The organism is Azospirillum thermophilum, assembly GCF_003130795.1.
In the GTDB taxonomy this organism is placed as follows: domain Bacteria; phylum Pseudomonadota; class Alphaproteobacteria; order Azospirillales; family Azospirillaceae; genus Azospirillum; species Azospirillum thermophilum.
On record NZ_CP029353.1, the window covers coordinates 2,411,191 to 2,466,551 of the forward strand.

Annotated in this window: 51 protein-coding genes, 1 tRNA gene and 2 pseudogenes (1 of these 54 running past the window's edge); 29 read left to right on the forward strand and 25 right to left on the reverse strand. The window is 70.7% G+C overall.

What is annotated here, in order from left to right; genetic code table 11:
- The 3 genes in view from folD to DEW08_RS17725 are tightly spaced (at most 13 nt apart) and all read right to left on the reverse strand, a layout consistent with a single transcriptional unit that may run on beyond the window.
- Positions 1-853: the 5' portion of a bifunctional methylenetetrahydrofolate dehydrogenase/methenyltetrahydrofolate cyclohydrolase FolD gene (folD, locus tag DEW08_RS17715; protein ID WP_109329293.1), read on the reverse strand. It extends 53 nt beyond the left edge of the window; only the first 853 of its 906 coding nucleotides appear in the window; the start codon lies at positions 851-853; the stop codon falls past the left edge of the window.
- A gap of 13 nt (positions 854-866) precedes the next feature.
- Positions 867-1,220: a DUF167 domain-containing protein gene (locus DEW08_RS17720; RefSeq protein ID WP_109329295.1), complete on the reverse strand. Its 354-nt coding sequence runs from the start codon at positions 1,218-1,220 to the stop codon at positions 867-869.
- A 3-nt stretch (positions 1,221-1,223) separates the two neighbouring features.
- Positions 1,224-1,508, reverse strand: a complete 285-nt coding sequence (locus DEW08_RS17725) for a YggT family protein (RefSeq protein WP_109329297.1) — start codon at positions 1,506-1,508, stop codon at positions 1,224-1,226.
- 232 nt (positions 1,509-1,740) lie between these two features.
- Here DEW08_RS17725 and DEW08_RS17730 point away from each other — a divergent pair.
- A tRNA-Ala gene (locus tag DEW08_RS17730) sits at positions 1,741-1,816 on the forward strand.
- A gap of 215 nt (positions 1,817-2,031) precedes the next feature.
- Complete coding sequence (locus DEW08_RS17735) at positions 2,032-2,574, forward strand: glutathione peroxidase (protein ID WP_245986392.1); 543 nt, start codon at positions 2,032-2,034, stop codon at positions 2,572-2,574.
- A 22-nt stretch (positions 2,575-2,596) separates the two neighbouring features.
- Here the strand turns inward: DEW08_RS17735 and DEW08_RS17740 are convergent, their stop codons facing one another.
- From DEW08_RS17740 to DEW08_RS17765, 6 genes are all read right to left on the reverse strand, one after another.
- Positions 2,597-3,286 carry an ABC transporter permease gene (locus DEW08_RS17740; RefSeq protein ID WP_109329301.1) on the reverse strand — a complete coding sequence of 230 codons (690 nt, stop codon included), beginning with the start codon at positions 3,284-3,286 and terminating at the stop codon, positions 2,597-2,599.
- A 3-nt stretch (positions 3,287-3,289) separates the two neighbouring features.
- Complete coding sequence (locus tag DEW08_RS17745; protein WP_109329303.1) at positions 3,290-3,994, reverse strand: ABC transporter permease; 705 nt, start codon at positions 3,992-3,994, stop codon at positions 3,290-3,292.
- Between the two features lie 179 nt (positions 3,995-4,173).
- Positions 4,174-5,016 (reverse strand): lysine/arginine/ornithine ABC transporter substrate-binding protein, encoded by an 843-nt coding sequence (locus tag DEW08_RS17750; protein WP_109329305.1) that lies wholly within the window; start codon positions 5,014-5,016, stop codon positions 4,174-4,176.
- Positions 5,017-5,166: 150 nt separating this feature from the next.
- Positions 5,167-5,973 (reverse strand): ABC transporter ATP-binding protein, encoded by an 807-nt coding sequence (locus DEW08_RS17755; protein WP_109329308.1) that lies wholly within the window; start codon positions 5,971-5,973, stop codon positions 5,167-5,169.
- A gap of 108 nt (positions 5,974-6,081) precedes the next feature.
- Positions 6,082-7,761, reverse strand: a complete 1,680-nt coding sequence (locus tag DEW08_RS17760; protein WP_245986394.1) for a putative transporter — start codon at positions 7,759-7,761, stop codon at positions 6,082-6,084.
- A gap of 209 nt (positions 7,762-7,970) precedes the next feature.
- The gene (locus tag DEW08_RS17765) at positions 7,971-9,548 is read right to left on the reverse strand and encodes a putative transporter (RefSeq protein ID WP_245986395.1); all 1,578 of its coding nucleotides are present in this window, start codon (positions 9,546-9,548) and stop codon (positions 7,971-7,973) included.
- A gap of 422 nt (positions 9,549-9,970) precedes the next feature.
- Here DEW08_RS17765 and ccmA point away from each other — a divergent pair, with 422 nt between their 5' ends.
- Entirely contained in the window at positions 9,971-10,627 is a 657-nt protein-coding gene (gene ccmA / locus DEW08_RS17770) for a heme ABC exporter ATP-binding protein CcmA (RefSeq protein ID WP_109329310.1), read from the forward strand.
- Positions 10,624-11,289, forward strand: a complete 666-nt coding sequence (gene ccmB / locus DEW08_RS17775; protein ID WP_109329312.1) for a heme exporter protein CcmB — start codon at positions 10,624-10,626, stop codon at positions 11,287-11,289. Before ccmA ends, ccmB begins: the two co-directional genes overlap by 4 nt.
- A gap of 6 nt (positions 11,290-11,295) precedes the next feature.
- Here ccmB and DEW08_RS17780 read toward each other — a convergent pair whose 3' ends face one another.
- Together DEW08_RS17780 and cobB are read right to left on the reverse strand one after the other, a co-directional pair.
- Positions 11,296-11,907 (reverse strand): uracil-DNA glycosylase family protein, encoded by a 612-nt coding sequence (locus DEW08_RS17780; RefSeq protein WP_168220388.1) that lies wholly within the window; start codon positions 11,905-11,907, stop codon positions 11,296-11,298.
- Positions 11,904-12,635 carry a Sir2 family NAD+-dependent deacetylase gene (gene cobB / locus DEW08_RS17785; protein ID WP_109329314.1) on the reverse strand — a complete coding sequence of 244 codons (732 nt, stop codon included), beginning with the start codon at positions 12,633-12,635 and terminating at the stop codon, positions 11,904-11,906. The genes DEW08_RS17780 and cobB overlap by 4 nt, the downstream gene beginning before the upstream one ends.
- A 92-nt stretch (positions 12,636-12,727) precedes the next feature.
- On the opposite strand from cobB, the gene DEW08_RS17790 reads away from it, so the two are divergent.
- Both DEW08_RS17790 and DEW08_RS17795 read left to right on the forward strand, forming a co-directional pair.
- Positions 12,728-13,207 (forward strand): low molecular weight protein-tyrosine-phosphatase, encoded by a 480-nt coding sequence (locus DEW08_RS17790; protein WP_109329316.1) that lies wholly within the window; start codon positions 12,728-12,730, stop codon positions 13,205-13,207.
- Positions 13,208-13,417: 210 nt separating this feature from the next.
- Positions 13,418-15,265 (forward strand): sensor histidine kinase, encoded by a 1,848-nt coding sequence (locus DEW08_RS17795; protein ID WP_109329318.1) that lies wholly within the window; start codon positions 13,418-13,420, stop codon positions 15,263-15,265.
- Here the strand turns inward: DEW08_RS17795 and DEW08_RS17800 are convergent.
- Positions 15,184-15,615 (reverse strand): hypothetical protein, encoded by a 432-nt coding sequence (locus DEW08_RS17800; RefSeq protein ID WP_168220389.1) that lies wholly within the window; start codon positions 15,613-15,615, stop codon positions 15,184-15,186. The genes DEW08_RS17795 and DEW08_RS17800 overlap by 82 nt on opposite strands.
- A gap of 158 nt (positions 15,616-15,773) precedes the next feature.
- On the opposite strand from DEW08_RS17800, the gene DEW08_RS17805 reads away from it, so the two are divergent.
- Positions 15,774-16,724, forward strand: a complete 951-nt coding sequence (locus DEW08_RS17805; RefSeq protein WP_245986398.1) for a DMT family transporter — start codon at positions 15,774-15,776, stop codon at positions 16,722-16,724.
- A 24-nt stretch (positions 16,725-16,748) separates the two neighbouring features.
- On the opposite strand, the gene DEW08_RS17810 is transcribed toward DEW08_RS17805, so the two are convergent.
- The gene (locus tag DEW08_RS17810) at positions 16,749-17,150 is read right to left on the reverse strand and encodes a YkvA family protein (RefSeq protein ID WP_109329325.1); all 402 of its coding nucleotides are present in this window, start codon (positions 17,148-17,150) and stop codon (positions 16,749-16,751) included.
- 162 nt (positions 17,151-17,312) lie between these two features.
- On the opposite strand from DEW08_RS17810, the pseudogene DEW08_RS17815 reads away from it, so the two are divergent.
- Positions 17,313-18,073, forward strand: a pseudogene (locus tag DEW08_RS17815) (SDR family NAD(P)-dependent oxidoreductase).
- 93 nt (positions 18,074-18,166) lie between these two features.
- On the forward strand, positions 18,167-18,562 hold the full coding sequence (locus tag DEW08_RS17820) for a rhodanese-like domain-containing protein (protein WP_109329327.1): 396 nt from the start codon (positions 18,167-18,169) through the stop codon (positions 18,560-18,562).
- A gap of 61 nt (positions 18,563-18,623) precedes the next feature.
- On the opposite strand, the gene DEW08_RS17825 is transcribed toward DEW08_RS17820, so the two are convergent.
- The 3 genes from DEW08_RS17825 to DEW08_RS17835 all read right to left on the reverse strand — a co-directional run bounded on the left by DEW08_RS17825 (position 18,624) and on the right by DEW08_RS17835 (position 20,415).
- Positions 18,624-19,859, reverse strand: coding sequence for an argininosuccinate synthase (locus tag DEW08_RS17825; RefSeq protein ID WP_109329329.1), 1,236 nt, complete (start codon positions 19,857-19,859; stop codon positions 18,624-18,626).
- A 101-nt stretch (positions 19,860-19,960) separates the two neighbouring features.
- Complete coding sequence (locus tag DEW08_RS17830) at positions 19,961-20,176, reverse strand: hypothetical protein (RefSeq protein WP_109329331.1); 216 nt, start codon at positions 20,174-20,176, stop codon at positions 19,961-19,963.
- Positions 20,173-20,415 (reverse strand): hypothetical protein, encoded by a 243-nt coding sequence (locus DEW08_RS17835; RefSeq protein WP_109329333.1) that lies wholly within the window; start codon positions 20,413-20,415, stop codon positions 20,173-20,175. The genes DEW08_RS17830 and DEW08_RS17835 overlap by 4 nt, the downstream gene beginning before the upstream one ends.
- Positions 20,416-20,561: 146 nt before the next feature.
- Here DEW08_RS17835 and DEW08_RS17840 point away from each other — a divergent pair, with 146 nt between their 5' ends.
- The gene (locus tag DEW08_RS17840) at positions 20,562-23,474 is read left to right on the forward strand and encodes a PAS domain S-box protein (RefSeq protein WP_109329335.1); all 2,913 of its coding nucleotides are present in this window, start codon (positions 20,562-20,564) and stop codon (positions 23,472-23,474) included.
- A gap of 29 nt (positions 23,475-23,503) precedes the next feature.
- On the opposite strand, the gene rlmN is transcribed toward DEW08_RS17840, so the two are convergent.
- Both rlmN and DEW08_RS17850 read right to left on the reverse strand, forming a co-directional pair.
- Positions 23,504-24,670 carry a dual-specificity RNA methyltransferase RlmN gene (gene rlmN / locus DEW08_RS17845; RefSeq protein ID WP_109329338.1) on the reverse strand — a complete coding sequence of 389 codons (1,167 nt, stop codon included), beginning with the start codon at positions 24,668-24,670 and terminating at the stop codon, positions 23,504-23,506.
- Between the two features lie 118 nt (positions 24,671-24,788).
- Positions 24,789-25,352 carry an invasion associated locus B family protein gene (locus DEW08_RS17850; protein WP_109329962.1) on the reverse strand — a complete coding sequence of 188 codons (564 nt, stop codon included), beginning with the start codon at positions 25,350-25,352 and terminating at the stop codon, positions 24,789-24,791.
- Positions 25,353-25,605: 253 nt separating this feature from the next.
- Here DEW08_RS17850 and DEW08_RS17855 point away from each other — a divergent pair, with 253 nt between their 5' ends.
- Positions 25,606-26,181: a sigma-70 family RNA polymerase sigma factor gene (locus DEW08_RS17855; protein WP_109329340.1), complete on the forward strand. Its 576-nt coding sequence runs from the start codon at positions 25,606-25,608 to the stop codon at positions 26,179-26,181.
- A complete protein-coding gene (locus DEW08_RS17860) occupies positions 26,178-26,879 on the forward strand; it encodes a ChrR family anti-sigma-E factor (RefSeq protein ID WP_109329342.1) in 702 nt (233 codons plus the stop codon). Before DEW08_RS17855 ends, DEW08_RS17860 begins: the two co-directional genes overlap by 4 nt.
- 15 nt (positions 26,880-26,894) lie before the next feature.
- Here the strand turns inward: DEW08_RS17860 and DEW08_RS17865 are convergent, their stop codons facing one another.
- Entirely contained in the window at positions 26,895-27,461 is a 567-nt protein-coding gene (locus tag DEW08_RS17865; protein ID WP_109329345.1) for an RNA methyltransferase, read from the reverse strand.
- A 74-nt stretch (positions 27,462-27,535) separates the two neighbouring features.
- Between DEW08_RS17865 and DEW08_RS17870 the strand changes: the two genes are divergently transcribed.
- The 3 genes from DEW08_RS17870 to DEW08_RS17880 all read left to right on the forward strand — a co-directional run bounded on the left by DEW08_RS17870 (position 27,536) and on the right by DEW08_RS17880 (position 30,934).
- Positions 27,536-28,729, forward strand: coding sequence for an asparaginase (locus DEW08_RS17870; protein WP_109329347.1), 1,194 nt, complete (start codon positions 27,536-27,538; stop codon positions 28,727-28,729).
- Between the two features lie 22 nt (positions 28,730-28,751).
- Positions 28,752-29,627: an AraC family transcriptional regulator gene (locus DEW08_RS17875; RefSeq protein WP_109329349.1), complete on the forward strand. Its 876-nt coding sequence runs from the start codon at positions 28,752-28,754 to the stop codon at positions 29,625-29,627.
- 77 nt (positions 29,628-29,704) lie between these two features.
- The gene (locus tag DEW08_RS17880; RefSeq protein WP_109329351.1) at positions 29,705-30,934 is read left to right on the forward strand and encodes a class I SAM-dependent methyltransferase; all 1,230 of its coding nucleotides are present in this window, start codon (positions 29,705-29,707) and stop codon (positions 30,932-30,934) included.
- Positions 30,935-30,962: 28 nt separating this feature from the next.
- Here the strand turns inward: DEW08_RS17880 and htpG are convergent, their stop codons facing one another.
- Together htpG and DEW08_RS17890 are read right to left on the reverse strand one after the other, a co-directional pair.
- Positions 30,963-32,852, reverse strand: a complete 1,890-nt coding sequence (gene htpG, locus DEW08_RS17885) for a molecular chaperone HtpG (RefSeq protein WP_109329353.1) — start codon at positions 32,850-32,852, stop codon at positions 30,963-30,965.
- Between the two features lie 207 nt (positions 32,853-33,059).
- Complete coding sequence (locus tag DEW08_RS17890) at positions 33,060-34,820, reverse strand: hypothetical protein (protein WP_109329355.1); 1,761 nt, start codon at positions 34,818-34,820, stop codon at positions 33,060-33,062.
- 179 nt (positions 34,821-34,999) lie between these two features.
- Here DEW08_RS17890 and DEW08_RS17895 point away from each other — a divergent pair, with 179 nt between their 5' ends.
- The 3 genes from DEW08_RS17895 (at position 35,000) to DEW08_RS17905 (ending at position 38,755) form a co-directional block, all read left to right on the forward strand.
- Complete coding sequence (locus DEW08_RS17895; protein WP_109329357.1) at positions 35,000-37,477, forward strand: helicase-related protein; 2,478 nt, start codon at positions 35,000-35,002, stop codon at positions 37,475-37,477.
- 12 nt (positions 37,478-37,489) lie between these two features.
- Positions 37,490-37,906, forward strand: coding sequence for an RNA-binding S4 domain-containing protein (locus DEW08_RS17900; protein ID WP_109329359.1), 417 nt, complete (start codon positions 37,490-37,492; stop codon positions 37,904-37,906).
- Positions 37,907-38,011: 105 nt separating this feature from the next.
- Positions 38,012-38,755, forward strand: coding sequence for a TerC family protein (locus tag DEW08_RS17905; protein WP_109329361.1), 744 nt, complete (start codon positions 38,012-38,014; stop codon positions 38,753-38,755).
- A gap of 93 nt (positions 38,756-38,848) precedes the next feature.
- On the opposite strand, the gene DEW08_RS17910 is transcribed toward DEW08_RS17905, so the two are convergent.
- Both DEW08_RS17910 and DEW08_RS17915 read right to left on the reverse strand, forming a co-directional pair.
- Positions 38,849-39,280: a CBS domain-containing protein gene (locus DEW08_RS17910; protein ID WP_245986399.1), complete on the reverse strand. Its 432-nt coding sequence runs from the start codon at positions 39,278-39,280 to the stop codon at positions 38,849-38,851.
- 167 nt (positions 39,281-39,447) lie between these two features.
- Complete coding sequence (locus tag DEW08_RS17915; protein WP_109329967.1) at positions 39,448-40,671, reverse strand: YbfB/YjiJ family MFS transporter; 1,224 nt, start codon at positions 40,669-40,671, stop codon at positions 39,448-39,450.
- Between the two features lie 106 nt (positions 40,672-40,777).
- Here DEW08_RS17915 and DEW08_RS17920 point away from each other — a divergent pair, with 106 nt between their 5' ends.
- From DEW08_RS17920 to DEW08_RS17940, 5 genes are all read left to right on the forward strand, one after another.
- Entirely contained in the window at positions 40,778-41,698 is a 921-nt protein-coding gene (locus DEW08_RS17920) for a LysR family transcriptional regulator (RefSeq protein ID WP_109329363.1), read from the forward strand.
- A gap of 118 nt (positions 41,699-41,816) precedes the next feature.
- The gene (gene fdxA / locus DEW08_RS17925) at positions 41,817-42,149 is read left to right on the forward strand and encodes a ferredoxin FdxA (protein WP_109329365.1); all 333 of its coding nucleotides are present in this window, start codon (positions 41,817-41,819) and stop codon (positions 42,147-42,149) included.
- A gap of 340 nt (positions 42,150-42,489) precedes the next feature.
- The gene (locus tag DEW08_RS17930) at positions 42,490-42,990 is read left to right on the forward strand and encodes a CarD family transcriptional regulator (RefSeq protein ID WP_109329367.1); all 501 of its coding nucleotides are present in this window, start codon (positions 42,490-42,492) and stop codon (positions 42,988-42,990) included.
- A gap of 144 nt (positions 42,991-43,134) precedes the next feature.
- Positions 43,135-43,977 carry a hypothetical protein gene (locus DEW08_RS17935; protein ID WP_109329369.1) on the forward strand — a complete coding sequence of 281 codons (843 nt, stop codon included), beginning with the start codon at positions 43,135-43,137 and terminating at the stop codon, positions 43,975-43,977.
- 299 nt (positions 43,978-44,276) lie between these two features.
- A complete protein-coding gene (locus DEW08_RS17940; protein ID WP_109329371.1) occupies positions 44,277-45,182 on the forward strand; it encodes an RNA polymerase factor sigma-32 in 906 nt (301 codons plus the stop codon).
- A 39-nt stretch (positions 45,183-45,221) separates the two neighbouring features.
- Here the strand turns inward: DEW08_RS17940 and DEW08_RS17945 are convergent, their stop codons facing one another.
- Both DEW08_RS17945 and DEW08_RS32570 read right to left on the reverse strand, forming a co-directional pair.
- Positions 45,222-47,153, reverse strand: a complete 1,932-nt coding sequence (locus DEW08_RS17945; protein WP_109329373.1) for an adenylate/guanylate cyclase domain-containing protein — start codon at positions 47,151-47,153, stop codon at positions 45,222-45,224.
- Between the two features lie 848 nt (positions 47,154-48,001).
- Positions 48,002-48,676, reverse strand: a pseudogene (locus DEW08_RS32570) (M48 family metalloprotease); the annotation flags it as partial.
- Between the two features lie 100 nt (positions 48,677-48,776).
- Between DEW08_RS32570 and DEW08_RS17955 the strand changes: the two are divergent.
- From DEW08_RS17955 to pheT, 6 genes are all read left to right on the forward strand, one after another.
- The gene (locus DEW08_RS17955; protein WP_109329443.1) at positions 48,777-49,625 is read left to right on the forward strand and encodes a thermonuclease family protein; all 849 of its coding nucleotides are present in this window, start codon (positions 48,777-48,779) and stop codon (positions 49,623-49,625) included.
- Positions 49,626-49,778: 153 nt separating this feature from the next.
- A complete protein-coding gene (gene pip / locus DEW08_RS17960) occupies positions 49,779-50,729 on the forward strand; it encodes a prolyl aminopeptidase (protein ID WP_109329445.1) in 951 nt (316 codons plus the stop codon).
- Between the two features lie 186 nt (positions 50,730-50,915).
- Positions 50,916-51,116, forward strand: a complete 201-nt coding sequence (gene rpmI, locus DEW08_RS17965) for a 50S ribosomal protein L35 (protein ID WP_109329447.1) — start codon at positions 50,916-50,918, stop codon at positions 51,114-51,116.
- Between the two features lie 20 nt (positions 51,117-51,136).
- A complete protein-coding gene (rplT, locus tag DEW08_RS17970) occupies positions 51,137-51,508 on the forward strand; it encodes a 50S ribosomal protein L20 (protein ID WP_109329450.1) in 372 nt (123 codons plus the stop codon).
- Between the two features lie 131 nt (positions 51,509-51,639).
- A complete protein-coding gene (pheS, locus tag DEW08_RS17975; protein ID WP_109329452.1) occupies positions 51,640-52,707 on the forward strand; it encodes a phenylalanine--tRNA ligase subunit alpha in 1,068 nt (355 codons plus the stop codon).
- A gap of 12 nt (positions 52,708-52,719) precedes the next feature.
- Positions 52,720-55,131, forward strand: a complete 2,412-nt coding sequence (gene pheT, locus DEW08_RS17980; protein WP_109329454.1) for a phenylalanine--tRNA ligase subunit beta — start codon at positions 52,720-52,722, stop codon at positions 55,129-55,131.
- Positions 55,132-55,361 lie beyond the last annotated feature (230 nt).

A 55,361-nucleotide genomic window follows, 5' to 3' on the forward strand; every position in this document is an offset into this window, starting at 1 on the left:
CCAGCGTGTTCAGCATCAGGCAGGCGATGGTCATCGGGCCGACGCCGCCCGGCACCGGCGTGATGGCACCGGCCACCTTGACCGCCTCGTCGAAGGCGACGTCGCCGACCAGCCGGGTCTTGCCCGGCTCGGCGGCGGGGACGCGGTTGATGCCGACGTCGATCACCGTGGCGCCCGGCTTGATCCAGTCGCCGCGCACCATCTCCGGCCGGCCGACCGCGGCCACCAGGATGTCGGCGCGGCGGCATTCGCCGGGCAGGTCCGCGGTGCGGGAATGGGCGATGGTCACCGTGCAGTCGGCCTGCAGCAGGAGCTGTGCCATCGGCTTGCCCACGATGTTGGAGCGGCCGAGCACCAGCGCCCGCTTGCCCTTCAGGTCGCGTCCCAGCGTGTCGCGGATCAGCAGCAGGCTGCCGAGCGGGGTGCAGGGGACGATGGCGCCGGGGCTGCCGGTGGCGAGCAGGCCGGCATTGACGACGTGGAAGCCGTCGGCGTCCTTCTCCGGCACGATGCGCGCCAGCACCTTCTGGGTGTCGATGTGCCTGGGCAGGGGGAGCTGCACCAGGATGCCATGGACGGCCGGGTCGGCGTTCAGCCGGTCGATCAGGGCGAGCAGGTCGGCCTCGCCCATGTCGGCGGGCTCGTGATGGTCGAAGCTGTTCATCCCCAGCTCGACCAGCGCCCGCTCCTTGGAGCGGACATAGACCTGGCTCGCCGGATCCTCGCCGACCAGCACCACCGCCAGTCCGGGGGTCACGCCGTGGCTGGCCTTCAGCGCAGTCACCCCCTCCGCCACCCGGGCGCGCAGCCCGGCGGCGAACGCCTTGCCGTCGATGATCGTCGCATCAGCCATCGGAACCCTCCTCTTACCGCCCGCCAGCCTCGCCGTCCGAACCGGTCAGGCCCGCCCCGTCGAGGGCGGCCGCGAGGCGGCGCATCAACCCGGCCGGATCGCCGGCCGCATGCAGGATCTTGTTGCGGTCGGTGGCGCCGGCCACCACGGTCAGGCTGGACTTGGGTAGTTTCCAGGCCTTCGCGAGCAGCTTCACCACCGCCTCGTTCGCCTTGCCGTTCTCCGGCACGGCGGTGACCGAGACCTTCAGAACCCGTTTGCCGTCCGCCGTGTCGGCGAGCCCGGCGATGGCGTTGCGCGAGGCCTTGGGCGTCACGCGCAGCGCGATGCGCACGCCGTCGGCGGCGGGCTCGAACGGCAGGCTCATCCGTCAGAAGCGCGGCCAGTACTGCGCCATCAGGTTCTGGATGAAGCCGATGAGCAGCAGCACGACCAGCGGCGACAGGTCCAGCCCGCCCATGTTGGGCAGGACCCGGCGGATCGGGCGCAGCACCGGTTCGGTCACCCGGTAGAGGAAGTCGCCGATGACGTAGACCGCACGGTTGCGCGTGTTCACCACGTTGAAGGCCACCAGCCAGCTCAGCACCGCCGACAGGATCAGGATCCAGAAATAGAGATCCAGGATGGTGTTGATCAGCATATACAGCGCAATCATGCGAAGCCTGCTCCTTGGCCGTTTGCGAGCGCGAGCCGTTTCTTTCGGGGGCAGCGTTTGGGCGGCACCCTAAGCATAAGCGGCAAAGCCTGTCCAGTGCCGCGGCAGGCGGACGTGCCCGGCGCATCGGGGGGTCCGGAGGAATTGCACGGCCCACTCATAAAGCTGCATCGAAACGCTTGACACGCCCTCTCCCATGACTAATATCCCGCCCACGCCGGTGACGGTGTGTGGGGCCGTAGCTCAGCTGGGAGAGCGACGCGTTCGCAATGCGTAGGTCGGGAGTTCGATCCTCCTCGGCTCCACCAATTCCCCTTCCCGGCGGGGAAGAATGACGAAGCGGCCTTCGGCCGCTTTTTTCATGTCCGGAGCCTGGCTCCGCCCTCCTCCCTTTATCGTCGTGATCCGTTCCGCGACGCCATGCGTATCATCCCCCGTAGCCTTGGCACCCTGTCCCACGAACGGGTCGACGATGATGCTGCGACGCTCCCTCCTGCTTTCGCTCTGCGCGATCGGATTGACCATGACCGCCGCCCGAACGACCGTCGCCGCCGACGGCTCCGCCGCACCGCCCAACAGCGCCAACACCGCCTGGGCCTTCACCTTCCAGGGCATCGACGGCAAGCCGCTGCCGCTGGCACAGTTCGCCGGCAAGGCGGTGCTGGTGGTGAACACCGCCTCGCTGTGCGGCTTCACTCCGCAATACAAGGGACTGCAGGCGCTGTGGACGCGCTACCGCGAGCGCGGGCTGGTGGTGCTCGGGGTGCCCTCGGCCGATTTCGGCGGACAGGAGCTGGGCAATGCCGGCGCCATCAAGGACTTCTGCGAGACGTCCTTCCAGGTCGACTTCCCGATGGCGGACAAGACGGTGGTGTCGGGCGACGGCGCCCATCCCTTCTACCGCTGGGCGGGCGAGGAGATGGGCTTCCTGGCCAGGCCGCGCTGGAACTTCCACAAGTATCTGGTCGGACCCGACGGCCGGCTGGTGACCTGGTTCTCCTCGATCACCGAGCCGGAGTCCGACAAGCTGGTCCGGGCGGTCGAAGAGGCGCTGCCGAAGTCCTGAGCCGCGCTTCGGCCCTCTCCGCTCAGGCCCGCGCCCGCAGATAGGGGGTCATGCGCCACTCGGCATATTTGACGAGGCGGGAGGCGAGGAAGTTGATCAGCAGGTAGAGCGCGCCGGCGACGATGAAGATCTCGAAGACGGCGAAGGTCTGCGAGATGATCTTGCGGGCCAGCCCGGTGATCTCCAGCATGGTGATGGTGCTGGCCAGCGAGCTCGCCTTGACCATCAGGATGACCTCGTTGCCATAGGCCGGCAGCATCTGGCGGATCGCCACCGGCAGGATGATGCGGCGGAACACCAGCACCCGCGACATGCCGCAGGCCCGCGCCGCCTCGATCTGGCCGTGCGGCACCGACAGGATGGCGCCGCGCAGGATCTCGCTGGTGTAGGCGCCGGTGTTCAGCGTCAGCGCCAGGATCGCGCACCACATCGGCTCGCGCAGGAACGGCCACAGCACGCTCTCCCGCACCGCCTCGAACTGGCCGAGCCCGTAGTAGATCAGGAAGATCTGCACCAGCAGCGGCGTGCCGCGGAAGACGAAGACGTAGGCGCCGGTCACCCCCGCCGCCACCCGGTTGCCCGACAGCCGCAGCAGCGCCGTCGCGAAGGCCACCACCGCCCCGCAGGCCAGCGCCGCCCCCACCAGCTCCAGAGTCAGCGGGACCGCTCCGGCCAGCCGCGGGATGCTGTCGAGCATCAGTTCCCAGTTCATCGCTCAGACCCTCCGCACGCCGCGGTTGGCGTACCGCTCGGCCCGCTCGAAGGCGGTGGTGGAGACCGTGGTCAGCAGCAGGTAGAGCGCCGCCGCGGTCGAGTAGAACAGGAAGGGCTGGCGGGTCGAGCCGGCGGCGACATGCGACACCCGCATGATCTCGGCCAGCGCCGTCACCGAGATCAGCGCCGTGTCCTTGAGCGTGAGCTGCCAGACGTTGCCCAGCCCCGGCAGGGCGTAGCGCAGGGTCTGCGGCACCAGCACGCGGCGCAGGATCAGCCAGCGGTTCATGCCGCAGGCCCGTGCCGCCTCGATCTGGCCGAAGGGCACCGCCTGCACCGCGCCGCGGATCACCTCGGTGGAATAGGCGCCGGAGATCAGCCCGACCGAGGCGACGCCGATGCTGAAGGCGTTCAGCTCGATGTAGCCGTCATAGCCGAAGACCCGCGCCACCGCCATCACCATGCCCGAGCCGCCGAAGAACAGCAGGTAGATCACCAGCAACTCCGGCACGCCGCGCACGACGGTGGTGTAGACCTCGGCAACCCCGCGCAGCGCCACGTTCTGGCTGAGCTTCGCCGCCGCCCCGCCGGCCCCGAACAGGAGGCCGAGCAGGAAGGAGGACAGCGCCACCGCCATGGTCATCGCCGTTCCGGCGAGGAGCTGTCCGCCCCAGCCGTTCGGCCCGAAGGAGAGAAGGTCCAGCATGCGGCTCCTGAATGTCAGTACGGCGGGGACCGGGTCTTCGCGGATGTCACGGACGGACGCACGGAGAGGTCGGCCGCCTCACAGGATCGCCCGGATGCTCCGCGTCATCCGCGGAACGACCCGGGCGATCCGTGACGGCGAAGGACGGTATCGGCCTCACGCCCTCAAGTCATCCGACCTTACTTGATCGAGATGTCGTAGCCGAAGTGCTGGGTGCTCAGCTTGGTGATGGTGCCGTCCTTGTTCGCCTCGGCGATCGCCTTGTTGAACTTCTCCTTCAGGTCGGCGTCCGCCTTGCGCAGGCCCACGCCGACGCCCAGGCCGAGCACGCCGCGCGAGAAGGCCGGGCCGAACAGCATCATGCCCTTGTCGGCCTGCGCCTTCAGGATGGCGTCCACCGCCGAGCGGTCGCCGAAGATGGCGTCGACGCGGCCGGCGGCGAGGTCGATGCCGGCGTTGTCCAGCTTGTCGTAGCTGCGCACCGAGATGCCGGGCAGGTACTTCTCGACGAAGTTGGCCTGGATGGTCGAGGTCTGCACGCCCACCGTCTTGCCCTTCAGCGCCTCGGCCAGCTTGGCGATGGCCGCCTTGTTGGCCGGGCTGTCGGCGGCGAGGTCGACGCGCTCGGCATCGAACTTGACGCCGGCCAGCTTGGAGGCCTTCAGGATGCCGAACATCGAGGGCTCGGTGCCGTAGGGGCCGGCGAAGTCGATGACCTTCTGCCGTTCCTCGGTGATCGACATCGCGGCCATGATGGCGTCGTACTTGCCCTGCTGCAGCGCCGGGATCATGCCGTCCCAGTCCTGCCCGACGATCTCGCACTCGGCGCCCATGCGCTTGCAGAGCTCCTTGGCCAGATCGACCTCGAAGCCGATCAGCTTGCCCGACGGATCGGTGGCGTTCCACGGGGCATAGGCGCCCTCGGTGGCGACGCGCACCTTCTTCCAGTCCTTGGCGTCGGCCTGGCCGGCAAGGCCGGCGATGAGGGCGCCGAAAGCCAGCGCCGCAACGATCTTCTTCACGGCAGAACTCTCCTCTGTTCGATGATGCCCTTGTTGGACCGGCAGGATGCCGGTTCGGGCGATTTCGAGGGTGGCGAATTCACACCCCCGGTCAAGTCCAATCGCGCCGCCATGTCGGTGCCGACCTCGGTGCCGTGCGGGACGGCAGCCTCAGGCCGCTCCCGACAGGTGGCGGGAGAGGAACTGGCGGACGCGGTCGGAGTCGGGGTTGGTCAGCACCTTGTCGGGCGCGCCCTCCTCCTCGATGACGCCCTGGTGGAGGAAGACCACCTTGGACGACACCTCCCGCGCGAAGCCCATCTCGTGGGTGACGAGAATCATCGTGTTGCCTTCGTCGGCGAGCTGGCGGATCACCCGCAGCACCTCGCCGACCAGCTCGGGATCAAGCGCCGAGGTCGGCTCGTCGAACAGCATCACCTTGGGCTGCATCGCCAGCGCCCGCGCGATCGCCGCGCGCTGCTGCTGCCCGCCCGACAGCTGCACCGGATAGCTGTCGGCCTTGGCCAGGATGCCCACCTTGTCCAGCAGCATGCGCGCCCGCTCCACCGCCTCCGCCCGCGGCACGCCCAGAACATGCACCGGCGCCTCGATGACGTTCTGCAGCACCGTCATGTGGGTCCACAGGTTGAAGCTCTGGAACACCATGCCCAGGCTGGTGCGGATGCGGTCGACCTGACGGGCATCCGCCGGTACGGTGGCGCCGGACCGCGTCTTCTTCAGCCCGATCGTCTCGCCGGCGATGGTGATGCGCCCGTCGTCCGGCACCTCCAGCATGTTGATGCAGCGCAGCAACGTGCTCTTGCCCGACCCCGACGAGCCGATCAGCGTGATGACGTCGCCCTCGCGCGCCGTCAGCGACACCCCCTTGAGGACCTCGAGCTTGCCGAACCTCTTGTGGACGTCCTCAACCACGACGGCGGCGGGGGCTGAGGGATTGCTCGGCGGATGGCGGTGCATGCGGAAATCGCGGCCCTGGGTGGTGATACCGACAGGGCCACAGGCTAGACCCGCTCGCACCCGCTCCGCAACGCGGATCTGCACCGCCACCGCTGGAATTATCCGCCCCTACCAGAGCATTAGCACGAGAACCTGCGGCGCCAGGATGCGCAGGCACATGGCGAGCGGGTAGACGGTGGCGTAGGCCAGCGCCGGCGCCTCCGACGTGGCGGCGGCATTGGCGTAGGCAAGGCCCGGCGGATTGGTCTGCGCGCCGGCCAGCACGCCGCAGATGGTCAGGAAGTTCAGCCGCAGCAGCCCCCGCGCCAGCAGGCCGGTCAGCACCAGCGGGATCATCGTCACCAGCACGCCCCAGGCCATCCAGGGCAGGCCGGCGCCGCTCGCCATCGTATCGACGAAGCGGTCGCCCGACGCGATGCCCAGCACCGCCAGGAACAGCACGATGCCGATCTCGCGCAGCGCCAGGTTGGCGGCCGGCGGCATGAACCAGACGAGCGAGCGGAAATGGCCGAGTCGCGCCAGCAGGATGGCGACGATCAGCGGCCCGCCGGCCAGCCCCAGCCGGAGCGGCGCCGGCATGCCCGGCAGGAAGATCGGGATGGAGCCCAGCGCCGCCCCCAGCGTGATGCCGATGAAGACGGGGATCATCTCGACCTGCTGCAGCCGGCGTTCGGAGTTGCCGATCAGCCGGGCGACGGCCTTCAGATCCTCCGGCTTGCCGATGACGGTCAGGATGTCGCCGAACTGCAGCTTCAGCGCCGCGGTCGGCACCAGCTCGACGCCGGAGCGGTTCACCCGGCTGACCACCACCTCGCAGACGCCCTTCAGGTTCAGGGCGGCGATCGACTTGCCCAGCACCGGATGGGCGGTGACGACGATGCGCTCCCACTTCAGATCGGTGCCCTTGGTGGTCAGCCGCACGTCCGCCTCCTGCCCGAGCAGCAGCTTCGCCTGTTCCAGCCTCTGCCGCGGCCCGACGACGTGGAGGACGTCGCCGCACCGCAGGACGGTGTCGTCCCGCGGGACCTGCAGCCGGCCGCCGCGCAGCAGGCGCGAGCAGGCGACGCCCAGGTCGTGCAGCAGGGACACCCTGCCCAGCTCCACCCCCTCCAGCGCCGGGTTGCGGATGGCGATGTCCATGGTCTCCAGCGCCGCGACCTCCGACCGCCGCTCCGCCTCGAAGGCGCGGGCCTCCTCCTGCGGGTCGATGCGGTAGACGATGCGCACCAGCGCCATGGCCAGCAGGTTGCCGGCGATGCCGAAGGGATAGGTCACCGCGAAGGCGAGGCCGGGCAGCGCCATCACAGCGGCGTCCGCCCGCACCTCCGTCAGCACCTGCTGCGAGGCGGCGAGCGCCGGGGCGTTGGTCACGGCCCCTGCGAAGATGCCGAGCGACGAGCCCAGCTCCACCACCCCGGTCACCGCCAGGACCGCCGTCACCAGGATGCTCGACAGAACCATCAGCAGGGCCAGCCCGTTCAGCGCCAGCCCGGTGCGGCGCAGCGCCGCGAAGAAGCCGGGGCCGACCTGGATGCCGATGGTGTAGACGAACAGGATCAGGCCGAAGTCGCGGATGAAGTCCAGCATCTCGGCATTGAAGGTCACCCCCGCCTCGCGGGCGAGGTGCCCGCCGGCGATGCCGGTGAACAGGACGCCGCCGATCCCCAGCCCGACCCCGCGGACCTTGATGTGACCCAGCGCCAGCCCGGCCGCCGACACGATGCCGAGCATGAACACCACCCGCGCGATGGGCGGCATCGCGTGGAAGACGTCGGCGAAGAAAGACATGACCAGAACACTCCTCGGAACCACGGGGGCAGCGATCCCTGAACCGCCGGGGCTTGCAACCGCCCGGTCGGGCGGCATGTTCCCGGGTGCGGAGGCCGGCCGGCGCTACCAGAGGAACAGGACGATCAGCTGCGGCGCCAGGATGCGCAGGAACATCACCAGGGGATAGACGGTGGCGTAGGCCAGCGCAGGCGCTTCGCAAGATGGGCTCATTGCATTCGCGAAGGCAAGGGCCGGGGGTCGGTCATGCTCCCGGACAAAAGGCCGCATACAGTCAGGTAGTTCAGCTTTAGCACGGCCCGCGCGACGAACCCGACGACCAGGAGCGGAAAAAGCGTGATCAGCGCGCCGTAGCCGATCCACAGGAGTCCGTCGCCGTTCAGCAGCGTGTCGATGAAGCGGTCGCCGGACAGGAAGCCGACCACCGCCAGGAACAGCACGATGCCGATCTCGCGCAGGGCCAGGTTGGCGGCCGGCGGCATGAACCAGACGAGCGGCCCGAGATGGCCGAGTCGCGCCAGCAGGATCGCCATGACCAGCGGCCCGCCGGCCAGCCCGAGCTTCAGCGGCGCCGGCATGCCCGGCAGGTAGAAGGGGATCGAGCCGAGGATGACGCCGAGCGCGATGCCGAGGAAGACCGGCACGAACTCCACCTGCTGCAGCCGGCGCGGCGCGTTGCCCAGCAATTGCGCCACCCGCTGCAGGTCGGCCGGCTTGCCGATGGCGGTGACGATGTCGCCGAACTGCAGATGCAGGGCCGGGGACGGCACCAGCTCGACGCCCGCCCGGTTCACCCGGCTGACCACCACATCGTAGGAGTCGGCGAGGTCGAGCTGCGCGATCGTCTTGCCCAGCACCGCCTTGCTGGTGATGACCAGCCGGTCCCAGCGCACGTCGGTGCCCTTGGTGGTCAGCGTCATTGTCGACACCTCGCCGAGGAAGGCGGCCAGCCGCTCCAGCTTCTGCCGCGGCCCGACGAGATGGAAGCTGTCGCCCTCGCGGATCTCCGTGTCGGGATGGGGCACGCAGAGCTGCCCGTCGCGCCGCATGCGCGAGGCGACGATGCCGAGGTCGCCGAACAGGTGGACGTCGCGGAGCGCCATGCCGAACACCGTCGGGTTGCGCACCACGACGTCCAGCGTCTCCAGATTCTCCACCTCCGCCTTGCGGCGGCGCTCGAACGACTCGGCCTCGGCCGCCGGGTCGATCCGCAGGACCGCACGGACCAGCATCATGGTGATCAGGATGCCGACGACGCCGAAGGGATAGGCGATGGCGTAGCCGAGGCTGGTGGTCTCCACCGCCGCGGCCGGCGCCCCCACCTCGCGCAGGATCTGCTGGGCAGCACCCAGCGACGGGGTATTGGTGACCGCGCCGGAAAAGAGGCCGAGCACCGCCGGCAGCGGCACGCCGGCCACCAGATGGATCAGCACCGTCACCAGGACGCCGAGCAGGACGAGGCTCGCCGCCAGCAGGTTCAGCGTCAGGCCGCTGCGTCGCAGCGCCGCGAAGAAGCCGGGGCCGACCTGGACGCCGATGGTGTAGACGAACAGGATCAGCCCGAATTCCCGCAGGAAATGCAGGACATGGACGTCCAGCGTCACCCCGGCGAGGCTGGCGGCGTGGCCGGCCGCGATCCCCATGAACAGCACGCCGCCGATCCCCAGCTCCACCCGGCCGAGCTTCACCTGCCCCAGCGCCAGCCCGCCCGCGGCGATCAGGCTCAGCATCAGCATGATGCGGGCGATCTCGGGCAGCCCGTCGAAGAGGGAGACCAGCATGCTCATGGCTCATCCGATCGATTGTCAGCGGCCGGAAGAGTGGGCAAGGCAACAATCCATGCCATTGATCCAGGACAACCGGCCGGGGCCGGACCACCCCTTTTTTGCGACCGGCGGCTGACCGGCCGCTCGCAAGCCCATCAAAATTTCGCCACTTTCTCCCCGTATCTCTCAAGGCAACCAAGAAAACCCCTTGTGACACACCAGTACCGGAACCCCTTGAGCCGACCTTCCAACGGGATGCCAAAGACCCCCGGTATCCCGCCAGCCAGACCCCGGCTGGACAATGCGGCCATCGCGAGAACCCCCTCGCGCTGGCCGTTTTCTTTTGTGCCGCCCGCCGCTTCTTTTTGCCGACCGGGCGCCGCGGCCGTGCTATAGCAGCGCTTCCCGCCCCGCCCGCCACCGAAGCCTGCGATCCCCTGCCCATGCCCGTCTTCGCCGGAACCGAGCTGACCTGCCTGCGCGGCGACCGGCTGGTCTTCACCGGCCTCGACTTCCAGGTGGCGCCGGGCGACGCGCTGGTGCTGCTCGGCCCCAACGGCAGCGGCAAGTCCAGCCTGCTGCGCGTGATGGCCGGCCTGCTGCGGCCGGTCGCCGGGCTGCTGAGCTGGGATGGCGTGCCGGTCGCCGAGGAGCCGGACGGACACCGGGCCCGGGTGCGCTACGTCGGCCATCTCGATGCCGTGAAGCCGGTGCTGACCGCGGCGGAGAATCTCGCCTTCTGGGCGGCGATCGGCGGCGCCGCCGATCCGCAGGCCAACGCGCTGGCCGCGCTGGACCGGCTGGGCGTGCCGCACATCGCCGGCGTGCCGGGGCGCTACCTGTCGGCCGGGCAGAAGCGGCGGCTGAACCTCGCCCGACTGCTGGCGGCCCCTGCGGATCTCTGGCTGCTCGACGAGCCGACGGTGGCGCTCGACCGCGCGGCCATCGCCCTGTTCGAGGGGCTGGTGGCGGAGCACCGGGCCGGCGGCGGCATGGTGGTGCTGTCCACCCATACCGACATCGCGGCTCCGGGCGGGCGGGAACTGCATCTGGACGACTTCACCCCGGTCTACGACGACGAGAGCGGAGAGGCCGCATGACCCGGTTCCTGCGTCTGGTCGGGCGCGACCTGCGGCTGGCGCTGCGCCAGGGTTCCGACGCCACCATCGCCGTGATGTTCTTCGTGCTGTGCGTCGTGCTGTTCCCCTTCGGCGTCGGGCCGGAGCCGAACATCCTCGCCCGCATCTCGGCCGGCGTGATCTGGGTTGCGGCCCTGCTCGCCTCGCTGCTGTCGCTGGAGCGGCTGTTCCAGGCCGATTACGAAGACGGCTCGCTGGAGCTGCTGTCGCTCTCCACCCTGCCGCTGGAGGCGATGGTGCTGGCCAAGACGCTGGCCCACTGGCTGGTCACCGGCGTGCCGCTGATCGTCGCCGCCCCGCTGCTGGCGGTGCTGCTGAACATGGAGGCGGCGGGCTTCGGCGTGCTCGTGCTGACGCTGGCGCTCGGCACGCCGATCCTCAGCCTGATCGGCGCCATCGGGGCGGCGCTGACGCTGGGGGCGCGGCGCGGCGGCGTGCTGCTGTCGCTGCTGATCCTGCCGCTCTACATCCCCGTGCTGATCTTCGGGGCGGGAGCCATCGACGCCGCCATCAACGGGCTGACGCCGCGGCCCCACCTGCTGCTGCTGGCCGGCATCCTGGCCGCCGCCCTGCCGCTCGCCCCCTGGGCCAGCGCCGCGGCCCTGCGGCAGGCGGTGGAGTAGCGGGGCTCACGTCGCGAGCGCGTCGGCCACCCGCCGGCGCAGCGCCGGGATCAGTTCCTCCTCGAACCACGGGTTCTTCTTCAGCCAGGCCGTGTTGCGCCAGCTCGGGTGCGGCAGCGGGATGAGGTCCGGGGCATAGTCGCGCCAGGCCGCCACCGTCCCGGTCATCGTCGGCCGGCGCCGGTCGCCGAGATAATAGGCCTGGGCATACTGCCCGATCAGCAGGGTCAGCCGGACCGCCGGCAGGGCGGCGCGCAGCCGCGGGTGCCAGAGCGGCGCGCATTCCGGCCGCGGCGGGTAGTCGCCGCCCTTGGGCGCCGTGCCGGGATAGCACAGCCCCATCGGCACGATGGCGATCCGGTTCTCGTCATAGAAGGACTCCGGGGGCATCGCCAGCCACTGGCGCAGCCGGTTGCCCGAGGGGTCGTTCCACGGGATGCCGGTGGCATGGACCCGCGCGCCCGGCGCCTGCCCGACGATCAGCAGCCGGGCCGCCGGGGTGCCGCGCAGCACCGGCCGGCAGCCGTGCGGCAGATGCGCGGCGCACAGCGTGCAGGCGCGCGCCGCCGCCGCCAGCTCGGGAAAGGGCAGGTCGGGGGACGGGTCCGGACGGGTCACGCGAGCGCCAGCAGCTCGCGCACGAAGGCGGGCACCACCTCGGTCGCCGGGCCGTGCACCGCCTGATCGAAGTAGGAGACGCCCTCCGACGGCTCCAGGTTCAGCTCCACCGTATGGGCGCCGGCCGAGGCGGCCTGGGCGACGAAGCCGGCGGCGGGATAGACATGGCCCGAGGTGCCGATCGACAGGAACAGGTCGGCATCGGCCAGCGCCGTCTGGATCCGCTCCATATGATAGGGCATCTCGCCGAACCACACGATGTCCGGCCGCATCCCGCCCTTGCGTCCGCAGGACAGGCAGTGGTCGTCCACCGACAGGTCGTGGGTGCAGGGCTGCACGGTCCGGCAGTGCTGGCAGAAGGCCTTCAGCAGCTCGCCATGCATGTGCAGCAGGGTCCGGCTGCCGGCCCGCTCGTGCAGGTCGTCGATGTTCTGGGTGACCAGCAGGACCTTGCCCCTCCAGGAACGCTCCAGCTCCGCCAGCGCCAGATGGGCTGCGTTGGGCTGCACCGCCGGGTCGAAGAGGCCGCGGCGGCGGTCGTTGTAGAACTGGTGGACCAGGGACGGATTGCGCCGGAAGCCCTGCGGGGTGGCGACGTCGTCCAGGTCGTAGCGCGCCCAGATGCCGTCGGCGCAGCGGAAGGTGTCGATCCCCGACTCCTTCGAGATTCCCGCCCCGGTCAGGATGACGATGGAATCGGTCGGCTTGAGGCGGACGGACAGCGGCATGACGGGCACTCTGGCTGTTGGCGGACGGCGGACAGGACTGCTAGATCATCCCCGGGCGACGGAAAGACAATGGACAACATCGGGGGGCAGGCGTGATCAGGGTGCTGTTCGTGTGCACGGGAAACATCTGCCGTTCCCCCACCGCCGAAGGGGTGTTCCGCCACCTCGTCCGCCAGGCCGGGCTGGAGGGGCTCATCGAAGCCGACTCGGCAGGCACCCACGGCTACCACAGCGGGGAACCGCCGGACCCGCGCAGCATCCTGGCCGCCAGGGAACGCGGGATCGACCTGTCCGACCTGCGCGCCCGGACGGTGCGGCCGGCCGATTTCGCGGCCTTCGACTATGTGCTGGCGATGGACCGCGGGCATCTCGCCCATCTCCGCCGCATGGCGCCGCCGGCTCCGGCCGCCACCGTGGCCCTCTTCCTCGACTATGCGCCTGCGGCACCGAGGCGCGAGGTTCCCGATCCCTATTACGGCGACGGCCCCGGCTTCCTGGAGGTGCTGGATCTCTGCGGCCTCGGCGCGCGCGGGCTGCTCGACCACATCCGGCGGGAGCGGCTGGCGCAGTGACGGGCGGCAGTGTCGGGGAGGCGGTGTGAGGGAGGCGGTGTGACCATTCTGGTCCGCCGGTCGCGGCAAGGGATGTCCTCCGCTATAAGGGTCGGCCGGCGCCCCCGCCCCCACTCTTAGGGACAGGGTCGCATCAGACGAATGGCGGGGTTATCCCCTCCCGACGATCGGCTACCATCGACGATCCGGTACGCGCAGGCCTTCGCCACCATGGACATGCCCCCGCCCGATCAGCCCGAGACTCCGGCAAAGGCGGAGTCGTGGCGCGTCCGGCGCTTCCCGAACCTGGAGGCGTCGATCGGGTGGCTGGCCGCCTGCGGTCTGGTCTTTCTCGTCATGGTCACCGCGGTCTTCGCCGTCCAGTCGCGCGAGCGCGCCCTGTCGGCGGCGGAGGAGCGGGCCGGGGCCGCGGTCCGCGTTCTCGCCGAACATGCCGCCCGGCTGTTCGACGCCGCCGACCTGCTGGTGGAGTTCGCCGTACAGGAGACGGTCGGCCGCGACTGGGCGGAGATCGAGTCGTCGCGCCCCCTGTGGGAGCGGCTGAACCGCCAGCGCAGCCGCCTCCCCTTCCTCGACGCCGTCTGGCTGAACGACGAGACGGGAACGCTTCGCCTCAGCACCGTCGGCTTTCCGACCCCGCCGTCCAACGCCAGCGACCGCGACAGCTTCCGGGCGCTGAAGGCCGGCTCCACCCTGCCCTTCATCGGCGAGCGGATCATCGGGCGGGTGACCGGCAAGCCGAGCTTCCTGCTGAGCCGCCGGCTCTCCCACCCCGACGGTTCCTTCCGCGGCATGGCGTCGGTGACCATCGACCCCACCTATCTCTCCGGCTTCTACAAGGAGATGGACTTCCCCTACCCGGCGGACATCCTGATGGTCCGCGCCGGCGGTTTCGACGTCCTGGTGCGCGAGCCGGGCCGCGGCGCGGTGCCGGCCCCGCTGCCCGAGCCGGCGCGCCTCGCCATGGTGCAGGCGCCGCGCGGCGGCGTGGTGCACCAGGACGGCGCGCTGATCGCCTACCGGCCGGTCGACAACTGGCCGGTCTTCGTCGCCGTCCAGCACGAGCTGGAGCCGGTGACCGGGACCTGGCGCCGCCTGCTCGCCCCCTACGGCGTGCTGGCCGGCGCCGCGGCGCTCGCCCTGCTGGCGCTCAGCGCGCTCGGCTTCCGGCAGGCGCGCACGGCCCGGCGGCAGCAGGAGGTGCTGGAGGACCGGGTGAGGGAGCGCACCGCCTCGCTCCGACAGGCGCTCGCCGAGCGCGACGAGGCGCTGGGCAAGAAGGATCTGCTGGTGCGCGAGGTCCATCACCGGGTGAAGAACAGCCTGCAGGTGGTGTCGAGCCTGCTGACCCTGCACGGCCAGACCGTGGGCGACGCCGCGCTGCGCGCCCAACTGGAGGAGGCCGGGCGCCGGGTGCAGGCGATCAGCGACATCCACCAGCTCCTCTACCGGGCCGACGACGTCCGCGTCATTCCGTTCCACGACTATCTGGCGGCGCTCTGCCGCGAGCTGGAGCGCTCCGCCCTCTGCCGGGGACAGTCCTGGCACCTCGACCTGTCGGTCGACCCGGTGGAGATGCCGACCGACCAGGCGATCCCGCTCGGCCTCATCGCCAACGAGCTGGTGATGAACGCCCTCAAGCACGGCTACCCGCAGGAGGGCGGGGCGGGGAACGGGGCGAAGCCGATCCTGGTCCGGATGACCCGCGTCGGCGGACATGCCGTGCGGCTGGCCGTCGCCGACCGCGGGGTCGGGCTGCCGGAGGGGTTCGACTGGCGGCGCAGCCGCAGCCTCGGCATGCGTCTGGTCCATGCGCTGAGCGGGCAGCTCGGCACCAGGCTCGAGATCGAGCGGCTGAACCCCGGCGTCCGATTCGCGGTCGAGGTCACGCTGGAACCACCGGACGATGGGCCGGACGATGGGCCGGACGATGCGCCGGAGGATGGGCCCGCCCGGCCCCCATCCCCGCCGTCCCCTCAGTCCCCCGGGCCGCCGGAGGCGCGCAGCGGCACCTCCACCCGTCCGACGGAGCAGCGGTCGGCCGGCTCCCCGCAATAGCGGAACTCCACCCGCAGCATCCCGTCGTTGCGGTCGGGATCGGCGATGCGCAGCGGTCCGCTCAGCGCCAGCTCGACCCGGTAGGGTCCTTCCGGCCGGTCCGACCGCAGCGCAGCGGGAAACCGCCCCTCGACCCGCCCGCGCACCAGCGCCGGCACATCGATGCGCAGCACCGGCGGAACGACGCGGATGCCGCGCGCCGGCCGCAACTCCAGCACCAGCGATCCGGCCGCCGGACGCTTGCCCGGCCGGACCTCGGCGGTGAAGCGGCCGGCCGGCAAATCCGCCCGCCACTCCGCCCGCCGGGACCGGTCGTCGTCCGCGGCAGGACTACTTACTGGGGTATGCAAGGCGATAACAACTATCGCAACGATTGCAGGACGCTTGCGTAAAGGCATGACAAGCGGGAAGATGCACCCCGTGCCGGGCCGGCGCAACCGGGGCGGACGGGTACCTCCCGCCGCGCCGGAGGCGTGCCGGCCAAAGCGAACAGCCAGGACCCGCACCCGTGCCGACACCGCCGATCGCCCAGCCGGCCTTATCGTCGCCGACGCCCCCCCGCCTGCTGGAGGCGGTGGCGTGGATGCTGGTCTATGCGCTGGTGATCGCGGTGGGCAACACCATGATCCGCTATGCGACGCGGGACATGCACGCGTTCGAGGTGGTGTTCTTCCGCAACCTGTTCAGCCTGCTGTTCCTGGTGCCCTGGATCCTGCGGTCCGGGCTGGCGCCCTTCCGCACCAGCCGGCCGAAGCTCTACCTGACGCGCTCGATGACCACGCTGGCGGCGATGATGGCATGGTTCTATGCCGTGTCGCAGGTGCCGCTGCCGACCGCCACGGCGATCAGCTTCACCACCCCCCTCTTCACCACCGTGGGCGCCGCCCTGTTCCTGGGCGAGGTGGTGCGGCTGCGCCGCTGGACGGCGGTGCTGGCCGGGCTGGTCGGGGTGCTGATCGTGCTCCGCCCGCTCGGCGGGCTGAACGACGGCCTCACGACCCTGTCGGTCCTGGTGCTGCTGCTGCACTGCATCGCCGCGGCGGCGACGATCCTGCAGATGCGCACGCTCGCCCAGCTCGACGGCGCGCATGTGGTGGTCACCTACATGGCGCTCTACGTCACGCCGATGGCGCTGGTCCCCGCCCTGTTCGTCTGGGTCTGGCCGAGCTGGGAGCAGCTTGGCTTCCTCGTCGCGATGGGCGGGGTGCTGACGCTGGCGCAGCTCGCCATGACCCGCGCCTTCAGCCTGGCGGAAGCCTCGGCGATGATGCCCTACGACTATGCCCGCCTGCCGCTGACCGCCCTGGTCGCCTGGGCCGCCTTCGGCGAGGTGATGGACCTCTGGGGCTGGATCGGCGCGGCTGTGATCGCGGGCTCGGCCCTCTACTCCGCCCATCGGGACGCGGCGCAGAGGCGCGGCCCCCGCGCCACGACGACACCGGCCGCCGCGGCCGAGTAGCCGGCGCCTTCGGCCGCCCGCCCGTCAGGCCGCCTCGGCACCGCCCTCCCCGAGGTCCGGCGAGGCGAGCGCCTGCTTTGCCCGCTCGCGGTGGGCGGGGGTCAGGTTCATCCGCACCGCCTGGACCGCCGCGGCCAGCACCGCCGCATCGTCGGTGAAGCCGGCCAGCAGCAGCCAGTCGGGCACCGCGTCGGCGGGCAGGATGAAATAGACCAGGGTCGCCAGAAGGATGGCCTTGGCCTTCATCGGCGTCGCCCGGTCGGTCGCGCAGTAATAGGCGGCCAGCAGATCCTCGAGGAAGGGGATGCGGTGCAGGTTCGCCCGCAGCGTGCGCCAGAAGCGGCGGCGGACGAATCGCTCCTCCCGCTCCACGCGGGCCTCGTCATAGGAACCGGACGCGTCGAAGGGAACGATGTCGGTACTCATGTCTCTCCCGACCCCGCCTGCCGACGGGACCATACGGTAGGGTGTGGTGACGGCGGAACATCTGCTACATAGATGAGATCGCTCCACCAACAGCGCAACACATCAACAGTCCCGCACGGGCCCGGTTTCCGATCCGGTCCCGGCTTCAAGGAGGAAGCGCACATGAACATCGCAGGTCTGTCCGCCATCGTGACGGGCGGCGGCTCCGGCATGGGGGCGGCGACCGCCCGCCACCTCGCCTCGCTCGGCGCCAAGGTGACGGTGCTGGACGTCAACGAGGACGCGGTGCTGAAGACCGCCCACGAGATCGGCGGGCTCGGCGTCGTCTGCGACGTCACCGACGCGGCGTCGGCCGAGCGGGCGGTGGCGGAGGCGGCGTCGGCCCACGGCCCGGCCCGCATCGCGGTCAACTGCGCCGGCATCGCCCCGGCCCAGCGCATCGTCGGCCGCGACGGCCCGATGCCGCTGGAGTCCTTCCGCAAGGTGATCGAGGTCAACCTGATCGGCACCTTCAACCTGTTGCGCCTGACGGCGGCCGACATGGCGAAGCTCGACCCGCTGGACAGCGGCGAGCGCGGCGTCATCGTCAACACCGCCTCGGTCGCCGCCTATGAGGGGCAGATCGGCCAGGCCGCCTATGCCGCGTCCAAGGGCGGCGTCGTCGCGCTGACCATCTGTGCTGCCCGCGACCTCGCCCGCAGCGGCATCCGCGTCATGACCATCGCGCCGGGCCTGATCGCCACGCCGATGCTGCTGGGCATGCCGCAGGAGGTGCAGGACAGCCTCGCCGCCTCCGTCCCCTTCCCAAGCGCTTCGGCAAGCCGGAGGAGTATGCCCGCCTCGTCCAGCACATCGTCGAGAACGAGATGCTGAACGGCGACGTCATCCGCCTCGACGGCGCCATCCGCATGTCGCCGCAGTAAGGCGTTGCGGTAAGGACAAGGTGTCCAGGTAGGTCAGGGATGCGGCCGGGCATGGCGCCCGGCCCTCCCGTTGCAGCGTGGGAGGACCCCGGCATGCCCATCACCAAGGGATACAAGGCTCTGCTGGAGGAGGCCAACGGCCGCATCCAGGCGCTCAGCCCGAGCGAGGCGCTGACCCTGCACGGCGACCCGGAAGTGGTGTTCGTCGACATCCGCGACCCGCGCGAGCTGTCGCGCGACGGCATGATCCCCGGCGCCCTGCACGCGCCGCGCGGCATGCTGGAGTTCTGGGTGGACCCGGAGAGCCCCTACCACAAGCCGGTCTTCGCGTCGGGCAAGCGCTTCGTCTTCTACTGCGCCAGCGGCTGGCGCTCGGCGCTCGCCACCGACACGGTGCAGTCCATGGGGCTGGAGCCGGTCTGCCACCTGGAGGGCGGCTTCAAGGCGTGGAAGGAGGCCGGCCTGCCGGTGGCGATGCCGGAGAAATAGCGCGCGATACGACGAAGGGGGCCTTTCGGCCCCCTTCGCATCCGGTCCGTCAGGCTCCGGCTCAGCCCAGCTTCTGCTTGGCCATCGCGCCGAGGCGCAGGCGCAGCGCGTTCAGCTTGATGAAGCCTTCCGCGTCCTTCTGGTTGTAGACGCTGTCCTGCTCGAACGTCACATAGTCCATGCGGTAGAGCGAGTTCGGCGACTTGCGGCCGACCACCGTGACGTTGCCCTTGTAGAGCTTCAGGCGGACGGTGCCGTTCACCATCTCCTGCGTCTGGTCGATCAGGGTCTGCAGGGCCAGACGCTCCGGGCTCCACCAGTAGCCGCAATAGATCAGCTCGGCGTAGCGCGGCATCAGCTCGTCCTTCAGGTGGGCGGCGCCGCGGTCGAGCGTGATGCTCTCCATCGCGCGGTGGGCCACCAGCAGGATGCTGCCGCCCGGGGTCTCGTAGACGCCGCGGGACTTCATGCCGACATAGCGGTTCTCGACGAGGTCGAGGCGGCCGATGCCGTTCTCGCCGCCCAGCCGGTTCAGCTCGGTCAGGATCTGCATCGGGGTCATCGACGTGCCGTCGATGGCGACCGCGTCGCCGTTCCTGAACTCGATCTCCACATAGGTCGGGGTGTCCGGCGCCTTCTCCGGCGACACCGAGCGGGTGAACATGTCCTCGTCCGGCTCGACCCACGGGTCCTCCAGCACCTTGCCCTCGTAGGAGATGTGCAGGAGGTTGGCGTCGGTCGAATAGGGCGCCTCGCCGCGCTTGTCCTTGGCGATCGGGATCTGGTGCTTCTCGGCGTAGTCCAGCAGCGTGGTGCGGCTGTTCAGGTTCCACTCGCGCCACGGCGCGATCACCTTGATGTCCGGCTTCAGCGCGTAGTAGCCCAGCTCGAAGCGGACCTGGTCGTTGCCCTTGCCGGTGGCGCCATGGGCCACGGCGTCGGCGCCGACGAGGTTGGCGATCTCGATCTGGCGCTTGGCGATCAGCGGCCGGGCGATCGAGGTGCCGAGCAGGTAGGTGCCCTCGTAGAGCGTGTTGGCGCGGAACATCGGGAACACGAAGTCGCGCACGAACTCCTCGCGGAGGTCATCGATGAAGATGTTCTCCGGCTTGATGCCCAGCAGCTCGGCCTTCTTGCGCGCCGGCTCCAGCTCCTCGCCCTGGCCGAGGTCGGCGGTGAAGGTCACCACCTCGCAGCCGTAGTTCTCCTGCAGCCACTTCAGGATGACCGAGGTGTCGAGGCCGCCCGAATAGGCGAGCACCACTTTCTTGACCTGTTTGCCGGACGCACCGCTCATGGGACTACTCATGCGGATGGAGGGTTGAAACCGCGCGACCGTACGGCGTTTCGCGCCCGTCTTCAAGGGCGTGCCCGGCCGCGCGACCGGTGGACGGCGGCCTACTCCCCGCGCCGGCCGTCGACGAAGGGCCAGCGGATGTAGGCGAAGGCCCAGACCGCCAGCACATTCACGTAAGGGATCAGCAGAAGCAGGATCCACAAGGGGCTGCGCCCGGCCTTGGCCAGCACCCAGCCGCCGGCCACCATGCTGTAGGTCAGCACGAGCGAGATGAAGAGATAGAGCTGCCACGGCTCCAGGCTGCTGAAGAAGCTCATCGCACGCTCCGTCGGGCCTTGCGGACGGGCTTTTCCCGCTCGGGCAGGGCCGGCCAGCGGCTGTGGGCCAGCACGCCGATCACCGGCACCATGCCGAAGGGAATCAGCACCAGCAGCGCCCACCGGGGATCGAGCCCGGCACGGCGCAGGATGCGCCAGGTCGGCCAGACCGTGGCGAGGTTGAACAGCAGAAGCCCGAGATAGGGGCTCTGAAGGAAATCCTGGGCAAGATCCTGCACGACTTCTCTCCGGGATCGGGTCCGGCGGGGGAAAGCCGGGCGAAATGAACCCCGTCCGCGCCGGTTTGTCGAGGCAAAGTTTTCCGGACACTGATACATCACATGCTAAACTGGCCCAACACTTTAGACTCTTCCCCAGGACCGCAGTGACCGCCACGCCTGCAGACGGCATCGCCTCTCCGGCAGACCAGCGCCCCGGCGCGCCGCACCGTCGCCGCATCGTCCTGCGGCTCGCCCTGCTCGGCCTGATGATCGCGGCCCTCGCCGCCGGCGCCGTGATCGACCTGCAGCGGGCGCGCGACCGGGCGGTGGACGGGGCGCTCCGCCATGCCCGCAACCTCGCCCTGACGCTGGAGGTCGATGCCGCCGCGGTGATGCGCGCCGCCGACCGCGCCGCCCTGGCGGTGGTGGATGGCGAGACCGCCCGATACCGGACCGGCGAAGCACTCGACGAACGGCCGGGTGGAAGGTTGGCCGATGCCATCCGCCGCCCGCAGGGGGCCGATCATTCGGTGCCCTCCCTGCTGCTCGCCGGGCCGGACGGAACGCTGCTGGCCTCGGCGGGGGACGAGCCGGTGACGCAGGACGCCGCCCGCGCGCTGGCCGAGGCCTACCACAGGGCGCCGGCGACCGCCCCGCTGCTGACCGTCCCCTTCCCCGGGCCGCGGGGCGGGGACTGGCGGATGGCGGTCGGCCGGCCGGTCCCCGGGGCCGGCGGGGAGCCGGCCGCGATCGCCGGCGCGGTCATCGACCTGCGGCGCTTCGCACGCTTCTACGCCTCGCTGGACGTCGGCGAGCGCGGCATGGTCACGCTGTGGGCGGCGGACGGCGCGGTGCTGGCCCGCCATCCGCAGGACGAGGCGCTGGCCGCCGACCCCTTCGCCCAGGCCCCGCTCGCCCCGGCGGTCGGCTCGGGCAAGCGGGAGCAGACGCTCCACGGCCCGTCGCCGCTCGACGGGGAGGAGCGGATCGCCGCCGTGCGGGCGATCGAAGGCTGGCCTTTGGCCGTCTCGGTCCGCATGAGCGCCACCGACTATCTCGCCGCCTGGCGTCAGGGCGTCGTGCAGCGCGCGGTGGAGACGGCGGCGCTGTCGGCCGTGCTGATCCTGGTCGCCGGCATCATGCTGCGCCAGCTCGGCCGGCTGGAGGACACCACCGCCGCCCTGCGGGAGAGCGAGCGGCGCTCCCAGGCGGTCTTCGACAGCGCCTTCCAGATCATGGGGCTGCTGACGCCGGACGGCCGGGTGCTGGCCGCCAACCGCCCGGCCGCCGACCTCGCCGGCGAGCGGCATGAGGATCTCGCCGGGCGCCCCGCCTGGGAGGTGGCCGGCTGGGCGCCGACGCCCCGGGCGGCGGAGCACATGCGCGAGCGGATCGCCGAGGCCGCCGCCGGCCGCTTCGTCCGCTACGAGGCGAACCTGGAATCGCCCTACCGGCGCCGGGTCCTGGACGTGTCGATCAAGCCGGTGCGCGACGAATCGCGCCGCGTCTCCTTCCTGGTGGTCGAGGCGCGCGACATGACCGAGCGCAAGCAGGTCGAGGTGGAGCTGAAGGACAGCGAGCAGCGCATGCGCTCCTACCTCAGCGCCGCCATGGAGGGCGTCTTCGTCAGCGACCCCGCCGGGCGCTATGTCGACGCCAACCCCGCCGCCTGCCAGTTGCTGGGCTACAGCCGGCCGGAGATCCTGGCGATGCGGGTGACCGACCTGATCGCCCCGGACCACCCGCTGTCGGAGGCCAGCCTCGCCGGCTTCCGCGCCGTGCGCGGCCAGGGCGTGTTCCGCGGCGAGATGGCGCTGCGCCACAAGAGCGGCGAGACGGTGCTGGCCGAGGTCAACGCGGTGCGGCTCGACGACGGCCACTTCCTCGGCGTGATCCGCGACGTGACCGAGCGCCGCCGGGCGGAACGGGCGCTGCGCGCCAGCACCGGGCGGCTCACCGCCCTGATCCGCGCCCTGCCCGACCTCGTCCTCATCCTCGACGAGGAGGGGGTCTACCGCGAGGTGATCGCCAACGACACCGAGTCGCTGCTGGTCGCCCCCAGCGCCTCGCTCGTCGGGCGCCGGGTGGAGGAGGTGCTTCCCCCCGACGACGCCCGGATGGCGATGGAGGCGATCCGCCGGACGCTGGAGACCGGACAGCCGCAGCGCGTCGACTATGCGCTGACCGTGCAGGCCGGCCTGCGCTGGTTCGAGGGTCGCACCCAGGTGCTGACGACGGGATTCGACCTGCGGCCGATGGTGCTGGTGCTGACCCGCGACGTCACCGACCGGGTGCTGGCGGCGGAACGGCTGGCCGCCGCCAAGGAGCAGGCGGAGACGGCTGCCCGCAGCAAGAGCACCTTCCTCGCCACCATGAGCCACGAGCTGCGCACGCCGCTGAACGCCATCATCGGCTTCTCGGAGATCATGCTGCACGAGCTGTTCGGGCCGATGGGCAGCCAGCGCTACCTGGACTATGCCCGCAACATCCAGAACAGCGGCCGCCATCTGCTGGAGCTGATCAACGACGTGCTGGACATGTCGAAGCTGGAGGCCGGCCGCTACATGCTGGAGGAGGCCTGGGTGGAGGTGCCGGAGGCGCTGCAGTCCTGCCTCGCTCTCGCCTCCGCCCCGGCGGAGAAGGGCGAGGTCGTGCTGGCGCTGTCGGCGGCACCGGAGCTGCCGCTGCTGCTGGCCGACGAGCGGGCGCTGCGCCAGGTCGTGCTGAACCTGCTGTCCAACGCGGTGAAGTTCACCCCGCCGGGCGGACGGGTCACGGTGGAGGCCGGGCTGCGGCCGGACGGCCGCTTCGCCGTCACGGTGACCGACACCGGCATCGGCATCGCCGCCGACGCGCTTCCCCGCCTCGCCCAGCCCTTCCAGCAGGCCGACAGCTCGATCACCCGCCGCTTCGGCGGGACCGGCCTCGGGCTGTCGATCAGCCGCAGCCTCATGGAGCTGCATGGCGGATCGCTGGAGATCGCCAGCGTCGAGGACGAGGGCACCACCGTCACCCTGCTCTTCCCCGCCGAACGCCTCAGCGGCCGCAAGGCGGCCGCCGCGGCCCTGACGGGGTGACCGCGGGAGGAGCGGCGGCCGGCCTCAGCTCAGGCCAGCGCCGCTTCCTTCTCGGCGATCACCGCGGCGATGCGGGCGCGCTCGGCGGCGGTCAGGCGCAGGCTGGCGCTCTTGAGCTGGCCGCAGGCGGCCATGATGTCCTCGCCGCGCGGGGTGCGGACCGGGCTGGCGTATCCGGCATTGTTGACGATGTCGCCGAACAGCTGGATCGCCCGGTCGGTCGACCGCTCGTAGGGCGCGCCCGGCCAGGGGTTGAAGGGGATCAGGTTGATCTTGGCCGGAACGCCCTCCAGCAGCCTGACCAGCGCGCGGGCGTCGGCCGGGCTGTCGTTGATGCCCTTCAGCATCACGTATTCGAAGGTGATCCGCCGCGCGTTGGACAGGCCGGGATAGGTCCGGCAGGCGTCCATCAGCTCGGCCAGCGGATACTTCTTGTTGATCGGCATGATGATGTCGCGCAACTCGTCGGTGACGGCGTGCAGGCTGACCGCGAGGTTGACGTTCAGCTCCTCGCCGCAGCGCCGCATCATCGGCACCACGCCCGAGGTCGACAGCGTGATGCGCCGCTTGGAAATGGCGATGCCGTCGCCGTCCATGACGATCTTCAGCGCCTTGGCGACGTTGTCGTAATTGAACAGCGGTTCGCCCATGCCCATCATGACGATGTTGGACAGCATCCGCCCGTCCGGCGGCGCCGGCCATTCGCCGAGCGCGTCGCGCGCCAGCATGACCTGCGCCACGATCTCCGCCGCCGACAGGTTGCGCACCAGAAGCTGCGTGCCGGTGTGGCAGAAGCGGCAGGTCAGCGTGCAGCCGACCTGGGAGGAGACGCAGAGCGTGCCGCGGTCCTCCTCGGGGATGTGGACGCTCTCCACCTCCTGCCCGTCGGGCATGCGCAGCAGCCACTTGCGGGTGCCGTCCGCCGATTTCTGGTCGCGCGTCACGGTGGGGCGCAGGACCGCATAGGCCTCCGCCAGCTTCTCACGCACCGGCTTGGCGAGCGTGGTCATCACCGCGAAGTCGGTCGCCCCGCGATGGTAGATCCAGTGCCAGAGCTGGCGGGCCCGGAACTTCTCCAGGCCGAAGGACAGCATTTCGGCCTCCAGCTCTTCGCGGGACAGGCCGACAAGGTTCTTGCGCCCGCCGGCGTCCAGGGCCGGCAGGGCAAAGGCGGATGCATGATCGGAGGCGCTCATGGCCCCCTAGATAGGGCCATGAGCGGCAAGAGTCAAAAGACGCGACTCGGAAAAACCGGGAAAATCGGCCCGGGGACAACGACCCGGAGACAACGACCCGGAGACTGCGGCCCGAGGATCAGCGCTTCACGCCGCAGGCCTGGTTGATCGCGTCGTAGGCCTGGGTCATGCCGTCCAGGCTGTAGGTGTCGGTGGTCTTGGTGCCGCGGCCGGAGGTGCCCTTCACCACCATGGGCTTGCCCTTGCCGTCGCGCATCGCCGTGGTGATGGCCTTGTCGGTGTCGGCGTCGCGCGCCCAGGCGGTCTCGCCCTCGGTGAACAGCTTGAAGGGCTTGCCGGCCACGTCGACCGTCGTCTCCGCCTCCTTCTTGAAGGGATAGCCGGCGATGAAGCTGACCACGTCCAGCGTCTTTTCCGCCGGGCGGTGGGTCACCAGCACATAGACGTCGCCGCGCTTGGCCGCGGCCGGCTCCTTCTTCTTGGGCTGGCTGGAGATGTAGCAGACCTTGCGCCCGCCTTCCTCGAAGGCGAAGGCGTTCCAGTCCTTGAAGGTCCCGAGCAGCCGCGGCTCGGCCGCCAGGGCACCGGTCGCACCGAGCAGCGCCGGGACGATCGCGCCGAGCGCGATCGCGGCATGGGCCAGGGTACGGGCGAGGGGGCTGATGGTGCTGACGTGCAACATCTCTTGCGACTGCTCGTTGATGTTCCGGATGCGGGCGGACACTACCCAATTCGGCCGGGCTTTCCAAGGGGCCGATGGTTAAATCCGGGCAAAGGTCATGCTGGCGAAAAGCTGATTGATCCGCGGCGCCGACTGTTGCGTACATATGATCACGATGGGATGCGGACCGGCGGCGCTGCGAATTCGATATGGCGGCGGGCGATTGCCCGAACCCCTACTTGTGCCCGGGCTGCGGTTCGCATTGAATGGGGGCATGCAGGATCGCCCCTCTCCCCCGGCCGACACGGGCCCCTCTCCCGAGGAACTGCTGGTCGCCGTCGGGCGACGGCAGGACCGGGCCGCCTTCGCCGCCCTGTTCGGCCACTTCGCGCCGCGGGTGAAGAGCTACCTGCGCCGGCTCGGCTGCGAGGCCGGCGCGGCGGACGAGCTGGTGCAGGAGGTCATGCTGCTGGTCTGGCGCCGGGCGGAGACCTACGATCCCGCAGCGGCCTCGGCCGCCACCTGGGTCTTCACCATCGCCCGCAACAAGCGCATCGACGTGCTGCGGCGGGAGCAGCGGCCGGAGATCGATCCGAACGACCCGCTCCTGGTTCCCGAGCCCGTCGAGTCGGCCCAGCAGCGGGTCGAGTCCCGGCAGGAGACCGGACGCCTGCGCGCCGCGTTGAAGGAGCTTCCGCCCGAACAGGCGGACATGCTGCGCATGGCCTATTTCGAGGACAAGCCGCACAGCGTCATCTCGGCGGAGCAGGGGATCCCGCTCGGCACCGTGAAGTCGCGGCTGCGCCTGGCGATGGATCGCCTGCGCAAGGTTCTGAGGGACCCGTCATGAGTCTGCCGACCCACCACCCCGGCGACACCCTGCTGATCGACTATGCCGGCGGCGGCCTTCCCGAAGGGGCGGCGCTGGCGGTCGCGACCCATCTGGCGCTCTGCCCCTGCTGCCGCCTGACCGTGACGGAGATGGAGGCGATCGGCGGCGCCCTGCTCGACGAGATCGAGCCGGAGGAGCTGTCTCCCGGCTGCCTGGAGGCGGTGATGGCCCGGCTCGACCGCGTCGAGGCCGCCCGTCCGGCCCCGCGCCCGGCTTCCCGGCCCGCCGCTGCGCATGCCGCCGGGAAAGTGCCCGGCCGCTTCGGAGCGGGCCGGCCGCGGCTGCCGGAGCCGCTCGCCCGCTATGTCGGCGCCCGCGGGCTGGAGGGGATGCGCTGGCGCTTCCTGCAGCCGGGGATGAGCTATGCCGACCTGCCGGCGGCCGGCGGCGGCACCACGCGGCTGATCCGCATGAAGGGCGGCATCGGCGTGCCGCAGCACACCCATGGCGGGATCGAGCTGACGGTGGTGCTGGAAGGCGGCTTCCATGACGAGCTCGGCCAGTTCCAGCCGGGTGACATGGCGGTGGGCGACCCCTCGGTGCGGCACAGCCCGGTGTCCGACCCGGAAGGCTGCCTCTGCCTCGCCGCCACCATCGGCGGCCTGCGCCTGACCGGCCCGATCGGCCGCCTGTTCAACCGCTTCGTGAATTTCTGAGGGGGCGAGCCCCCCTCACTCCTCCACCTGCTCGCCGCGGATGCGGCGGTCGCGGTCGGCGCTGCGCATGCGCTGGGCGCCGTGCCGGTGGGGCTTCAGGTCCTCGGTCGGGCCGCCGGCGCGGACCGGACGCTCGGCGAAGCGGCCGAGGCTGATCATCCGGTCGTACATCACGATGGCGCCCGCCACCCCGACATTCACGCAGAAGCTCATGGGGATCTTGATGGTGAAGTCGCAGCGCTCCAGGATCGCCGGCGACAGGCTGGCGCGCTCCGGCCCCAGCACATAGGCGGCGCGGGTCGGGTGGCGGAAGCTGGGCAGCGGCACCGCGTCCTCCGTCAGTTCCACCCCGACCAGCCGGCAGTCCTTGGGCAGCGCCAGGTCGGCCACCCGGTCGTAGACATAGAAGGGCAGATGCTCCGTCGCGCCGGAGGTGTCGACGAGCCGCGCTTCCCGCAGGTCGGGCTCCGGGTCGATGGCGAAGAAGAAGGAGGCGCCGAAGGCGTGGGCGGTGCGCATCAGGTTGCCGACATTGCCGGGCTTGCTGATCCGCTCCACCCCGATGGCGAAATAGCCGCGCATGGGTCCGGGTCGTTCTGCTGGATCGAAGGTTGCGGCACCTTGCCTTGGCCGGCCGGCGGAGGCAAGCTTCGCCCATGACGAGCCAGCCCCCTCCCCCCGACCACGGTCATGCGCACGGCGCCGGCTGCTGCGGCGGCCATGCCCATGCCCATGCCCACGGTCACGATCATGACCATCACGGCGCCTCCCCCCTGGAGGGGCGCGCCGACCTCTCCGGCCCGGCCGAGGCGCCGATCCTGGTCGAGGTGACGCGCGGCTCCATGGTGGAGTCGGTCCACCGCGGCCGCGCCTGCATCGTCGACGCCGGCGGACATATCCTCGCCAGATGGGGCGACATCGATGCGCCGGTCTATCCCCGCTCGGCCATCAAGGCGATCCAGGCGATCCCGCTGATCGAGACGGGCGCCTTCGACGCCTTCGGCCTGGGCGAGGAGGAACTGGCTCTCGCCTGCTCCTCCCACAACGGCGAGGCCCGCCACACCGATCTCGCCAGGGCCTGGATCGCGCGCATCGGGCTGACGGTCGACGCTTATGAATGCGGCGCGCAGATCCCCTTCGATCCGGACACCGCCGCCGATCTCGTCCGCCGGGGCGAGGCGCCGACCGCCTTCCACAACAACTGCTCCGGCAAGCATGCCGGATTCCTGACCACCGCGGTCCACCGCAAGGAGCGGACGACGGGCTATGTCCGCTACGACCACCCGGTGCAACAGCGCATCCTGGGGGTGATGGAGCAGATGACCGGCCAGGATCTGTCGCAGGCGCCCTGGGGCGTCGACGGCTGCTCCATCCCGACCATCGGCATCCCGCTCGGCGCACTGGCCTACGCCATGGCCCGCATCGCCGACCCGCAGGACCTGCCGGACCAGCGGGCGCAGGCCGTCACCCGCATCGCCGGGGCCTGGGCCGCGCATCCTTACCTGATCGCCGGCAAGGGCAGCTTCGACACGCTGATGATGGAGGCGGCCGGCGGGCTGGTCCTGGTCAAGGGCGGGGCCGAGGGGGTGGGGTGCGCCGTGCTGCCCGAGCAGGGCATCGGTATCGCGCTGAAGATCGACGACGGCGCCCCGCGCGCCCGCGAGGTCGCCATGGCCGCCCTGATCCGCTCCACCAACGTGCTGGGCGACGCGCAATGGGCGAAGGCCGCGGCGCTGCTGTCGCAGCCTATCGCCAGCCGCGCCGGGCGGAGGTCGGGGCGGTGCGGACCGCGGCCGGCTTTCCCGGGACCGCCTGAACTCCGCAAGCGCGATCAAGGGCCGTCCGGATAGGGTGGCGGGGCAAGGAGGAGTCATGACCAGGGCCGGGACCAAGCCTGGGACCAAGCCCGGCACGCTGCTGGACTACGGCCGGCGGATCGACCGGGTGATCGCCCATATCGGCGCCCATCTGGACGACCCGCTCGACCTCGACCGCCTGGCGGAGGTCGCCTGTTTCTCCCCCTATCATTTCCACCGCATCTACCGGTCGATGACCGGCGAGACGGCGGCGGAGACCCTGCGCCGCCTGCGGCTGCACCGCGCGGCCGGCCATCTGGTGCAGGGGAAGAGGGAGACGGCGCTCATCGCCCGGCAGGCCGGCTACGGCAGCGTCGCCGCCTTCACCCGCGCCTTCGCCCAGGCCTACGGCATCACGCCGGCGGCCTACCGGCAGCGCGGCTGGCTGGCCCTTCCTCCGGCACATCCGAGACATCAGGAGGGAACCATGCACGACGTCACCATCCGCGAGCTGCCGCCGGTCCGCATCACCGGCTTCGACCACATCGGCCCCTACATGGCCATCGGCACCGCCTTCGACCGGCTGTCCGCCTGGGCCGCCGGGCGCGGGCTGATGGGGCCGGGCGTGCGCAGCTTCGCCGCCTATCTCGACGATCCGTCCGCCGTGGCGCCGGAGAAGCTGCGCTCCTTCGCCGGGCTGCTGCTCGACCGGCCGGTGGAGGAGACGGACGGTGTCCGCAGCCTCGACATCCGCGGCGGCCGCTATGCCGTCATGCTGCACAAGGGCCCCTACGCCGAACTGGAAAAGGCCTACCAGCGGCTCTACGGCGAGTGGCTGCCCGAGAGCGGCGAGACGCCCGCCGACGCCCCCTGCATCGAGGAATACCTCAACGACCCGCGCGGCCTGCCGCCCGAGGAGTGGCTGACCGAGATCCGGGTTCCGCTGACCTGACGCCTGACGGGCTGCCCAGGGGGCGGAGGGGATGCTATGGTCGCGCCCCACCCGCCTCCAGCCGGAACAGCCCGTCCATGAGCATCGACGACCTGCGCGCCCAGTACGAAGCCTATCCCTATCCGGCGCGCGACCCGGCCGACGAGGCGAAGCGCCTGATCACCGGCTCGCCCAGCCATCTGGACGAGGTCAACCACTACGTCTTCGGCGGCCGGCTCGACCATGGCCGGCCGCTCCGGGTCCTGGTGGCCGGCGGCGGCACCGGCGACGGGACGATCATGATCGCCCAGCAGATGGCCGACGCCGGCAATCCCGGCCATGTCACCTATCTTGACCTCTCCGACGCCTCGCGCGCCATCGCCGAGGCGCGGGCCGGGGCGCGCGGCCTGACCAACGTCCGCTTCCACCGCGGCTCCCTGCTGGAGCTGGAGGGGATGGGGCCCTTCGACTACATCGACTGCTGCGGCGTGATCCACCATCTGGACGACCCGGCGGCCGGCCTGCGCTCGCTGGCCGGCGCGCTGGCGCCGGGGGGCGGCATCGGGCTGATGGTCTATGCGCCGCTGGGCCGCACCGGCGTCTATCCGCTGCAGGCGGCGCTGCGCAGCATGACCGAAGGGCTGCCGCCGCAGGAGAAGGTGGCGGTCGCCCGCCGGCTGATCCAGGCCCTGCCGCCGGGCAACTGGCTGCTGAACAACCCCTACATCACCGACCACCGGCAGGCCGACGCCAACCTCTACGACCTGCTGCTGCACAGCTGCGACCGCCCCTTCACGGTGACGGAGCTGGCCGCACTCGGTGAACAGGCCGGCCTCGCCGTCGCCGCCCTCGTCGAGCCGGCCCGCTACGAGCCGGGCACCTGGGTGAAGGATCCGCGCACGCTGAAGCGGCTGGAGGGGCTGTCCTGGCTGGAGCGCGCCGCCTGGGCCGAGCAGGTCAGCGGCGCCATGACCAAGCACATCGCCTATTTCGTCCGCCCCGGGGACGCGGAGCGGGCGGTCTGCCGACCGGACGACCCGCAGGTGATCCCCGTGCTGCGCGGCCTGGACGGGCCGGCCGTCGCCCGGCAACTTCCGGCCGGCGGCACGCTGGAGGCGGAGCTGACGGGGGTGGTCGTCCCGCTTCCCCTGCCCCGCCTCGCCGGGCCGATCCTCGCCCGCTGCGACGGCCGCCGCACGGTGGCGGAGATCGCGGCCGACATGCAGGCGGCCGGCGTGTCCGCCGGGCCGGATCAGGTGATGAGCCAGTTCCAGCAGATGGCGCGCCTGCTGACCGGAGTCGGGATGATGCATCTGCGGCGGAGGTGATCCCCCGCCGCAGATGCCGGCGGCTCGCTTACGCCAGCCCCTTCTCCATGGCGCTCGCCAGGCGGCGGGCGAAGGCGGCGGGGTCGGGCAGCGCCTCGCCCTCGACGATGCGGGCCTGGTCGAGCAGCAGCCACGCCGCATCCTCCAGCGTCACCGCCGCCCCGTCCGCCTTGGCGCGGTCGGCGAGGCGCCGGATCAGCGGATGGGTGGGGTTGACCTCCAGGATGCGCTTGGCCGCCGGAGCGTCGGCGCCGAGCTGGCGGTGCTGCTTCAGCAGGCGCTCCAGGTGCATGTCCATGTCGTTCTCGTCGGCGACGAGGCAGACGGCGCTGTCGGTCAGCCGCTCGGACGGGCGGACGTCCTTCACGGCGTCCTGCAGGGTCAGCTTCAGCAGGGCCAGCAGGTCGGACAGCTCGCCCTTGGCGGCCTCCTTTTCCTCCGGCTTCTCCTCGCCGCCCTGGATCTTGCCGAGGTCGGCGCCGCCGCGGGTCACCGACTTGAAGGGCTTGCCCTGGTACTGGCCGACCGACGGCACCCAGAACTCGTCCACCGGATCGGTCAGCAGCAGCACCTCCACGCCCTTGGCCTTGAAGCCTTCGAGCTGCGGGCTGCGCAGCAGGCTGTCGACGTCGTCGCCGGAGATGGTGAAGATGGCCTCCTGCCCCTCCTTCATCCGGCCGACATACTCCTCCAGCGAGACCAGCCCGTCGCCGGCGGTGGTGCGGAAACGCAGCAGCTTCAGCAGCTCGTCGCGGTGCTCATAGTCCTCGTAGAGGCCTTCCTTCAGCACGGCGCCGAAATTCTCCCAGAAGGCCTGGTACTCGGCGGCGTTCTCCGTGTCCTTGGCCTTCTTGTTCAGCTCCGACAGGACGCGGCGCGTGATGCCGGCGCGGATCTTGGCCAGCATCGGGTTGTGCTGCAGCATCTCGCGGCTGATGTTCAGCGGCAGATCCTCGCTGTCCACCACGCCGCGCAGGAAGCGCAGGTAGGGCGGGATCAGCCCCTCGGCCGCGTCGGTGATGAACACGCGCTTGACGTACAGCTTCACCCGGTGGGCGCGCTTGGGGTCGAACAGGTCGAAGGGCTTGGTCGAGGGCACGAACAGCAGGTTCGTGTATTCCAGCGCCCCTTCCGCCCGCCAGTGCAGGGTCAGCCAGGGCTCGTCGAAGGCGTGGCCGACATGGTGGTAGAACTCCTTGTACTGCTCGGCCGTGATCTCGGACTTGGAACGGGTCCACAGCGCCGACGCGCTGTTCAGCGCCTTGGCGTCGTCCCCCTCGCCGAACAGGATCGGGATGGCGATGTGGTCGGAGTATTTGCGGACGATGGCGCCCAGCCGGTACTCCTCCAGATACTCGTCGTCGCCCTCGCGCAGATGCAGGACGATCCTCGTGCCGCGCGGCAGGTCGGCGGCCTCCGACACGGTGAACTCGCCCTTGCCGTCGGACTCCCAGCGCCAGCCCTGGCTCTCGCCGGCCTTGCGGGTCAGCACCGTCACCCGGTCCGCCACCATGAAGGCGGAATAGAAGCCGACGCCGAACTGGCCGATCAGGCTGACCTCCTTCCTGCCGTCGCCGCCCGTCTCGGCCTCCTTCAGCGACCGCATGAAGGCGGCGGTGCCCGAGCGCGCGATGGTGCCGAGATTCTCGACCAGGTCCTCCCGGTTCATGCCGATGCCGTTGTCGGCCACCGTCAGGGTCCGCGCCTCCTTGTCGGCCAGCAGCCGGACCTTCAGGTTGGGATCGTCGGCCGACAGCTCCGGCTGGGTCAGGGCCGCATAGCGCAGCCGGTCGCAGGCGTCGGAGGCGTTGGAGACCAGCTCGCGCAGGAAGACTTCCTTCTCGCTGTAGAGCGAGTGGGCGACGATATCGAGCAGGCGGCTGACCTCGGCTTGGAAGCTGAGCCGTTCCTCGGTCATGGATGGCACCCTGATGTTGACGGAAGACGAAGGTTGAAGACGGTTTCCCGAACCGCGGAGATAGGAGACGCGAGGGGCCGGTTCAAGAGGGACGGCACCGCCGCGGCGGCGTTTTCCAACCGGCGCGGGAAAAAGAAACCCCGCGCCGCGGGGAATGCGGCGCGGGGTCGCGGTACGGAGCGCAACGGCGGTGCGGAATCGCTCCGCCTACTTCTTGTTGCTGCCCTTCTTCGGCTGCTCCTGCGGAGCCGGTTCGCCGCCGGCGCCGGCCAGCAGCGGGGCCATGTCGGCGCCGTTCAGCAGGATCTGGCCCTGTTCGGTCAGGTCGATCTTGTAGCTGCGCACCTCGGCACCGCTGTCGTCCTTGCCGAGCTGGCCGAGCGCCTGGACCATGGAGAGCGCGCCCAGCAGGTCCTGGGTCTCCTGGTCGGGCTTCTTGCCCTTGGCCGGCTGCAGGGCCTTGACCGCGGTGTCGAGCCCACGCAGCAGGATGGTGGCGCCGCCCACCGCACCGGTGGCGGCCTGCGACGCCATGTGCACGGCGCCGTTGGCGGTGCCGGACAGGGCCGGCGCGGTGAAGGACAGCCGGTCGACCCGCAGCTCGCTGCCCGCCTCGGTCAGCGCGCCCATGACCGCGGCCATGGCGATGTCGGCCGGCGCCGGGGCGGGGGCCGCCGGTTCGATCTTCTTCGCCTTGGTGGACTTGGCCGGTTTCGCCTCCTTGGCCTCCTTGGCCTTCTCCTCGGCCTCCACGGCAGTCACGAAGTCGGAGAAGCTCTTCCACAGGGCGGCGTTCGGCAGCTTGGCGACGGAAACGCCCAGCTCCACCGCGCTCGGCACGAAGCTGGAGGGGGCCGGCGACGGGGTGATGCCGAAATCGCGCGCCTCCAGCCCGAAGGAGACGGTGGAGAAGCCCTGGTCCAGCCCCTCGATCCCCGACTGGAAGGCGAGATGGCCGACATTGACCTTGGTGCCGTCCGACACGTCGTCGACCGACAGGCCGGTCAGCCGCATCTTCATGGTCGTGCCGCCCAGCACGCCCTGCAGCTTGGGCAGGATCTCGGCCACGGTGGGCGGCGTGCCCGACGCGGTGGCGCGCTGCGAGACGAGCTGCAGTTCGGCGATCTTGCCGAGATCGGCGCGGACATAGGAGGCGTCGACCGCGATGCCGCCGAGCTTCAGCACCTCGCGCTTGTGGTCGTCGATCACGGTGACGTTGCCGATGGAGAAGGCGGACGGGCCGCTCCAGGTCGTCGCCCCGTCGAGCTTCAGGTCCTGCATCGCGGTGACCGACCCGACGGTGATCCTGCCCTTGCCGTCCGGCGAGGAGATGGAGAGGTCGCCGAGCGCGGCATCCATGGTCAGGATGGTGTCCAGCGCCTCCGACCACACGGCCTTGAACTGCTGGCGGCCGATGGCGACGGTCGCCACCTCCTTGTAGTCCTCGCCCTCGTCGTCCACCTCCAGCACGGCGATGCGGCTGGGCAGCGTCGCCGTGACGTCCCAGGTGCCGCCGGCCTGCGGGGTCAGCGACATCAGCACGGCGCCGAACTCGAACCGCGTGCCCTCGGCATCCTCGATGGACAGGCCGGGCATGGCGACGTCGTAGTGGTCGCCCGACGGCTTCACCGTCGGCTCGCCCTGCCATTCGAAGGTAACCCCTTCCGCCTCGTCCGACGGCGCGGGGAACCAGCGGTTCAGCCCGGCCTTCAGCGCGGTGGCCAGCGTCTTCGCACCCTTGTCGTCGACGGCCGGAGCCGGAGCCAGGGCGGCAGCGGGCGCGGTTGCAGGAGCGGCCGGCGCAGCGGCGGGTGCCGGGGTGGCCGGAGCGGGGGTGGCGGGCGCCTGGGCGGCCGGCGCTTGCGCGGCAGGGGCTTCGGCCGGTGCCGTCTGGGCATGGGAGACGGACCAGACGGCCGCGCTGGCGATCAGGCCGGCGGCAAGCGTGCGGGCAGGAAAGCGGCGCATATGACGGAACTCCAAAATCAGATACGGCAGTTAAGCTTGATACTCGAAGAGGGTCTACCACACAGAAGTGCGCAGGATGGTTAAGCCGACGCTTGCATTGCGCCCGTGCGCGCCCAATGCTTAACGGCATGACGTCCCCGCATCCCCCTTCGGTCCGTGGGCCCGGCGCCGAGGGCCGCGTGGTCGCGGTGCTCGGCCCGACCAACACCGGCAAGACCTACCTCGCCATCGAGCGGATGCTCGGCCACCGCACGGGGATGATCGGCTTTCCGCTGCGCCTGCTGGCGCGCGAGAACTACGACCGCATCGTCTCCATCAAGGGCCGCAACGCCGTCGCCCTGGTGACGGGGGAGGAGAAGATCCTTCCCCCCAACCCCTCCTACTGGGTCTGCACCGTCGAATCGATGCCGCTCGACCGGCCGGTCGATTTCCTGGCGGTGGACGAGATCCAGCTCTGCGCCGATCCGGAGCGCGGCCACATCTTCACCGACCGGCTGCTGCATGCCCGCGGCCTCGTGGAGACGATGGTGCTGGGCTCCGACACGCTGCAGCCGCTGATCCGCCGGCTGGTGCCGCGGGTCGAGTTCATCAGCCGCCCGCGCTTCTCCCAGCTCACCTATGCCGGCTACAAGAAGCTGACGCGCCTGCCGCCGCGCTCCGCCGTCGTCGCCTTCTCCGCCACCGACGTCTACGCCATCGCCGAGATGCTGCGCCGCCAGCGCGGCGGCACGGCGGTGGTGCTGGGGGCGCTGTCCCCGCGCACGCGCAATGCCCAGGTCGGGCTCTACCAGGCGGGCGAGGTGGACTATCTGGTGGCGACCGACGCCATCGGCATGGGGCTGAACATGGACGTCGACCATGTCGCCTTCGCCCGCATGGTCAAGTTCGACGGCTTCGCCCCCCGCCGGCTGCGGGCTCCCGAGGTGGCGCAGATCGCCGGCCGCGCCGGCCGCCACATGCGCGACGGCACCTTCGGCATCACCGACGAGGTGCAGGAGATCGACGCCGACGTCGTCAACCGGGTCGAGAACCACGAGTTCGAGACGATCAAGACGATCTCCTGGCGCAACAGCGCGCTGCGCTTCGACACGCCGGGCTTCCTGCTGAAGTCGCTGGAGGAGCGCTCGCCCCTGCCGGAGCTGATGCGGGCGCGCGACGCCGACGACCATCTGGCGCTGCAGGCGCTGGTCCGCGACCCCGACATCATGGATCTCGCCAAGGGGCGCGACGCGGTGAGGCTGCTGTGGGAGGTCTGCCAGATCCCCGACTTCCGCAAGGTGCTGTCGGACGCCCACACCCGGCTGCTGGGGCAGGTCTTCCGGTCCCTGCGCAGCGGCGTCGGCCGGCTGGACGAGGACTGGGTGGCCAAGCAGATCACCCGGCTCGACCGCACGGAGGGCGACATCGACGCGCTGGTGGCGCGCATCGCCCATATCCGCACCTGGACCTACATCTCCAACCGGCCGGCCTGGCTGAAGGACCCGCTGCACTGGCAGGAGCGCACCCGCGCGGTGGAGGACAAGCTGTCCGACGCCCTGCACGAGCGGTTGACGCAACGCTTCATCGACCGCCGCTCCGCGACGCTGGTGCGCACGCTGAAGGACGGGCGCGACCTGATCGGCGGCGTGCGGGCGGACGGCGAGGTGGTGGTGGAAGGCCATCCGGTCGGCCGCCTGGAGGGCTTCCGCTTCGTCCCCGACGCGCCCGACCGCTCCGACGAGGCGCGCGCCCTGCTGACCGCGGCGCGCCGCGCCCTGCGCGACGAGCTGGCCTCGCGGCTGCGCAGCTTCGAGCAGGAGCCGGACGAGGCCTTCGCCCTGACGCCGGACGGGCAGTTCACCGCCAACGGCATCGCGGTGGCGCGGCTCGCCGCCGGCCCGTCCGTCCTGACCCCGCTGGTCGTCCCCTTCGACGAGGGGCTGCTGGACCAGGGCCAGCGCGACCGGGTGCGGGCGCGGCTGGACCGCTGGCTGAAGGATCATATCGCTGCCCGGCTGAGGCCGCTGATCGCGCTGTCGAAGGCGGAGACGCTGACCGGGGCCGCCCGCGGCCTCGCCTTCCAGCTCGTCGAGGGGATGGGCGTCCTGCCCCGCGCTCCGGTCGCCGGGCTGGTGGAGGGGCTGGAGCGCGAGGACCGCAAGGCGCTGGCGAAGCTGGGCGTCCGGCTCGGCGTGTCGCACCTCTACCTGACGGCGCTCGCCAAGCCCGCGGCGGTGGCGATGCGCGGCCTGCTGTGGGCGGTCAGGGCGGGGCAGCCCCTGCCGGTCCCGGTGCCGCCGCCCGGCCGGGTTTCCGTCGAGGCGGCGCCGGAGAGGGAGGGCGGCCCGCCGCCGGCCTTCTGGGAGGCCATCGGCTATCCGCTGGCCGGCGGGCGCGCCGTGCGGGTCGACATGCTCGACCGGCTGGAGACGGAGATGCTGAAGCACGCCAAGGACGGCGCGCCGCTGACCGAACCGGCGCTCGGCCAGATGATCGGCGTGTCGCCGGACGAGCTGGGCGGCGTGCTGAAGGGCATGGGCTACAGCCGGTCGGTGGCGCAGGACGGGGCCGTCACCTGGCGCCGCCGCCGCGGGCCGCAGTCCCGGCCGCGGCGGGAGACGCCGGCCAACGCCGACCATCCCTTCGCCAAGTTGCGTCAACTGTCCGGGATGGGGTGACGAAGACCGACGATGACCGAACCCGACGACGACCTTGACGAGGGGCTGTCCGCGGCCGAGGCGGCCTCCGGCCGGCTGCGGGCCGACAAGTGGCTGTGGTTCGCGCGCTTCTTCAAGACGCGCAGCCTCGCCGCCAGGCTGTGCAACGGCGGCGGCCTGCGCATTTCCGGCACGGTGGCGACCAAGGCCAGCGCCGCCGTGAAGCCGGGCGACGTGCTGACCTTCGCGCAGGGCCGCCACATCCGGGTCATCAAGGTGCGGGCGCTCGGCACGCGCCGCGGCCCGGCGCCGGAGGCCCAGGCGCTCTACGAGGATCTGTCGCCCCCGGTGAAGGAGGAGGCGATCGGCGATCCCTACCGCCCGCCGGGCGCCGGCCGGCCGACCAAGCGCGAGCGGCGGGAGCTCGACCGGCTGCAGGGTGAGGAATAACGGCAACAGGGCCGGGAAAGCCGGGACCGCACCATTGCATATGGCCGGCCGCGACCATATCTGGGCGGCCTTACCCGCTTTTCTGTCGCCGGAGCTCCTTTCCCGATGCTTGACCTCCTGTCGGACCCGCAAGTCTGGGCCAGCCTGCTGACGCTGACCGCGTTGGAGATCGTGCTTGGCATCGACAACATCATCTTCATCTCGATCATGGCGTCCAAGCTGCCGGCGCACCAGCAGCACACGGCCCGCCGCGTCGGCCTGGCTCTGGCGCTGCTGACCCGGCTGGCCCTGCTGGCCTCCATCGCCTGGGTGGCGCAGTTGACGCAACCGCTGGTCACCATCCTGGGATGGGCGGTGTCGGGACGCGACCTGATCCTGATCGGCGGCGGCCTGTTCCTGCTGGCCAAGGGGACGCTGGAGATCCACCACACGGTGGAGGGGCACGAGGAGGACGGCGCCGCGCCGAAGGTGGCGTCCTTCACCTCCGTCGTCATCCAGATCATGTTCCTCGACATCGTCTTCTCGCTGGACAGCGTCATCACCGCGGTCGGCATGTCCGACCATCTGCCGGTGATGATCGCGGCGGTGGTCATCGCCATGGCGGTGATGCTGTTCGCCTCCGGCCCGGTCGGCGACTTCGTCAACCGTCACGCGACGGTGAAGATGCTGGCCCTGTCCTTCCTGCTGCTGGTCGGCGTGGCTCTGGTCGCCGACGGCATGGGCTTCCACATCCCCAAGGGCTACCTGTACTTCGCCATCGCCTTCTCGACGCTGGTCGAGGCCCTCAACCTGCTGGCCGCCAGCCGCCGCAAGCGGCTCCGCGAGGCCGCCGGGGCGGCGGGGCACTGACGTCCGCAAAAACCGCCGGCGCTCACGGAAAAGCCCTTCCCCCATGGCGGGGGAAGGGCTTTCGTCACTGACGGTCCCGGTCCGGACCCCGCCTCACACCCGCATCATGCGGTCGCGGAACTCCACCTCCTCCATCAGGTGCTCGTAGGCCACCTTGAACAGGTCGCGGATCGAGACGATGCCGACCGCGCGCTTGCCCTGGGTGATCGGCAGGTGGCGGTAATGCTTGGACTGCATCAGCGCCAGCGCCTCGCTCGCGTCGGCGTCCGGCGGCAGCGTGTCGGGGTTGCGGGTCATCACCTGCGCCACCTCGATCGAGGCGGGGTCGATGTCCTTGGACAGCACCTTGTTGTTCAGGTCGCGTTCCGTGACGATGCCGACGAGGTTGCCGTGGTTCACCACCAGCACCGCGCCGATGTTCTTCTCGGCCATCAGCTTGGAGACCGTGGAGACGGCGGTATCCTCCGGCACCAGGATGAGTTCCTGCGACTTCACGATGTCCGGAACCAGCTTGCGCTTCATCATTTCCCCGATTGCGAACCAAGGTCGTGCAGCGACCATGCGGGGGACTGTAGCGAACCGCTCGTAATGCTGAAAGAGACCGGGAGCAGCAGAGGCAGGGACGTTTTGTCGCTGCCGCCTATTGTCCGGAATTCCACTTAGTCCGTTCGATTACTTATGAATGCGGCGGGTCACGACGGGCTGGCCGGCGACAGGCCGGCAACCGCCGCGCCGCGCTCCGCCGCCAGCCGCGCGCCCAGCGCCAGCAGCAGCGCCCCCGCCCCGACCACCGCCGCGGCGCCGATCAGCACGGCGTCGTAGCTGCCGGTCCGCGCCACCATCAGGCCGGCGGCCAGCGGCCCCAGGATCTGCCCGACGCCATACACCGCGGTCAGCGCCCCGATCACCCGGGTGGAGGCGCCCGCCGACAAGTGCCGGCCGAGCCCGAAGGCCAGCGAGACGATGCCGACGAAGGTGCCGCCGAACAGGATGGCCGACAGCACGGCCGCCGCCGGGGAGCCGGTCACCGGCAGCAGAATCCCCACCGCCTGCGCGAGGTGGGCCAGGATCAGCCCGCGCCAGGGGCCGACGCGCCGCCCGACCGCCGCCCACAGAAGCCCCGACCCGGCGGCGGCGATGCCCACCAGGATCCAGGCCACCTCGCCCAGCGCCGCCGTCTCCGGCATCGTCTTGAGGATGGAGACGAGGAAGGTGCCCGACACGATGTAGCCGCCGCCCTCCAGGAAATAGGCCACCGCCAGCAGGACCAGCGGTGCCGGCATCCCGCCCGGCCGCCTTCCGCGATCCGCACCGGCCGAAGCCGCCGCCGGCCCCACGGGTCCGCGACGCTCCGGACGGTCGGCGACCCAGGCCCAGGAGGACAGGCTCGCCACGGCGCAGATCAGCCCCAGCGCCAGCCAGTCGCCGGCCCAGCCCAGCCGGCTGCCGGTGAGCGCGACGAACAGCCCGGAGGAGGCGATGCCGATTCCCACCCCGGTGTAGAGCCAGCCGGCCTTCGTCTCCCGCCCCATGCGGGCCAGCGCGTCCAGCACGATGGCGATGCCCAGGATGAAGATGCCGGCGCTGCTGAGGCCGGACAGGACGCGCAGGACGCTCCAGGCCGCCATGCTCTCGTCCGCCGGGCCGGCCACCAGCCCCATCGCCGCGGTGGTGCCGACGCTGAGGAGCAGGCTGGCGCGGAAGACCGCGGTGCGGATGCGGCCGTGCGGCACCAGCCCGGCACCGACAGCGCCGGCCAGATAGCCCAGGTAGTTGAGCGAGGCGAGCAGCCCCGCCCCCTCCGGCCCCAGCCCGGTAGCGGCCTGCATCGCCGGCAGGATCGGGGTGAAGGCGAAGCGCGCCACCCCCATGGCGATGGCCAGCGCGACGATGCCGCCGATCAGGACCCGGATCATCGGGACCTCCATTGTTTCTTCAACGAACATCCTCGCGCGCCGCCGCCCTCATTTCCAATGAAATGTTCCGATGCTATGCTCCACTGAAAGTGATGGGAGCCCTTCCATGGATCTGGCGGGATTGCGGGCGATCAAGGCGGTGGCCGACACCGGCAGCGTCAGCCGGGCGGCGGAGGTTCTGAACTGCGTCCAGTCCAACGTGACGGCGCGGGTCAAGCGGCTGGAGCAGGATCTGGGAGTCGAGCTGTTCCACCGCATGAGCCGCGGCATGGCGCCGACCCCGGCGGGGCGGGTGCTGGCCGACTATGCCGACCGGGTGCTGCGGATGGTCGCCCAGGCGCGCGACGCGGTGGCGGACGCGGCGGGGCGCGGCGGCCGGCTCGCCATCGGCACCATGGAGACGACCGCCGCGGTGCGGCTGCCGCCGATCCTCGCCGGCTTCCACGCCGACCATCCCGGCGTCGAGCTGACCATCGTCCCCGGCCCGACCGAGCATTTGCTGGGCGAGGTGCTGGCCGGGCGGCTCGACGGCGCCTTCGTCGGCGGCGCGGTGGAACATCCCGACCTGTTCGTCCGCCTCGCCTTCGAGGAGGAGCTGGTGCTGATCGAGCCGGCGTCCGGCCTGTCGTCGGAGAGCGGGCGGTCCACCCTGATCGGCTTCGGCCGGGCCTGCGCCTACCGCATGCGGGCGGAGACGGCGATGCGCGAGGCCGGGCGCGTGCCCTACCGGGTGATGGAGTTCGGCTCGCTCGACGCCATCCTCGGCTGCGTCGCCGCCGGGATGGGCGTCACCATCCTGCCGCGGGCGGTGGTGGAGCGGGCGCCCTGGAGCACCATGCTGACGGCGCGGCGGATCGCCCCGGACCTCGCCCGCATGCCCACCAGCTTCGTGCGACGGACCGACGCAGTGGAGACCGTTAGCCTGCGTGCTTTCCTCGACGCCGTGGCGCTGGCGAGCCCGCTGGCGCTGGCCCGGCAGCCGCCCCCGAGATGGACGGGGTTGAACCTGTCCAAGGCGGCGTGCTAGGCAGGCGCCGGGTTGGCCATCGCTTCGGTCAGGCATCCGCCCGCAGGCCCGGGGAGGCACCCCGGGCACCGCAGCCGCGGACGTCGCCGGAACCGGCGGGAACAGCGGAGAACAGATCATGCCTTACGTCGTCACCGACGACTGCATCAAGTGCAAGTACACCGACTGCGTCGAGGTGTGCCCCGTGGATTGCTTCTACGAGGGCGAGAACATGCTGGTGATCCACCCCGACGAGTGCATCGACTGCGGCGTGTGCGAACCGGAATGCCCGGCCGAGGCGATCGTCCCCGACACCGACGACCGCGCCGCCAAGTGGCTGGAGCTGAACCGGGAATATTCGGGCTCCTGGCCGAACATCACCCGCAAGAAGGACGCGATGCCCGACGCCGACCAGTGGAAGGGCGTGGACGGCAAGTACGACAAGTACTTCTCCCCCAATCCCGGCAAGTGATCGGACCCGCCCGGGTCCGGAGTCGCGGCCGTTCGGGCAGGTTCGCTAAAATTGCTGCTATGCAAAATGGACGGGTCGGCTATGGCCGGGCGGAGCGAGATTCCGTCCGGCCGCCCGTGCGTAGTCTTTGTAACCGGGCCGTAACATCGCTATAATGCGCGCCCGGAGCCGGCCTTCGCGCCATTGCCGGTGATCCCTCAGAACAAAGGACTCGTGACTGTCTTGATCGTCGTGGAGGATCCCACCCCCACGGCGCGACAACAGTCTGCAGGGTCCTTTTTCGCTCCGTTCCACCGGGGCGGCAAAATGGCGCGGTCGCGATAAGTGAGAGCCAACCCACATGTCGAACAAGCTTGACTTCGAGGCCGGCGACTTCGTCGTCTATCCCGCTCACGGTGTCGGTCGGGTCGATGGCATCGAGACCCACAGCATCGCCGGCCAAGACATCCAGCTCTACGCGATCTCGTTCGAAAAAGAGCGCATGACGCTCAAGGTTCCGGTCACCAAGGCCCGCAACGCGGGTCTGCGCCGGCTCTCCACCAAGGACCGCATCAAGGCCGCGCTGGAGACCCTGCAGGGCCGCTCGCGCGTGCGCCGCACCATGTGGAGCCGCCGCGCCCAGGAATACGAAGCCAAGATCAACTCCGGCGACCCCGTCTCCATCGCCGAGGTGGTGCGCGACCTCTATCGCGGCGCCGACCAGTCCGACCAGTCCTACAGCGAGCGCCAGATCTACCAGGCGGCGCTGGAGCGCCTGGCCCGCGAGCTGGCCGCGGTCGAGAAGATCGACGAGATGAAGGCCACCGAGCGGCTGGAGCTGGTCCTGAAGAAGGCCGCCTGAGCCTCCGCCCGGCCCTTCGCGCGGCGAGCGTCGCGGAGCGGGCCATCCATCCGAAGGGCGTCATATTTCGCCTTTCATTCCGCTCCGCGCGGCGCATACACTCCGGCCCGGGACCCCTCGGCCGGAGTGTTGTTTTTGGTGCGCATGGTTGAACCGAATCCCTCTGAACCGCAGAGATTCATCGATCTCGGCCGGCCCCGGCGGATCTGGGCGATCGGCGCCGTCCATGCCGACCCCGACCGGCTGGACGCCATCCACCATGCGGTGGCGGAGCGGTTCCGGCCCGGCGACCGGCTGATCTATCTCGGCAACATGATCGGACGCGGCGAGTGGGTGATCGAGACGCTCGACCGGCTCATCGCCTTCCGCAGCGCCCTGCTCGCACGGCCCGGCATGGTGGCGAGCGACCTCGTCTATCTGCGCGGCGGGCAGGAGGAGATGTGGCAGAAGCTGATGCAGCTCCAGTTCGCGCCCGATCCCCGGCAGGTGCTGGACTGGATGCTGCGCCAGGGTGTCGCGACGACGCTGGCCGCCTATGGCGGCTCGGCGGAGGCCGGCATGGCGGCGGCCCGCGGCGGCACCGTGTCGCTCGGCCGCTGGACGCAGGGGCTGCGCCAGGCGATGCAGAGCCGCCCCGGGCATGAGGCGCTGTTCAACAGCCTGCGCCGCGCCGCCTACACCGGCGTGACCGCCTCCGGCGACCCGGCCGCGCCGCAGGGGCTTCTGTTCGTCAGCGCCGGCATCGACCCGGCCCGGCCGCTCACGCATCAGGGCGACGCCTTCTGGTGGGGCGGGGCCGGCTTCACGCGGCTGGACCACCATTATGGCGGCTTCCGCCGGCTGGTGCGCGGCTACGACCCGGCCCACCAGGGGGTCGCCGCGGGCGATCTCGCCGTGACGCTGGACGGCGGCTGCGGCTTCGGCGGGACGCTGGTCTGCGGCTGCTTCGACACCGGCGGCGAGATCCTGGAGATGTTCCAGGCCTGACCCTGACGAAAGGCCGGTTCGCCCGCCGGCCATCCGACTTTCGTATTGTTCCACCAAATACCGCGGACGAGGCGTGATCCGATCGCCGTCCCTGTGCGTATCACACCGCAACAGGGCACGACGACGGCTGTTGTCCACTCTGTCCTTCCGCTCCCGGACCGGTTTCACCGGCCGGGCGGAGAGCTGACGAAGCGGACCCGGGGAACGGGAGCCGGACAGGGGACAAACAGCCGCCCAGGCAGGGCAGCCCAGGCACTTCAAGCCCTGGAGGGGCCGCCCTAACGGGAAGGAAGGGACGGATGGCCTATATCGACGATCCCGAGACTCAGCGCGCCAACCTGAGCTTCATCAAGGCGTCCATGCGCGAACCTCTGCTGTCGCGCGACCACGAGTTCGATCTTGCGCGAAAATGGCGCGAGGACGGCAACGAGCGGGCCCTGCACGAGCTGGTCCGGGCCTACACCCGCCTCGTCATCGCCACCGCCGCCCGCTTCCGCAACTACGGCCTGCCCATGGGCGATCTGGTGCAGGAGGGCAATGTCGGGCTGATGCAGGCGGCCAGCCGCTTCGAGCCCGACCGCGAGGTGCGCTTCTCGACCTACGCGGCCTGGTGGATCCGCTCGGCCATGCAGGACTACATCCTGCGCAACTGGTCGATCGTGCGCACCGGCACGACCGCCGCGCAGAAATCGCTGTTCTTCAACCTGCGCCGCCTGCGCGCCAAGATCGACCGCATGGCCGAGGGCGGCACGACCGGCAGCGGCAGCGGCCTGACCCGCGAAGGGCGGGAGTGGATCGCGACCGAGCTGCAGGTCGACGTCACCGAGGTCGAGGCGATGGAGATGCGGCTGTCCGGCGTGGACCAGTCGCTGAACTCCCCGGTCGCCGACGGCTCCGACGACGACTGGCAGGACTTCCTGGCCGACCACCGCCCCTCGCCGGAGGACGTCGTCATCGTCATGCGCGACGCCAACACCCGCTCGCAGTGGCTGGCGGAGGCGCTGGGCGAGCTCAGCCCGCGCGAACGGACCATCATCCGGGAGCGCCGGCTGCGCGAGGAAGGCGCCACGCTGGAGGAGCTGGGCCGCGAGCTCGGCGTCAGCAAGGAGCGGGTGCGCCAGCTTGAGCATCGCGCCCTGATGAAGCTGCGCCAGTCGATGCTGAAGCGCGTGGAAGGCTTCGAGGACCTGCTGGCCGACGCATGAGGCCGGCGGGGCGGGGCTTGAGCCAGGACGGCGGCGGCGTCAGTCGTCGCCGCCGACCTTGGTGACCCGCTCCGCCTCGCCGCTCTCACCGGCCTCCTCCGGCACCACCACGCGCCAGACCTCCATGGTGCCGGTACGGCCCCGCAGCGTCCGGCCGCCCTGGCGCACCAGCGGCACCGTCCCGTCGCTGCGCGCCGCGGTCACCCCGCTCGCCAGGACGATCACGTCCTCGCCATCCTGCTGCAGGGACGAGGACAGCTCCTCGATGCGGGCGGCGACGTTCACCGTGTCGCCGACGATCGTGTAGTTGATCCGGCTTTCCGAGCCGATGTTGCCGACCACCACCGGCCCGGAATGCAGGCCGACCCGCACCCGGATCGGCTGGCCGCCGGCCCCGCGGCGCCTGCGGTTGTCCTCGCGCACCGCGCAGTGGATGGCGTGGGCGGCGCGCAGCGCCCGGGCGGCATGGTCCTTCTGCTCGTCCGGCGCTCCCCAGAAGGCCATCAGCGAGTCGCCGATGAACTTGTCCACCGTCCCGCCCTCCGCCTCGATGCAGGCGGCGAGCAGGGTGAAATGCTCGTTCAGCAGCTTGGCGGTATCGGCCGCCCCCAGATGCTCCGCCATGCGGGAGAAGCCGCGGATGTCGGTGAACATCACCGTCACCTCCCGCTCCTCCGTGCCGAAGGCGGTGCCGGCGCCGTGCCGGTGCATCAGCTGCAGGACCAGCGCCTTCGGCACATAGGTCTCGAACCAGCGCAGGCCGGCCACCATGGCGTTGAAGGCGGTGGCGGCGCGGGCCAGCTCGCGCAGGCGCGAATCCGGCAGGTCGGGGATGGCGCGGAACTCGAAGGCGCGCACCCGGTCGGCCACGTCGGCCAGCCGGGCCACCTGCCGGCTGATCCGCCGCCCGACGAACAGGGCGACCGCGACCGACATCAGCAGGATCCCCAGCCCGACCATCCCGGTGGTGTAGAGGCGCTGGATCTCGGTGCCCATCTCGTTGCCGCGCATGCCGATGCCGATGATCCAGTCCTGCTGGCCATAGCCGGTCATGCTGCGCATCAGGAACAGATAGTCGTCGCCCGCCACCGAGACCGAGCGGCCCTCCACCCGCTTCCTCAGCGCCTTCACCGGCACGCCGGACTGCCAGAGGGCGGCCAGCGCCGGGTCGTCCACCTGGTCGATGCGCGGCAGCGGCGGCCCGTCCGCCTTGGCCGACAGGTCGAGCGAGCGGCCGGCGAGCGACGGGTGGGCCAGCACATGGTCGCGGTCGTAGAGCACGAAGGCGTTCACCCCCTGCTCGACATAGAAGGTGGCGAGGAAGCGGGAGAGGTCGCCCAGCGACACCCCGACCACCACCTGCCCCAGATAGCGCCCGTCGCGCCGCACCGGCTGGTAGACCGACAGGTAGCTGGTGCCGCCCTCCTTCATCCAGCGCGGGGCGGCCCACTGCGCGGTGGCGCGGTCGGCCCCCGACAGCAGCTCGGGCGGCAGGTCCGTCTCGCCCCGGCCGTCGAAGGGGCCGGCGACCAGCCCGCCCCCCAGCCGGCCGGCCCGCGCCCCGGTCAGGTCGGGACGGACGAAGGCCAGTCCCGTCACGTCCGGCGCGGCGGCCAGCGCGCCGCGCAGCGTGGCCGACAGGGTGGCCGTATCGGCCGGGTCGAGGTCGCCGCGCTCGATCAGCCCGGCGACGAAGCGGGCCATGTCGCGCGCAGGGTCGAGCTGGTGGCGCACCCGCACCTCCACCCCGGCCAGCGCCAGATCGGCCCGGTCGTTCAGCAGGGTGAAGGTGTTGGTGCTGGCGCTGACCAGCCCGAGGATCAGCACGCTCGCCACCGCCGCCAGCATGAGCGAGCCGAATCCGGCGACCAGCACCGCCGCGATGGGCATGCGCAGGCGCCGGCCGCGCCCGCTGCGGGCGTCGGCGGTGTCCGCGCCGGAAGATGGGATGGCCTGGGCTCTGTCGGGCATGGCGCACAAGCTACCCGTCCGGAGATGTCCGGGCAATCGCCGGGAGGCTCGCCAGCCTGTCGAATCCGGGGGTCAGCCCCCTCGATCACCTTGACGCGCCGCCCCGCCGGCAGCGGCGTCCCCGGCGGAATGTCGTTGATGATCCGGAACAATTCTTCGGCGTAGCGGTCCTGCGGCATGCGGCGGACGAAGCCCTCCACCCCGTCGCCGGGCTGCGCCGCCACGACGCGGATGCGCTTGGGCTGCAGCCCGGCCGCCTCCTGCCGGGTCAGGCGGTGAAAGCTGTTGGCGGTTTGCCGGAAGTCGCTGTCGAACCGTTGCAACTCGCCGGCCGGGCTGAGGAAGGTGAAGCGATAGATCGTATCGGGAGCGAACTGGATGGCCACCAGCCTGATGTCCGCCGCCCCCTCCTCGGTCTTGCCCTGGGTCACCGCGGTGGCCGCCGGGAAGCCGCCGATGGTCAGGCCCTGCACGCCCTGGAGCTGCGCCCCCTTCGCCCAGACGCCGGTGAGGTAGGCGACCGGATCGCGCGTGCCGGGGGCCGAGCCGCCGTCGAAGACCACCGCCGCACCGGTCCGCCCCTTGGCGATCACCTGCTCCGCCCCGTTCAGCAGCGAGTATCCTTCCGGAACCGAAAAGGCGATGCCGAGCCCCGGATGGGCGAAGCTGCGGCCACGGACGAAGCCGTTCTCCGGGCTGTCGCCCCAGATCAGCCCGTCGACCGCCGCGAGGTAGGGATCGACCGGCCGCCGGCCGCCGGGCGGCCGGGCCCGCGCGAGGTCGGCGGCCTTCCACACCCGGTCCTCCGTCGCCGGATGGCTGGCGAAGAAGTCGAAGCCGCTCTCCCCCTTGCCGCTGCGCAGTCCTTCGAGCTGGCCGTAGCGCCGCATCGTCTCCAGGAAGGTCGCCATGGCGAAGGGGTCGTAGCCGGCCCGCACCAGCGTCTCGACGCCCAGGCTGTCGGCCTCCAGTTCCTGGGCGCGGGAATAGCTGGCGACGACGGCGCTGCCGCCGAGCCCGGCGAGCTGCCCGAGCTCCGGGTTGCCGAGCACCATCCCGACCCCGGCGGCCAGCAGCCCGGCGATGGTCTGCTGCTGCTGCCGCTGGGCCGAATGGTGGGCGGTGACGTGGCCGATCTCGTGGGCCAGCACGCCGGCCACCTCCGCCTCGTCCTTCGCCAGCGCGATCAGGCCGCGGGTGATGTAGACATAGCCGCCGGGCAGCGCGAAGGCGTTGATGACGTCGCTGTCCAGCACGGTGAAGGTCCAGGGCTCGTTCGCCCGCTCGGTGGTGGCGGCGAGCCGCCGGCCGATTCCTTCGACATAGGCCTGCAGCCGCCGGTCCTTCACCGCCCCGCCGAACTGTGCCAGGATCTTCGGGTGCTCCTGCGCGCCCAGCGCCTCCTCGTCGGCGTCGAACAGGCCGGCCGGGGCCGGCGTCACGGGGGCGCAGACGAGCAGCAGCGCCGCCATCAGGGCGGCCAGCAGGGATCGGGGCGCGGTGCGGCGGGTCACGGGCGGCATATCGGACAAACCCTGGCGGGGGACGCTTGTTCCTCCCGGATCTCGTCGCTCCGCCGTCCCGCTTCAAGCTCGTCCGGACGGAGGAGGCCCCGGCTTCCCGTTGCGGCCGCTCGCGGCGGCCTTCGCCTTCTGGCTGGCCGTCGCTGCGCTTCCCGCCGGGGCTGCCCCGTCCTGGCGCGTCGTCGCCGTGGTCGACGGCGACACGCTGGTGCTGGAGGACGGCCGGCAGGTCCGCCTCGCCGGAATCGAAGCGCCTCGTCCGCCCGCGGGGGCCGGACCGGGCGACGGCCGGTCATGGCCGCTGGCCGAGGCGGCGGCGACCGCCCTCGCCGACCTCGCGCTCGGCCGTCAGGTCTCGGTCCGTGGCGAGGCGATCACCGACCGGCACGGCCGGCTGCTCGCCCATCTGCAGCGCGACGACGGGCTGTGGCTGCAGGGCGCCCTGCTGACGGCCGGCCTTGCCCGCGTCCACACCCGCCCCGACAGCCGGGGGCTGGCCGCCGGGATGCTGGCGGCGGAGGAGGCCGCCCGGCAGGCCGGGCGCGGCCTCTGGCGCAGCCGGGCCTACGAGGTGCGCTGGGCCTCGGAACCGGAGGAACTCGCCCGCCACCGCGACAGTTTCCAGATCGTCGAAGGGCGCGTGCTGCATGTGCAAAAGAGCGGGGGCGAGGCCTATCTGGACTTCGGCGAAGACTGGCGGACCGACGTCACCGTCCATCTCGGGCGCGCGGCGATGCGCGCCGCCGCCGAAGCCGGCATCGACCCGCTGTCCTTCGAGGGCCGGCGCGTGCGGGTGCGCGGATGGATCGGCCTGCGCAACGGCCCGGTCGTCGAGGTTACGCATCCGGAACAGATCGAGCGGCTGGAGCCGCCGGCACCTCCGCCCCGCACCGTCCGCCGAGCCGGGCCGCCGCCCGGCCGCCGCGACGCGGATGCGGAGGGCGACTGACCGCTCCCTTCCCGCCCGCCTTCCCGCCCGCCTTCCACGGACCGTCCGCTCACGCCCGAGGCGGGACGGAAATCGCCGCAGGCGGTTCTTGACGTCTGGCGGAACACGGTCAAGCGCCGTTACACTCCGCCTCCGAACCACAGGACCGAGACCATGCCCCGCAGCGAGTTGTTTCCGCCCATCGACCCCTATGAATCCGGCACCCTGGCGGTGGACGAGATCCACACGCTCTACTGGGAGCAGGCCGGGAACCCGCGCGGCGTGCCCGTCCTCTTCCTGCATGGCGGTCCGGGCGCCGGCGCCTCGCCCACCCACCGGCGCTTCTTCGACCCGGCCCACTACCGCATCGTGGTGATCGACCAGCGCGGCGCCGGCCGCTCCACCCCGCTGGGCGAGACGCGCAACAACACCACCGAGCTGCTGGTCGCCGATCTGGAGACGCTGCGCCGCCGGCTGGAGATCGAGCGCTGGCTGGTGTTCGGCGGCTCCTGGGGCTCCACCCTGTCGCTCGCCTATGCCCAGACGCATCCGGAGCGCTGCCTGGGCCTGATCCTGCGCGGCATCTTCCTGATGCGGAAGGCGGAGATCGACTGGTTCCTCTACTCGATGCGCACCCTGTTCCCGGAAGCCTGGGCGGCCTTCGCCGGCCACATCCCGCCGGACGAGCGCGGCGACCTGCTGGAGGCCTACTGGAAGCGGCTGACCTCGCCCGACAGCATGGTGCGGATGGCCGCCGCGCGGGCGTGGAGCGTCTATGAGGGAAGCTGCTCGTCCCTGCTGCCCTCGCCCGAGCTGATCGCCGCCAGCGGCGAGGACAACCACGCCCTCGGCCTGGCGCGGATCGAGGCGCATTACTTCCGCTCCAACCGCTTCCAGCCGGAGGACAAGCTGCTGCGCGACCTCCACCGCATCCGCCACCTGCCGGCGACCATCGTCCAGGGCCGCTACGACGTGGTGTGCCCGGTCGTCACCGCCGACGAGCTGCACCGCGCCTGGCCGGAGGCCGACTACCGCATCGTCCCCGACGCCGGCCACTCCGCCATGGAGCCCGGCATCCGCGCGGCGCTGGTCCAGGCGACGGAGCGCTTCAAGCAGTACCGCTAGCAGGGCCGAGGCGGCGGGCAGCGGCGAACGGCCTTTCCGCCACCCCGCCCGCGACCTGCCCCTTGCATCCCCCGCGCGCGGCGCGTATAAGGCCAACCTTCCACGGGCGGCGAGGCCGGGCCGAAAGGCTCAGGGCATGCCCAACCGTTCCGTTCGGAAGGCCAACCTTTATCCAAGGAACCCGAAATGCCCAAGCTGAAGACCAAGAGCGGCGCCAAGAAGCGCTTCAAGGTGACCGCCTCCGGCAAGGTCCGCGCCCAGGCGGCGTTCAAGCGCCACTGCCTCGAGCAGAAGTCCCCGAACATGAAGCGCAACGCGCGCGGCATGATGACGCTGTCCGAACCGGACGCGCGCATCGTGCTGAAGAACTGGCTGCGCAACGCCTAACGCTCGGAAGGATTTAGACCATGGCTCGTGTCAAGCGCGGCGTTACCACCCACGCCCGTCATCGCAAGATCCTGAAGCTCGCCAAGGGCTATCGGGGCCGCAACTCCACCAATTTCCGCATCGCGATCGAGAAGGTCGAAAAGGCCCTTCAATACGCCTATCGCGACCGCCGCAACAAGAAGCGCGACTTCCGCGGCCTGTGGATCCAGCGCATCAACGCCGGCGTCCGCCAGTACGGCCTGACCTACTCGCGCTTCATCAACGGCATCAAGCTGGCCGGCATCGAGATCGACCGCAAGGTCCTCTCCGATCTGGCGGCCCGCGAGCCGGAAGCCTTCAAGACGCTCGTCGACAAGGCCCAGGCCGCTCTCGCCTCCAAGGCCGCCGCCTAAGGATCGCCCGCGGTTCTCCGCGAGGCGGCCTGACAGCAGGCGCCAGACATCAAGAAGGGAGCCGGGCCTCTGGGTCCGGCTCCCTTTTTTCGTTACGCTCGCACTTCCACTCCGTTGGCCGGGACGAACCCATGCTGGACGCGCTGAAAGACGAACTCCTGTCGCAGGTCAAGGCGGCCGCCGACCTCACCGCCCTCGAAGAGGTGCGGGTCACCGCCCTGGGCAAGAAGGGGCGCATCACCGGCTTCATGAAGGAGCTGGGCGGCCTGTCGCCCGAAGACCGGCGCGAGCGCGGCCAGCAGCTCAACCTGCTGAAGGACGAGGTTGCCGCCGCCATCGACGCGCGCAAGGCCGAGCTGTCCCGCGCGGCCCTGGAGGCCCGGCTGGCCGCCGAGCGGGTGGACGTCACCCTGCCCGTCCGGCCGGAGACCGAGGGACGCATCCACCCGATCAGCCAGACCATGGACGAGATGGTCGCCATCTTCGCCGAGATGGGCTTCGAGGTCGCCGAAGGGCCGGACATCGAGGACGACTTCCACAATTTCACGGCGCTGAACTTCCCGCCCGGCCACCCGGCGCGCGACATGCACGACACCTTCTATCTGCCGGATTCCGCCGACAAGAAGATGCTGCTGCGCACCCACACCAGCCCGGTGCAGGTCCGCACCATGCTGAACAGGAAGCCGCCGATCCGCATCATCGCGCCGGGGCGCACCTACCGCTCCGACTACGACATGACCCACACCCCGATGTTCCACCAGATCGAGGGGCTGGTCATCGACGAGTCGACCAACATGGGGCACCTCAAGGGCTGCCTCGTGGAGTTCTGCCGCGCCTTCTTCGACGTCGACGACCTGCCGCTGCGCTTCCGCCCCAGCTTCTTCCCCTTCACCGAGCCGTCGGCCGAGGTCGACATCGGCTGCAAGCGCGGCGGCGGCGAGCTGAAGCTCGGCAACTACGGCGACTGGCTGGAGATCCTCGGCTGCGGCATGGTGCATCCCAACGTGCTGGAGGCCTGCGGCATCGACAGCAAGCGCTACCAGGGCTTCGCCTTCGGCATGGGCGTGGAGCGCGTGGCGATGCTGAAATACGGCATCCCCGACCTGCGCACCTTCTTCGAGGCCGACCTGCGCTGGCTGAAGCACTACGGCTTCGTCCCGCTCGACATCCCGAACATCGCCCACGGCCTGACGCGCTGAGGAACCGGACCCATGAAGTTCACGCTGTCCTGGCTGAAGGACCATCTGGAAACCGACGCCACGCTCGACCAGATCACGGAGAAGCTGACCGCCCTCGGCCTGGAGGTCGAAGGGGTGGAGGACCGGTCGAAGGAGCTGGCGCCCTTCCGGGTCGCCCAGGTCGTCTCGGCGGAAAAGCACCCCGACGCCGACAAGCTGCGCGTGCTGACGGTCGATACCGGCAGTGAGAAACTGCAGGTCGTCTGCGGCGCCCCCAACGCGCGCGCCGGCATGAAGGGCGTCTTCGCCCCGGTCGGGACCTATGTCCCGGGCTCCGACATCACGCTGAAGAAGGGCGTCATCCGCGGCGTCGAGTCGAACGGCATGATGTGCTCGGAGCGTGAGTTGAAGCTTTCCGAGGAACACAACGGCATCATCGACCTGCCGGAGGATGCGCCGGTCGGCGTCCCCTTCGCCGACTATGCCGGCCTCGGCGACCCGGTCATCGACATCAACCTGACGCCCGACCGCGCCGACTGCGCCGGCGTGCGCGGCATCGCCCGCGACCTCGCGGCGGCCGGCCTCGGCCGGCTGAAGCCGCTGACCGAGGGGCGGCTGGACGCCACCCCGGTCCCCGGTTCCTTCAAAAGTCCGATCGGGGTCGAGATCGAGGCGCCGGACGCCTGCCCCTACTATGTCGGCCGCTATTTCCGCGGGGTGAAGAACGGCCCGTCGCCCAAGTGGCTGCAGGACAAGCTGACGGCCATCGGCCTGCGCCCGATCTCCATCCTGGTGGACATCACCAACTACATCACCTTCGACGTGTCCCGTCCGCTGCACGCCTTCGACGCCGACAAGGTGACCGGCGGCATCGTCGTGCGGCTGGCGCGCGAGGGGGAGACGCTGCCGGCGCTGAACGGCAAGGAATATGCGCTCGACCCGTCCATGACGGTGATCGCCGATCATGAGCGGGCCGAGGCGCTGGGCGGCATCATCGGCGGCGAGACTTCCGGCTGCACCGAGGTGACGACCAACGTCTTCCTCGAAGCCGCCATCTTCGACACCGTCCGCACCGCGCAGACCGGCCGCAAGCTGGGCGTGGAGTCCGACGCCCGCTACCGGCTGGAGCGCGGCGTCGATCCCGCCGCGGTGGTCGAGGGGATCGAGCGGGCGACCCGCCTGATCCTCGATCTGTGCGGCGGCGAGGCGTCGGAGATCGTCATCGCCGGGGCGGAGCCGTCCTGGCGCCGCAGCCTGACGCTGCGCCCCGGCCGGGTGAAGACCCTGGGCGGCGTCGACCTGCCGCGCGACGAGCAGCTCCGCATCCTCACCGACCTCGGCTTCGCCATCGAGGGCGAGGACGACGACGGCAGCCTGCATGTCGGCGTCCCCTCCTGGCGCGCCGACGTCCATGGCGAGGCCGATCTGGTGGAGGAGGTGCTGCGCGTCCACGGCTTCGACGCCATCCCGGCGACGCCGCTGCCGCGCGAGACCGTGCTGGCCCGCCCGGCCCTGTCGCTGAAGCAGCGCCGGGTGATGCTCGCCAAGCGCACGCTGGCCGGGCGCGGCCTGTCGGAAGCGGTCACCTGGTCCTTCCTCGCCTCCCCCGTCGCGGATCTGTTCGGCGGGGTGGCGGACGGGCTGCGGCTGGTCAACCCGATCAGCAGCGACCTCGACGTCATGCGGCCGTCGATCCTGCCGAACCTGATCCAGGCGGCCGGCCGCAACGCCGACCGCGGCTATGCCGACGCCGGCCTGTTCGAGGTCGGCCCGGCCTTCCGCAGCCCGGCGCCGGACGGGCAGGACACCGTCGCCGCCGGCATCCGCGCCGGCAACGCGGTGCCGCGCCACTGGGCGGTGAAGGCCCGCGCCGTCGACCTGTTCGACGCCAAGGCCGACGCGCTGGCCGTGCTGGAGGCGGCGGGCGCCCCGACGGCCAACCTGCAGGTCACCACCGACGCCCCCGGCTGGTACCATCCCGGCCGGTCCGGCGTGCTGCGACTCGGCCCGACCGTGATGGCGCGCTTCGGCGAGATCCATCCCTCGGTGCTGGAGACGCTGGGCGTCAAGGGCCCGCTGGTCGGCTTCGAGGTCCTGCTGGATGCCGTGCCGCTGCCCAAGAAGAAGGGCGGCACCGCCAAGCCGATGCTGCAGCTCTCGCCTTTCCAGCCGGTGGAGCGCGACTTCGCCTTCGTCGTCGACCGCGACGTCGAGACGGACAAGATCGTCCGTGCCGCCCGCGGCGGCGACAAGGCGCTGGTCAGGGAGGTGTCGGTGTTCGACATCTACCAGGGGCCGGGGGTGGAGGACGGCCGGAAGTCCGTCGCCATCTCCGTCACCTACCAGCCGACCGACCGCACCCTGACCGACGAGGAGATCGAGGCGGTCGGACAGAAGATCGTCGCCTCGGTCATCAAGGCGACCGGCGGCAGCCTGCGCGGCTGATCGCCCGGACCGTTCGGCATCCGGACCGATCGGCCCCCGTTCTTACGAAAGGAGCCTCCGCCCCGGCGGGGGCTCTTTTTCGTTGTACCGTCCGTGTCCCGGGTCGGCAGGTCCAGGAAACGAAAGGGCAAGGCTGCAACCGGTTCGCGCATTGCCGCAACCCGGCAGGATTTTCCTACGCATATGATCAAGGACCGTCTTGATCAGGCCCTTCTCCAGACCAAGGCATG

Bases quoted from the DNA above. Each gene is read 5' to 3' on its own strand.
- DEW08_RS17720 (WP_109329295.1), bottom strand. From the start codon at position 1,220: ATGAGCCTGCCGTTCGAGCCCGCCGCCGACGGCGTGCGCATCGCGCTG.
- DEW08_RS17725 (WP_109329297.1), bottom strand. From the start codon at position 1,508: ATGATTGCGCTGTATATGCTGATCAACACCATCCTGGATCTCTATTTC.
- DEW08_RS17735 (WP_245986392.1), top strand. From the start codon at position 2,032: ATGACCGCCGCCCGAACGACCGTCGCCGCCGACGGCTCCGCCGCACCG.
- DEW08_RS17740 (WP_109329301.1), bottom strand. From the start codon at position 3,286: ATGAACTGGGAACTGATGCTCGACAGCATCCCGCGGCTGGCCGGAGCG.
- DEW08_RS17745 (WP_109329303.1), bottom strand. From the start codon at position 3,994: ATGCTGGACCTTCTCTCCTTCGGGCCGAACGGCTGGGGCGGACAGCTC.
- DEW08_RS17755 (WP_109329308.1), bottom strand. From the start codon at position 5,973: ATGCACCGCCATCCGCCGAGCAATCCCTCAGCCCCCGCCGCCGTCGTG.
- DEW08_RS17760 (WP_245986394.1), bottom strand. From the start codon at position 7,761: ATGTCTTTCTTCGCCGACGTCTTCCACGCGATGCCGCCCATCGCGCGG.
- DEW08_RS17765 (WP_245986395.1), bottom strand. From the start codon at position 9,548: ATGAGCATGCTGGTCTCCCTCTTCGACGGGCTGCCCGAGATCGCCCGC.
- ccmA (WP_109329310.1), top strand. From the start codon at position 9,971: ATGCCCGTCTTCGCCGGAACCGAGCTGACCTGCCTGCGCGGCGACCGG.
- ccmB (WP_109329312.1), top strand. From the start codon at position 10,624: ATGACCCGGTTCCTGCGTCTGGTCGGGCGCGACCTGCGGCTGGCGCTG.
- cobB (WP_109329314.1), bottom strand. From the start codon at position 12,635: ATGCCGCTGTCCGTCCGCCTCAAGCCGACCGATTCCATCGTCATCCTG.
- DEW08_RS17795 (WP_109329318.1), top strand. From the start codon at position 13,418: ATGGACATGCCCCCGCCCGATCAGCCCGAGACTCCGGCAAAGGCGGAG.
- DEW08_RS17810 (WP_109329325.1), bottom strand. From the start codon at position 17,150: ATGAGTACCGACATCGTTCCCTTCGACGCGTCCGGTTCCTATGACGAG.
- DEW08_RS17820 (WP_109329327.1), top strand. From the start codon at position 18,167: ATGCCCATCACCAAGGGATACAAGGCTCTGCTGGAGGAGGCCAACGGC.
- DEW08_RS17825 (WP_109329329.1), bottom strand. From the start codon at position 19,859: ATGAGCGGTGCGTCCGGCAAACAGGTCAAGAAAGTGGTGCTCGCCTAT.
- DEW08_RS17830 (WP_109329331.1), bottom strand. From the start codon at position 20,176: ATGAGCTTCTTCAGCAGCCTGGAGCCGTGGCAGCTCTATCTCTTCATC.
- rlmN (WP_109329338.1), bottom strand. From the start codon at position 24,670: ATGAGCGCCTCCGATCATGCATCCGCCTTTGCCCTGCCGGCCCTGGAC.
- DEW08_RS17850 (WP_109329962.1), bottom strand. From the start codon at position 25,352: ATGTTGCACGTCAGCACCATCAGCCCCCTCGCCCGTACCCTGGCCCAT.
- DEW08_RS17855 (WP_109329340.1), top strand. From the start codon at position 25,606: ATGCAGGATCGCCCCTCTCCCCCGGCCGACACGGGCCCCTCTCCCGAG.
- DEW08_RS17860 (WP_109329342.1), top strand. From the start codon at position 26,178: ATGAGTCTGCCGACCCACCACCCCGGCGACACCCTGCTGATCGACTAT.
- DEW08_RS17865 (WP_109329345.1), bottom strand. From the start codon at position 27,461: ATGCGCGGCTATTTCGCCATCGGGGTGGAGCGGATCAGCAAGCCCGGC.
- DEW08_RS17870 (WP_109329347.1), top strand. From the start codon at position 27,536: ATGACGAGCCAGCCCCCTCCCCCCGACCACGGTCATGCGCACGGCGCC.
- DEW08_RS17875 (WP_109329349.1), top strand. From the start codon at position 28,752: ATGACCAGGGCCGGGACCAAGCCTGGGACCAAGCCCGGCACGCTGCTG.
- DEW08_RS17880 (WP_109329351.1), top strand. From the start codon at position 29,705: ATGAGCATCGACGACCTGCGCGCCCAGTACGAAGCCTATCCCTATCCG.
- htpG (WP_109329353.1), bottom strand. From the start codon at position 32,852: ATGACCGAGGAACGGCTCAGCTTCCAAGCCGAGGTCAGCCGCCTGCTC.
- DEW08_RS17890 (WP_109329355.1), bottom strand. From the start codon at position 34,820: ATGCGCCGCTTTCCTGCCCGCACGCTTGCCGCCGGCCTGATCGCCAGC.
- DEW08_RS17900 (WP_109329359.1), top strand. From the start codon at position 37,490: ATGACCGAACCCGACGACGACCTTGACGAGGGGCTGTCCGCGGCCGAG.
- DEW08_RS17905 (WP_109329361.1), top strand. From the start codon at position 38,012: ATGCTTGACCTCCTGTCGGACCCGCAAGTCTGGGCCAGCCTGCTGACG.
- DEW08_RS17910 (WP_245986399.1), bottom strand. From the start codon at position 39,280: ATGATGAAGCGCAAGCTGGTTCCGGACATCGTGAAGTCGCAGGAACTC.
- DEW08_RS17915 (WP_109329967.1), bottom strand. From the start codon at position 40,671: ATGATCCGGGTCCTGATCGGCGGCATCGTCGCGCTGGCCATCGCCATG.
- DEW08_RS17920 (WP_109329363.1), top strand. From the start codon at position 40,778: ATGGATCTGGCGGGATTGCGGGCGATCAAGGCGGTGGCCGACACCGGC.
- fdxA (WP_109329365.1), top strand. From the start codon at position 41,817: ATGCCTTACGTCGTCACCGACGACTGCATCAAGTGCAAGTACACCGAC.
- DEW08_RS17930 (WP_109329367.1), top strand. From the start codon at position 42,490: ATGTCGAACAAGCTTGACTTCGAGGCCGGCGACTTCGTCGTCTATCCC.
- DEW08_RS17935 (WP_109329369.1), top strand. From the start codon at position 43,135: ATGGTTGAACCGAATCCCTCTGAACCGCAGAGATTCATCGATCTCGGC.
- DEW08_RS17940 (WP_109329371.1), top strand. From the start codon at position 44,277: ATGGCCTATATCGACGATCCCGAGACTCAGCGCGCCAACCTGAGCTTC.
- DEW08_RS17945 (WP_109329373.1), bottom strand. From the start codon at position 47,153: ATGCCCGACAGAGCCCAGGCCATCCCATCTTCCGGCGCGGACACCGCC.
- pip (WP_109329445.1), top strand. From the start codon at position 49,779: ATGCCCCGCAGCGAGTTGTTTCCGCCCATCGACCCCTATGAATCCGGC.
- rpmI (WP_109329447.1), top strand. From the start codon at position 50,916: ATGCCCAAGCTGAAGACCAAGAGCGGCGCCAAGAAGCGCTTCAAGGTG.
- rplT (WP_109329450.1), top strand. From the start codon at position 51,137: ATGGCTCGTGTCAAGCGCGGCGTTACCACCCACGCCCGTCATCGCAAG.
- pheS (WP_109329452.1), top strand. From the start codon at position 51,640: ATGCTGGACGCGCTGAAAGACGAACTCCTGTCGCAGGTCAAGGCGGCC.
- pheT (WP_109329454.1), top strand. From the start codon at position 52,720: ATGAAGTTCACGCTGTCCTGGCTGAAGGACCATCTGGAAACCGACGCC.